The organism is Streptomyces hazeniae (genome assembly GCF_031845485.1).
Taxonomy (GTDB): Bacteria; Actinomycetota; Actinomycetes; order Streptomycetales; family Streptomycetaceae; genus Streptomyces; species Streptomyces hazeniae.
The window spans coordinates 1-56,085 of record NZ_JAVREQ010000020.1 but is presented as its reverse complement, the minus strand read 5'-3'; the positions used below and the strand labels follow the sequence as shown (position 1 = coordinate 56,085).

Genomic DNA, 56,085 nt, shown 5'->3' with positions numbered 1-56,085 from the left:
CCGCTCAGTCGAGGGCCTTGACCAGCAGCTCGAAGGCCAGGTCCTCCCGCTGCGGGAGGCCAAAGCGCTCGTCGCCGTAGGGGAAGGGACTGAGTTCGCCGGTCCGGGCGTATCCGCGGCGCTCGTACCAGGCGATCAGGTCCTCGCGCTGAACGATCACCGTCATGTGCATCTCCCGGGCTCCCCACTCCTCGCGGGCGGCGCGCTCGGCCTCCGCCAGCACCCGCCTGCCCAGGCCACCGCCCTGGAGACCGGGGCGCACGGCGAACATCCCGAAGTAGGCCAGGCCGGAGCGGTTCTCCAGCTGGCAGCAGGCCACCGTCTCCCCGTCCTCCTCGGCCAGGAGCATGCGGCTGTCCGGGGACGCGACGACGGCCCGGACGCCCTCGGGGTCGGTACGCTGCCCGCCCAGCAGGTCCGCCTCGGTGGTCCACCCCGCCCGGCTGCTCTCACCCCGGTAGGCGGACTCGATCAGGGCGACCAGCGCCGGCACGTCGGCCTCCTCGGCGGCACGGAAGGCGAGCGCGGTGCGGGTGTCGGCGTTGTCCATGCCCCGGAGCGTAACCGCAGCGCGTTATCGTCCGGCCCCATGGTCCATGTACTGAGCAGCCGCATCCTGCTCCGGCCCACCGACCCCCAACGCTCCCGCGCCTTCTACGGCGGGACGCTGGGCCTGGCGGTGGCCCGCGAGTTCGGCACCGGACCGGAGCGCGGCACCGTCTACTTCCTGGGCGGCGGATTCCTGGAGATCTCCGGCCGCGCCGAGGAACCGTCCTCTCCCGGCCTGCGACTGTGGCTCCAGGTCGACGACGTCGCCGCGGCCCACGCGGAGCTGAGCGCCGCGGGCGCCGAGGTGCTGCGTCCGCCCCTGCGGGAGCCGTGGGGGCTGGAGGAGATGTGGATCGCCGCCCCGGACGGCGTGCGGATCTGCGTGGTGGAGGTGCCCGCCGACCACCCGATGCGCTACCGCCCGGGCCTCTGAGGTCCGGGCGATCCGGGTGGTCCGGGTGGTCCGGGTGGTCCGGGTGGTCCGGGCCGGTCGCCGCGCCGGACTCCGGCGGGGGACGCCCCTGGGCGCACGCCGGGGTGCGCACGCCCCTCCGGATGCCTCCGTGCGCCGCCTTGCGGCCACCGGTGTGAGGGAAGCCTCCGTGCGACGGCGAGCGCGGAGGGGGCGTCATGCACGGGCCTGCCGTGGTGAGTTGGCTCCTGGTCGTGATGTGCGGGGCCACGGGGGTGTACTGCCTGCGCACAGCCGCACGTGCCGCCGGCCCGCCACCCGGCGGGGCGCGCGTCGAGGGGGTGATGGGCCTGGCCATGGCTGCCATGGCGCTGCCCGTCCGGCCCGCCGGAGCGGTCGCGGAGGCCGCCTTCGCGGTGTTCTTCGGCGCGCTGGCGGCCGCGGCGCTGTGGTCGGCCCGCCCGGTGCGGGCCGGTCGTACCGGCGGCCGGCACCGCGGGCACGGCCTGCACCACGCGCTGGAGGCGCTGGCGATGGCGTACATGGCGGTGGTGATGGCGGCCGCAGGCGGCGGACAGCACGCCGGGCACGGCGCGGGACCCGGCGGCGTACCCGTGCTGACCGGCGCCCTGCTCGCCTACTTCGCGGGCTTCGCGCTGTACACCGGCGCCCGGTCGGCCCCGGCTGCGGCGGTCCCGGCCACGGCGCCCGCAGGGAGCGGAGCGGGCGGCGCGGGCGCCGTCGGGCGCCTTCCTCCCGCCGCGGGGATGGCCCACGCGTGCCGGCTCACCCTGGCCCTGAGCTCCTTCACCATGCTGCTCACGGTGTGACCGCGCCGCCCGCCGCCGCGTGAGACGGTCCGCCGCCTCGTGACCGCGCCACTCGCGCCCGCGCGGCGTGAGGCATGCGTCACTCCTGCGGCGGGCGGCCGTACGGTGCGGGGCGAACGGTCATAGGCTGTGACCATGTTGGTGCCGCTCGCGCTGCTGGTCCTGGGGGCGCTGGCCGCTGCGGCGGCTCCCCGCGTCCTCACGCGTTCCTCCTGGCCGGACCGGGAACCGGTGCTGGCCCTGTGGGCCTGGCAGTGCGTGGTGGCGGGCGTTCTGCTCTCCTGCCTCCTCGCCATGGCGCTCTCCGCGGCCGCCGCCTGGCAGGCGGTGCGCGACCACGTGTTCGCGCCCGCGCCGCACGGCGTCCAGGAGGCGTACGGACTCGGCGCGTACGACGGGTGGGCGGGCGCCGTCGCCCTCCTGCTGGCCTGCGGCGGCGCGTGGACGGCGGCGATGCTGCTGCGGGAGATCCGCGACGCGCGGCTGCGGCTGAAGCGGCGCCGCGGCGAACTGCGGGTCCGCGCACCCCGGCTGCCCGGCGAGGAGACCCGCGCCGGCGGACCGCTGGTGGTGCTGGAGAGCGACCGCGCGGACGCCTGGTGGCTGCCCGGGGCCGTTCCGCAACTGGTCATCACGACCGCGGCGCTGCGCCGCCTGAAGGGGCGCCAGCTGGACGCCGTGCTGGAGCACGAACAGGGCCACGCGCGCGCCCGCCACGACTGGCTGCTGAACTGCTCCTCCGCCCTCGCCGTCGGCTTCCCCCGGGTGCCGGTCTTCGCCGCGTTCCGCGACCAGGTGCACCGCCTGGTCGAGCTGGCGGCCGACGACGTCGCCTCCCGCCGTCACGGCCGCCTCACCACGGCCCTCGCCCTGGTCGAACTCAACGAGGACCGCGGCGTGTTCGGCCCCTGCCCGGCCGAGGGCGCCCTGGTCCCCGCCCGGGTCCACCGGCTGCTCGCCCCGGCGCCGCGCCTGACGGTGAGCCGCAGGCTGCGGACCGTCGCGGTCGCCTCGCTGGTGCCGCTGATCCCGCTCGCGGTGGCCTTCGTCCCCGGACTCAGCGCCCTGGGCTGACCCCCGGCCGCTCACCGCGGGATCGTCCGGGCGCCGGCCCTTCGCCGGCTTCGCGGCCGGCCGACGGCCCGCGGCCCGTCGGGCGCGCCCTGTTGGCCGGGGCGGCCGACTGGGTGAGGATCGCCCCATGTCCGCTGCGTCACGTCTTCCGTCCTCCCCTCCCCCCGCCGGAGCGCCGTCGCCGCGGCGGGCGGCGCCGTGGGTGTGGGCCTCGGTGTGCGGCGGCCTGGGGATCGCCCTGATTCTGCTGGTCGTCGCCGGGTGGCCGCCGCTGATCGACCTGGACGACGGTGTCTCCCGCACGCTGCACGACGCCGCGCTCTCCCACCCCGGCTGGACCGGCACCGCGCGGGTGCTCACGGACTGGGTGTGGGACACGGTCACCATGCGGGTGCTGGTCGCGTTGGCGTTCGTGGTGCTCTGGTGGCGCGGAGCGCGTGCCCTGGCCTTCCTCCTCGCCGTCACCATGCTGCTCGGCGTCCTCGTCCAGCAGAGCCTCAAGGCCCTCGTCGGGCGCGAGCGCCCGCAGTGGGAGAACCCCGTGGACGCGGCCCACTTCGCCGCGATGCCCTCCGGACACGCCATGACGGCGGCCCTCGCCTGCGGCCTGCTCACCTGGGTGGCCTGGACCCGGCTGCACCGGCCCGCCCTGTGCTGGACCGTGACGGCGGTGGCGGCGGTCTCCGTGGCGGGCGTGTCCCTCACCCGCGTCTTCCTGGGGGTGCACTGGCTGACCGACGTCGTGTCCGGCGTCGCCCTGGGCCTGGCCATGGCGGCGTTGGCGGCCGGGAGTTGGCAGGCGCTGCGGACCGCGGGGAAGATCGCCGCATGACGGTTCGCGGTGTGCTGTTCGACTTCTCCGGAACCCTGCTGCGCGTCGAGCCCGCGGTCAGGTGGCTGGCCGCCGTACTGGCCGGGTCGGGCGTGGAGCTGCCCCGGGCGGAGGCCGCAGGGTACGCGGCGCGGCTCGAACGGGCGGGCGCTCTGCCGGGCGGTGCGCCGCCGCGGGCCGTACCGCCCCACCTGGACCGGCTGTGGTGGGAGCGCGACTGCAGCGCGGAGCAGCACCGGGCGGCGTACACCGGGCTGGCCCGGCAGGTGCCGCTGCCCAGGGAGGACCTGTACGACGCCCTGTACGACCGGCACATGACACCGGAGGCCTGGGAGCCCTACCCGGACGCCTTCGAGGTCCTGGGCGCGCTCCGCGACCGCGCAGTCCCGGTGGCGGTGGTGAGCAACATCGGCTGGGACCTGCGTCCGGTGTTCCGCGGCCACGCGCTGGACGGCTTCGTCCAGGAGTACGTGCTCTCGTTCGAGCACGGCGTGCAGAAGCCCGACCCTCGGCTCTTCCGTACCGCGTGCGCGGCGCTGAGACTGGAACCGGAGGAGGTGCTCATGGTGGGCGACGACCGGCGCGCCGACGGGGGCGCGACGGCCGTGGGATGCGCCTACCACCCCGTGGACCATCTGCCGGTCGAGCAGCGACCGCACGGTCTGCGGCCGCTGCTCGACCTGCTGGGGCCGGCCTGAGGGGGTCGGCGGCCCCGTCCCCCGCCAGGGGACGAGAGCCGATACCGGGACGATCCCCCGCGTCGCCCCGGTATCGGCGGTCGTACCGGGCCGTCGGCTGCCCCGCAGGGGGCCGGTCCCGGAGTACGGCTGAGTATATTGGCTCTGAGCCAGTCAACGCAGGAGTTACAGGATGTCCCCTCGGAGCGCATCGGTCAATGAAGAGTTGCGCCGACGCTCCCGGGAGCGGCTTTTGCAGGCGACCGTGGAGCTGGTGGGCGAGCGCGGATACGAGGCCACGACGCTCGGCGACATCGCCGACCGGGCCGGTTCCGCACGGGGGCTGATCTCCTACTACTTCCCCGGCAAGCGGCAGCTGTTCCAGTCGGCGGTGCACCGGCTGATGCACCTGACGCTCGCCGAGGCCCTGGACAGGCCGCCCGTGCCGCAGGGCCCGGACGCCGGCCGCGAGGTGCTGGCCCGCGCGATCGACGCGGTCCTCGGGCTCGCCCGCGACCGGCCGGTGCTGATGCGGGCGCACATGGCCGGGATCCTCCAGCAGGAGGGCTTCGTCAAGTGCGACGAGCAGCGCCGTCTCGCCGCGCTGCTCCGCACGGCGATGGTGCGCTACGGGTCCGAGGACCCGGACACCGACTACCCGATGCTGCGCGCCCTCCTGATGGGGGCGGTGGTGGCGGTCCTGCTGCCCGGCGCCCCGATGCCGCTGGCACGGCTGCGCGCCGAGCTCTTCGACCGGTACGGGCTGGACTGGGAGCTCGGCGTACCGCCCGCCGAGACCGCTCCCGCCACCGCCGCCGGGCCTCCCCCTCTGCCGCCGGCCACGCTGCCGGCGCAGGGCTGACCTGCGGGCAGCCGGGGACGGCGGCGTGTGCGAGCGGGCCGTTGTCAGTGCGCTGGGGCAGACTGCTTCCCGTACGCGCCCGGCGTGCCTTCGTCCGGGACGGGCACGGCGCGGCGCGGGCCCGACCGTCCCCGCGCACCGGGCGCGGGGCGACATCCCACGAGGCGGTGGCCAGGCATGACGGAAGTACTGCTCGCGGTAGGTACCCGCAAGGGCCTGTTCCTGGCCCGCCGGGACGCCGGACGACGCGCCCAGGACGGCTGGGAGTTCGACGGCCCGCACTTCAACGCGCAGGCGGTCTACTCGGTCGCGATCGACACCCGCCCCGGCGGCGCGCCCCGGCTGCTGGTGGGCGGCGACAGCGCGCACTGGGGCCCGTCCGTCTTCCGCTCCGACGACCTCGGGGCCTCCTGGCAGGAGCCTGAGCGGCCCGCCGTCCGCTTCCCGGAGGACACCGGCACGTCGCTGGAGCGGGTCTGGCAGCTCCAGCCCGGCGGTCTCGACGAGCCGGAGGTGGTCTACGCGGGCACCGAGCCGGGCGCGCTGTTCCGCTCCGAGGACGGCGGCCGCAGCTTCGCGCTGGTCCGCGCGCTGTGGGACCACCCCACCCGGAAGGACTGGGTGCCGGGCGGTGGCGGGCTCGGCCTGCACACCGTCCTCGTCGACCCGCGCGACTCCCGCCGCGTCACGGTCGCCGTCTCCACCGGAGGCGCCTACCGCACCGCGGACGGCGGGCAGAGCTGGGAGCCGTGCAACCGGGGCGTGCAGGCGACGTTCCTGCCCGAGTCGCAGCGCTTCCCGGAGTACGGCCAGTGCGTGCACAAGGTCGCCCGCGACGCCGAGCACCCGGACCGGCTCTACCTCCAGAACCACTGGGGCGTCTACCGCAGCGAGGACGGCGGCGGCACCTGGACGTCGATCGGCGACTCGCTGCCCTCCGACTTCGGCTTCCCCGTCGTGGCGCATCCGCGCCGCGGGGGCACGGCGTACGTCTTCCCGCTCAACGCCGACTCCGACCGGGTGCCCGCCGACCGGCTTTGCCGGGTGCACCGCACCCGGGACGCGGGGGCGACCTGGGAGGCGCCGGAGGCCGGTCTTCCGGAGCAGGCGCACTACGGGCCGGTGCTGCGCGACGCGATGTGCGCCGACGACGCCGACCCGGCGGGCGTCTACTTCGGCAACCGCAACGGCGAGGTGTACGGCAGCGCCGACGAGGGTGACAGCTGGCGCCGCCTCGCCCGCCATCTGCCGGACGTGCTCTGCGTCCGGGCCGCGGTGATCGGCTGAGGCACCTCAACCCCTGCCGGAGTCGAGGGAGTCGGGAGGTGGTGCGGCGAGTCGGTAGAGTGACCGCCCGTGGCTGCACGACCGTTGAACGAGATCGTCGAACAAGGCTGGGCCAAGGCGCTGGAGCCGGTGACCGAACGGGTCGCCGCCATGGGCGACTTCCTGCGGGCGGAGATCGCCGCGGGGAGAACCTACCTCCCGTCCGGGGCGAACGTGCTGCGCGCCTTCCAGCAGCCGTTCGACGAGGTGCGCGTGCTCGTCGTCGGCCAGGACCCTTACCCCACGCCGGGGCACGCGGTGGGCCTCAGCTTCTCCGTCGCGCCCGAGGTGCGCCCGCTGCCGGGCAGCCTGGAGAACATCTTCCGCGAGATGGGCGACGACCTCGGAGTGCCGCGCCCGTCGAACGGCGACCTGACTCCCTGGACCCGGCAGGGCGTGCTGCTCCTCAACAGGGCGCTCACCACGGCCCCGCGCCGGCCCGCCGCGCACCGCGGCAAGGGCTGGGAGGAAGTCACCGAGCAGGCCATCCGTGCCCTGGCGGAACGGGGCACTCCGCTGGTGGCGGTGCTCTGGGGGCGGGACGCGCGCAACCTGCGGCCGCTGCTGAAGGGCGTGCCCGCGGTGGAGTCCGCGCACCCCTCGCCCATGTCCGCCGATCGCGGCTTCTTCGGCTCCCGCCCGTTCAGCCGCGTCAACGACCTGCTGGCGCAGCAGGGCGCACAGCCGGTCGACTGGCGCCTGCCGTGACCGCGGGCGGCGCCGGCTGGGTGCTGGGCGTCGACTCCGGCGGCTCGGGGCTGCGCGTCGCCCTGGCGCCCGCCGCCGGGGTCACCTCTGTCGCCCGCGGGTTCGCGGACGCCGTGCGCGAGGAGTGCCGCGAGCCGGTGCGTACCGGTCCCGAGGGCATCGACGCGCGGCACCTCGCCGCGCAGGTGGTGCCGGTGGCCCGGGCCCTCCTCGCCCGCGTCGGCGGGCGGGACGGCAGCCTGACCGCGGTGTGCGTCGGCGCGGCCGGCATGGCCACCCTGGGTACGGAGCTGCGCGCTCTGCTGCCGGAGGAGTTCGCCCGCGCTCTCGGCGCGCGGAGCCTGCTCCTCGCCGCCGACGCCGTCACCGCGTACGCGGGGGCGCTGGGTGTCGCACCCGGCGCTGTCGTCGCGGCCGGCACCGGGATGATCGCCCTGGGCACCGACCTGCACACCTGGCGGCGGGCCGACGGCTGGGGGCATCTGCTGGGCGACTGCGGCGGCGGCGCCTGGATCGGCCGCGCGGGCCTGGACGCCGCGCTGCGCGCCCACGACGGCCGGGAAGGCGGCTCCCCGGCGCTGCTGCGGCGCGCGGAGGAGACGTTCGGCCCCGCCGCCGGACTGCCCGGCCTGCTCTACCCCCGCACCGACCGGCCCGCGCTGCTCGCCTCCTTCGCACCGCAGGTCGCGGCCGCCGCCGACCCGGCCGGCGGGAACGGGGACGCTACGGCCCGCGCCGTGCTGGCGGACGCGGCACGGGAGATCGCCCGGTCCGCGGCCGCGGTGTGCCCCGCGCCGGAAGGCCCGTCGCCCTCCGGCCCGGGCGTGGAGGCACCACGGGTGGCCCTGACCGGCGGGCTGTTCCGGATGGGCGAGGTGCTGCTGGAGCCGCTGCGCCGGGAGCTGGCCGTCCGGCTGCCGCACGCCCGCACGGTCCCGGCCGCCGGCGATCCGCTGGACGGAGCCCTGGTGCTCGCCGCGCGGCGCGCGGCGGGCGCCCCGGGCCTGCCGGTGGACGAGCGGCTGCTCACCGTGCACACGCCGCTCAGCGGGGCCTGACGGGATCGCACAGTCGTGCCCGCGCGACGCGCGGTGCGAATGGGACATTCGTCACCGTTCACCCCCGCTCGAACAGTAGGGTCCTTCAAGGCATTAACATGCGGGCGCATGAGCTCCCCCACAGGGCCGGACAACGGCCTGCCCGTACGAATGCCGCGTCCCCGCCAGTCCGGTCGGCACCGCCGGCCGGAGCCCGTGGTCGCCCCGGAGAACGCGCCGGCGCTGGTGCTGGCCGTGCCCGGGGAGCCGACCTCTGCGACGCGTGGCCTCGCCGAGGAGATCGTGAGCATCGCCCGCTCCGAGCTGCCCGGCCTGGACGCGCGGATCGGATACGTGGAGGGCAGCAGCGAGGAGTTCCCCGGCCTGGCCGAGGTGCTGGCCCGTGCCGCGGGCGACCGTGCGGCCGCACCGTCGCCCGCCCTGGCGCACGAGGGCGGCGCGGAGGGCCCAACAGGCACCGCACCCGGTGACGCGCAGGTCTCCGACGCGCTCCCGGCCGTCGTGGTGCCGCTGCTGGCGGGTCCGGACGCCGCCCACATGCGGCAGATACGGCAGGCGGTGCTGAACAGCGGTTCCGGCGCGGAGCTCACCGACGTGCTGGGCCCGCACCCGCTGCTGGCCGAGGCCGTGCACGTGAAGCTTTCCGAGGCGGGGCTCGCCCGCGCGGACCGTGCCCGGTTGTTCACGGTGGCCACGGCGGCGGACGGCATCATCATCGCCAGCCTCGGCGGCGAGGAGGCCGTCCAGGCCGCGGGCATCACCGGCATGCTGCTGGCCGCCCGCCTGGCGGTTCCGGTGCTGGCCGCCGGGCTGGACGAGGAGGGCGCGATCGCGCGTGCCGCGCAGCAGCTGCGCGACTCGGGCTCCCAGCACCTCGCCGTCGCGCCGTGCCTGATCGGCCCGGAGATCCCGGCCGGGCTGCTCCAGGCCGCCACGGACGAGGCCGGCTGCGCCGCCGCGGAGCCGCTGGGGCCGTACCCGGCGCTGGGCAAGCTGGTCGCCGCGACGTACGGCGCGAAGCTCGGGCTTCCGCAGCAGCCGGCACCGGGCATGCCCGTCCGCTGACCGGTCCTTGGCCGGCCCCCGCCGACGACCTCACCCGCGCCCCCGGGCGGGGCGGTGCCACCACCACCGCCGCCGCCGGGGGCGCGGCGCATCGCCCCGGGGTGCGCGGCGCCTGACAGCCCGCCACCCGCCCGGAAGAGACTCGGCGATGCGGCACCGCACGGCGGCGACGGGCTGTCCGGGGTCGTATCCGGCGACTCGCCGACGCAGGGAAGCTCCGTTCCGGGGCCGGACGGAGGCGGTGCGGGCCTCCCGGAGCCGTCCGGGGCCCGGGCTCTTCCCGGACTCTCCCAGCCGCCCGTTCCCCGAGACGGAACACCTCGGCGTGCTGCGTGCGCGGCCGGGACCGCGCGGACCGCACACTCGCAGCGGCGGGGCGCACGGACGGTAGCCGGCCTGAGGCGGGCGTCACCTTGTCACGGAACCCAACGGCGCCCTTCGGCGCGACCTCGCCGGGGTCTGCGGCGGGCAGGCCGTCGCGGTCAGGGCCCGAAGGCGATGCAGGAGGCCGCAGGGACGGCGAGGGAGCCGGCGGGGCGCGGCATGCCCGTCGGGGCGTCGATGTCGAACCAGGTGACGTCTCCGGAGCGTTCGTTGGCGGCGTAGAGCCACTGCCCGGAGGGGTGGAGAGCGAGGTCGCGGGGCCAGTGGCCGCCGCACGGCATCGTCGCGGCCAGCTCCGCCTCCTCGCCGTTCCCGTCCAGGGTGAGGACGGCGATGCTGTCGGCACCGCGCACCGCGACCCAGGCGAGGCGGCCGTCGCCGCGGAGGACGACCTCGGAGGGGTAGGTCTCTCCTCCGGTCTCGTCGGGCACCACCCGGGTCTCGCCGAGCGGCTCCAGGCGCCCCTTCTCCGCGTCCCAGGAGCACACCGTGAGCGTGGGCAGCAGTTCGCCGACGACGTACGCCCGGGTGCCGTCCGGGCCGAACGTCAGGTGCCGGGGGCCGGTGCCCGGCCGCAGGGCGACCTGGTGGAGGGGGCGCAGGTCGTCGTCCTCCAGCGCGGAGACCCAGACGGAGTCGGTGCCGAGGTCCACGGCGAGCAGGTAGCGGCCCGACGGGTCCACGACGACCTCGTGGGCGTGCGGGCCCTGCTGCCGGTCCGTGACCGGGCCGCTGCCCTCGTGGCGGTGGACCTTCGCCGGTCCGAGGGGCGTACCGTTTGCCGCCGTCCCGAGGACGCTGACGCTGCCGGAGCCGTAGTTGGCGGTGCACAGCAGTCGTCCGGCGCGGGTGAGGTGCGTGGGGCCGGCGCCGTCCACCGGCACGGGGGCTCCCAGCGGGGAGGGGCGGTCGGGGTCGGCCAGCGAGAGGGCGGTCACGGCGCCGTCCTCCTGCTCGCACACACTGTGCAGCACCCCGTCTCCGACCACCAGGTAGGAGGGGTCGGGGACCGCGTCGCCGGTGTGGTGCAGCGCCCGCAGGGAGCCGTCGTCGGGGTCGACGCGGGCGGTGGTGATGCCGCGTCCGCCCTCGGAGGTGAACGACCCCAGGTACGCCCGTCCTGCGGGGGCGTACCCGTCGCCGTGCCGCTGCGTGCCGCTGCTCTGGTCGGTGCTCACGGATCCGCCTTCCGCCCTGGGGCTGCCGGGTCTGCCGTCCGGGAGCGACCGTAGCAGCCGATCATGGCCCGGGATCGGGATCGGGGTCGCGGGACGCAGCGCGCCGTGTCGCCCGGGGAGCGTGTCAGGCGGCGGTGGTGAGCGGTGCGCGGGGCGGGGCGTGCACGGGGACGGCGAGCTCGACCAGCGCCGTCTCCAGGCCGTGCAGGTGGCCGAGCGCGCGGTCGGCTCCGGGGTGGCGGCACGGGGTGTCCTGCCCGGTGACCGTCCCGTCGGCGTCGGCGCACGCGTCCCGGGCGGGCCCGGTGAGCCGGTGCACGGCCTCCTCGACGCGGCGGCAGGCGTCGGCGAGGCGCGCGTCGTGCGAGGCGTCGGGGTCGGCGGCCACCCGGGCGAGCCCGTGGGCCTGCCGGGCGCAGTCGTCGAGGAGGGCGAGCACCTCCCGGGCGCGGGCGCGGCGAGCCCGCAGCGGGCTGAGCAGGTGCACCAGGGGCGCCAGCGAGGTGCGCACCCGGTCGAGGAGCATTTCGAGCTCCGCGATGCGCCGCGCCGGGTCCGCGCTCTCGTCACCGGCGAGCCGCAGCGCCGACTCGCGTGCGCAGGCGTGGACGCAGTGGACGGCGCGCCGGATCCAGCCGTGGGTGGCGGCGTGGGTGGTGACGGGCAGCACGAACGCGACCGCGAGGCCGGCGCCGAGCGCGCCGACGGCGGTCTCGATCAGGCGGAGCTGGAGCAGCCCGGGGTGGAGCGCGCCCAGCATGCCGTACAGCAGGCCGACCAGGACGGTCACGAAGAACATCATCCAGCTGTAGGACACCGCGGCGGTGTAGAAGATCCCGAAGACGCAGACCGACAGCAGCAGGCCGGTGGCCACCGGTCCGCCGTCGACGGGCACCGCGACCCAGAGGCCGGCCACGATACCGACGAGGGTGCCGAGCACCCGGCGGAAGCCGCGGACCAGGGTCTCTCCGCGGGACGCGGTGTTGACGAAGATCCACCACGCGGCGCCGACGGCCCAGTACCAGCGCTCCTGGGAGAGCAGTTGCCCGGCGGCGAGGGCGAACGCACAGGCGGCGGCGGTCTGCACGGCGAGGCGGGTGGCCGGGCGGGCCAGTCCGCGCCCGCCGGGCGGCGCGGGCACGGCGGGCGGCGGGTTGCGGCGCTCGTAGCACCAGAGGCCGAAGCGGACCGCGCAGACCACGAGCACCGCCAGCAGCAGGGCGGCGTGCAGCCCCGGTGCTCCGGACAGGCCGGTGGTGAGGAACTGGGCGGCGAAGAACATCATGAACCCGAAGACGCCCAGTGCGTGCCCGCGCGTGCCCCAGCGGCGGGCGTAGGCGCCGGCGAACGCGACGGCGAGGAAGGCGGCGTCGCGGAGGAGGGGTGCGTCCCGGAGGGCGAGTGCGAGGGTGAGGACGGGGACGCCGACGGCCGGCAGCAGCGCGACGGTGACGGCCTGACGGCGCACGGTCGGGTCGGTCACGGTGAAGAGCGCGAGGAGGGCGGCCAGGCCTGCGATGACGCAGGCCTCCAGGGAGAGACCGGCGGCCGCGGGGGCGGCGACGGCCGCGCCGATGCCGAGGACGGCGCGGGAGGCGGCACGGAGCCGCATGCGGCCGGGGTCGGGGGCCACGAGGTGGCGGTAGGGCCGGGCGGCACGTCGTCGGGCGCCCCGCGGGGAACGGTCGCCGGCCTGCTCCGCCACGGTCACGTCGTCCTTCGCCACGCCCGTCCGTGCCCTCCCTCCGGGTCCAGCTCTGACCCGCTTGTCTGCATATGGATACGACAAGAGGAAAGCATCCTCTGCCTCGGTCAACCAAATTGCGGACGGGGTCGGTGACGGACTTCACGCCGAGGCGCGCTCCGGGGCGCGGGGGACGCCTGTTCGCGGCGGCGGTGGCGCACCCGGGGGCGTGCCACGGCCGCCCCACGCGCTCAGGCGGTCAGTAGTAGGTGCCGTGGTCCAGCGGGCGGTAGACGGTGAGCGCCTCGTGCTGCTTGTCGATCAGCAGTTCGCGCGGCGCCCGGGCGACCTCGCCGTCGAAGGCGAGGTGCGTGCCGTCCGGTATGTCGCTGATCCGTAGCCGGCGGAGGCGGGCGGTGCTGTGCACCGGGGAACGGCCCACGACGCTGGTGAGCGCGGCGGCGAGCAGGCGGCTGCGGGACCAGCGCCCGCCGGGCACCACCCGCACGTCCAGCAGGCCGTCCGCGAGGTCGTGGCGCCGCACGGGGGCGACGCCCAGCCCGCGGTAGGTGCAGTTGCCGACGAACAGCTGCCACATGGGCCGCTGCCTTCCGCCGAGTCCCGCCTCGACGGGGCCGGCGGTGTGCAGCACCCGCATCGCGGCGAGGACGCCGGCGGGCCAGGCGCCGATGCGGGGCGCCCAGCGTTCCCGCATGCGGACCAGTTCCGGGTAGGAGCCGAGGCTGAAGGTGTTGAGGAAGTAGCCGGGGTGGCCGTCGGACCGCCCCGGGCCGGGCGTGAAGCGGGCGAGGTCGACCGCGACCGCGTCGCCCGCGACCACCGCGCGGCACGCGTCCTCCGCGGTCTCGATGCCGAGGTCGTAGGCGAAGTGGTTGCGCGTGCCACCGGGCAGGACGGCCAGCGGCAGACCGTGGCGCACCGCGGCTTGCGCGGCGCAGTTGATGGTGCCGTCGCCACCCAGGACGCCGAGTGCGCCGCCGGTCTCCGCCGCCCGTGCGGCCCCTTCGTCGAAGGCCGCGGCGACGTCGTCCGACCGCGGGTCGCAGAGCACGATCTCGGCGTCCGGCAGCAGGGCGCGGACGACGGCCAGCCCGGCGGGCTCCTCGGCGGGGGTGTCGTCCGCCCCGTCGGCGGGCTCGGCGGTGCGCTGCCCGGAGGAGGCGTTGGCGACCAGGACGAGGCCCTTGCCGCCGCGCAGGGCGGGCGCGTCGGACAACGGGCGTGCGGGGGTGGGCAGCTGGGAGCGGGTGGGCGCGAGTCCGCGGACCGCGAAGGCGGCTCCGACGCCGATCGCGGCACCGGCCAGGACGTCGCTGGGGTAGTGCACGCCGGTGTAGACGCGGGAGAACGCGACAGCGGCGGCGAGCGGCGCGACGGCTGCTCCCCACCGGGGGTTCTCCAGTGCCAGTCCGGTGGTGAACGCGGCCGCCGAGGCGGAGTGGCCGGAGGGGAAGGAGGTGGTGACGGGCTGGGTGTGCAGCTGCCGCACCACCGGCACGTTGTCGAGGATCGGCCGTGCCCGGCGTACCGCGCGCTTGCCCAGGGTGTTCACCGTGGCGGAGGCGACGGCGAGCGAGGCGATGCCGCGCAGGGCGGTCCGCCGGGCGGCGGGATGGCGGGTGGCGGCGATGCCGGCGGCGACGGCGAACCACAGGCCGCCGTGGTTGGCGGCCTTGCTCAGCCTGGGCAGCACCCGGTCGCCGCCGGGCCAGTGCCGGGCCGCGACCTTGTGGAACAGGCCGTGGTCCCAGGCGCTGACACGGTGCGCGTGCAGCACCCAGCGCGCGGCCTCGGCCGCGGCGCCGGCGTCACGGAAGCGGGCCGGGAAGGCCGCTCGAGTCATCTCGTCCCTCGCAGACCGTCGTCGGTGCGGCCGGGCCGGCCGCACCTGTGCGCGCCGAATCTACCGCCGCCGGCCTGCCGGGGAGCAGAGCACCCCGAAATGCGCGCTGCTCGCCCGCGTGTCGGTCCGTGGGGTGCCGCGGGCGGGGCCGCGGGCTCAGGCTCCGGTGGTGGAGCCCGGCCGGACGATCATGAGCACCACGACGACGGCCCACAGCAGGTTGAACACGCCGGTGAGCATGCCGAGTCGGGCCGCCTGCGACCGGGAGGCGCGGGCGCGGTCCTCGTGTTCCGAGGGTTCCTGTGCACCGTCCGGCAGCGGCTCCAGCATCTCCCGCTGGCCGGGCAGGATGGCGGCGATGAGCAGCGCCGCGGCCAGGGCGGTCAGGACGAGCGAGGCGACCAGCCACGGATCGCCGAGGACGCCGAGCTGGGCGCCGGTGGCGATGCCGAACACCGGGACGGCGACGCCGACCACGGTGTAGGCGCGGCAGATCCGGTGCAGCAGAGCGGCGGAGGCCGCTGCCGGGCCGCCGGACGCGGCCGCACGGGCGTGGCGCGGGAAGAGTGAGGCGGCCACGGCGATGGGCCCGAGCACCAGGATCGCCGCGAGCACGTGGACGGACAGCAGCAGTTTCGTCATCGCACGACTCTCCGAGGCGTTGACAGCAGACCAGAATGAGTAGACAGCCAATAGGTAGCACACCGACCTATGCAGTGTGTAGGCTGCCTACCCATGAAGACGGACGCGGTGCGCGGGCACCTGGACGGAATGCTGCTGGCCGTGCTCGAACCCGGGCCGCTGCACGGCTACGCGATCATCACCGCCGTGCAGCGCCGCAGCGGGGGCGCGCTCGACCTGCGGACGGGCACCGTCTATCCGGCGCTCAACCGGCTGGAGCGGCTCGGCCTGCTGACCAGCAACTGGGAGGCGACGGGCGAGCGCAGGCGGCGACGGTACGAGCTGACCGACGCCGGACGCGCCGGCCTGGCGGGCGAACGGCAGGCCTGGCGGGAGTTCACCGAGGTGATCGGCTCCGTCCTGGCCCCCGGCGGGTCGCCGCGGAGGGCGACATGACGACCCACGAGGCACCGCCGACCGACCACGTGGAAGCGTTCGTGACGGAGCTCGCGGACGGCCTGCACGGGCCGGTGCGCGCGAAAAGGCGCCTGCTCGCCGAGATCCGTGACGGCCTGGCGGAGACGGTCGACGCGCACACGGAAGCGGGCGACACGGACCGGACGGAGGGCTTCCGGCGGGCGGTGCGGGAGTTCGGCAGCCCGCGGGAGCTGCGGCCGGTCTGCCAGCGGGAACTGACGGTGGCCCAGGCGCGCCACACCGCACGCGCCCTGGCGTCGACCGCCCCGCTGCTGCCGGTCTGCTGGTACGCGGCGGGCGGAACACAGGCCGGAGCCGGGCAGGGTCTCAGCCTCTCCGACGGCTTCCGTCTCGCGGCGCTCCGGCTCGCCGAGGTCGCCGGCGTCGCGGCGCTGTGCGCGGTGGCCGTCCTCGCGCTCACCGGCTTCCTCGCGCGGCGGCTGCCCGTCCCCGAGCGACTGCCGCAGGCCGTGGGCTGGACGGGGACGGCGGCGAGCGGGGCCATGGCCGCAGCCGCGCTGCTGCTGACCGCCTCTCTCGTCCTCGCGGCGAGCTGGACGGCACCGGTCGCCGCCGCGCTCGCCGCCGTGACGCACGCCGTGGTGGCGCCCTCGGCCCGCGCCTGCCGCCGCTGCGCGCGGCTGACACCGGCCACCTGACCGGCCCCGCCAGGCGCAACGGCAGGACGGGTGGCGGGTTCACCCCAGGAAACTCAGCCTGACCTTCCGGTCCGGGTTGTCGCGGTTGGTGTCCACCAGGCAGACGGACTGCCAGGTGCCCAGGGCGAGTTGGCCGTCGATGACGGGCAGGGTGGCGTGCGGGGCCACCAGTGCGGGGAGGACGTGGTCACGGCCGTGGCCCAGGCTGCCGTGCCGGTGCCGCCACCGGTCGTCGGCGGGCAGCAGGTCGCGCAGCACGGCGAGGAGGTCCGTGTCGCTGCCGGCGCCGGTCTCCAGGACGGCAACGCCCGCCGTGGCGTGCGGGACGAAGACGTTGAGCAGGCCGTCCCGGCCGCTGGCCGCCCGCTCGAGAAACGCCTCGCATTCCAAGGTCAGGTCCGTGACGGACTCGCCCGAGCCGGTGGTGATCTCGAGGACGTGAGTACGGAAGGCGTCGTCGCTCATACCGCCATCCTCCCCCTCCGCCCGGACCCACGGGCAAGTCGAAATCCGTACAGATGCACGACGGCCCACACGTCCGCGTGAGGGTGGGGCGAACGGGGCGCGCGGGACGGGCGTGACGTCGGATGCTGACGATGCGCGAGCGACGGGCTGCAGACCGTGCGCGCGCCTCCCCCGAGGTTCCCGAGGGGAGTCGTCCCGGGGGAGCTGTCCCATCGACCGCAGTACCGAGGAGAACGCACCACCATGAACGTGATCACCAGCCTGCTCGCCGGCGTCGTCCACTTCCTGGGCCGGCTCGTCTGACGCGCGTCCCCGACCGGCGCCGTCCCTCCCCGTCCCGGGGAGGGGCGGTGCCGGTGGGGGGCCCGCCGCGTCGCACCGGCGCGCCACGGCGGCGTCAGAGTTGTAGACCACTGGCGTACTGCGTGGACCCTTGTCCCGGTTGACCGGCATGGATAGCTTCCGGCCATGCCTACCCGCCGTTCCCTCCTCGCCGGTGGCACAGCCGCCGCGCTCACCGCACCCCTGACCGCCTCCGCGGCGTCCCCTGCCGCCGCGGCAGGCCACCACCGGCACCGCCGGCTCACCACCGGCGCGGACCGTGCCGCCGCCCAGCGGTGGTCCATGCTCCGGGGCCGCAAGGTCGGCGTGATCAGCAACCCCACCGGGGTACTGAGCGACGCCGGCCACATCGTCGACTCCATGGCCGCCCGCGACGAGCTGAACATCGTCGGCGTCTTCGGCCCCGAGCACGGCTTCCGGGGCAGCGCGCAGGCCGGCGAGTCGGAGGACACCTTCATCGACCCGCGCACCGGCCTGACGGTGTACGACGCCTACGGCGCCGACACCGCCAAGATGCGCGAGCTGTTCACCACCTCCGGCGCCGACACGATCGTCTTCGACATCCAGGACGTCGGCGTCCGCTTCTACACCTACATCTGGACCATGTACAAGGCGATGGCGGCGGCCCGCGACATCGGCGCGCGCTTCGTCGTCCTGGACCGGCCCAACCCGATCGGACGCTGGGCCGACGGCCCGCTGATGACGGCGGACTACACCTCCGGCGTCGGCCTGAAGGAGATCATCCAGCAGCACGGCATGACCGTCGGCGAGCTGGCCCGCTACTTCAACGGCGAACTGCTGCCCCAGGAGGGCGACGGCGGCCGGGTCGAGCTGGAGGTCGTGGAGTGCCGCGGCTGGGACCCGTACTCCACGCAGTCGGACAGCCCCCTGCCGTTCGTGCCGCCGTCCCCCAACATGCCGACCGAGGACACCGCGGTCGTCTACGCGGGCACCGGCTACTTCGAGGGCACGAACATCTCCGAGGGCCGCGGCACCACACGGCCGTTCGAGCTGGTGGGCGCGCCGTACCTGGACTACCACTGGAGCGACCGCCTCAACGCCCTGGACCTCCCCGGCGTACGGTTCCGCGAGGCGTACTTCAAGCCCACCTTCAGCAAGCACACCGGGGAGAACTGCGCGGGCGTGCAGGTCTTCGTGACCGATCCGAAGCGGTTCCGGCCCGTCCCCACCGCGGTCGCCATGCTGATCGAGGCGCACCGCTACCCCGAGTTCGCCTGGCGCGAGGACTCCTGGGACCCGGAGCGTCCGTTCTGGATCGACAAGCTCTCCGGCTCGCCGCGGCTGCGCGAGATGATCGACGCGGGCGCGGACCTGGAGGAGTGCGTGGACGCCTGGCGCGGCGAGGTCCGGGACTTCGAACGCACCCGCCGCCGGTACCTGCTCTACCGCTGAGCCGCCCGGCGCGGCCGGTCCCGCCTCCCCGCGGGACCGACGCTGGTGACCGGGGCCGCCGCACGGCCGGGATGAGTAGCCGTACTCATGCGCCCGGCCGGGCGGCGGCGCACGATCGGAGCATGACGACACCCGTTCAGCGGCCCATGACCGCCGCGTTCTTCGTGCAGGCCGCGCTCTCCTTCGCCCTGGCGCTGGTCAGCGTCGCAGTCGGCATCGCCTGGCTGCCGGTGGACTCCTGGCAGCGCGGATTCCTGGCGCTCGGCCTGGTGTTCCTGGTGAGTTCGACCTTCACGCTCGCCAAGTGCGTGCGCGACAGACAGGAGTCGCAGGAGGTCACCCACCGGGTCGACCAGGCCCGCATCGACAAGATCCTCTCCGAGCACGACCCGTTCGACCTCAAGCAGCCCTGAGCGCCCCTCGGGCCCTGGTGGGCCCGCAGTCGTAGGACGGACGCCCGGAGGGGCGCGGGACGGACGTAGGACCGGCGGGCCGGAACGTTCCGTCCGGCGGCCGTGTCGCGGCGGGACGGCCCACCCCTAGCGTCGCCGTATGGGGAACGACAGCGGAGTACTGGACGAGGCGCTGGACCGGCTGCACGCCACGGGCCCGGAGTTCGAGGGCTGGCTGACCAACCACGCGCCGATGGCCGTGGAGGCCCTGGCCCGGCACGGCCGGGCGGACGCGGTGCACACCTGGCTGGACCGCTACCGCGGCCGGCTGGACGAGGCGCCGCGGCCGTACGAGCGGGTCAGCGCCGCGGGGTGGCGGGAGGCACTCGGCGACCACCGGCGGCTGGCGGACTGGACGGACTTCTTCCTGCGGGAGACCGCCGAGCAGCCGTGGCGCGAGGTCCTCGGCCTGTGGTGGCCGAGGCTGCTGCCCGGCATCAGCGGCGCCGCCACCCACCCGGTGATCCGGGTGGGCCACGCCGTGCGCACCCTCCTGCACGACGGGGAGACCGCGCCGCGCCGTGCCGAATTCGCCCATGCGCTGGGCTACTGGGCGGCGCGGCACGCCGTGCTGCCGGAGGATCTGCGTCCGGTGCGGGCTCCGGACGGCGCACCGGCCGCGCTGGACGCCGTACGGCCGGTGCGGCAGGAGGGGGGCATCCGGGACCGCCTGGCGCGGCTCGGCGAGCTGCCCGCCTGGCCCGGTGGGACGGGGCCCGGTGGGACGGGGCCCGGCGGGCCGGGGCCGGAGGCGGCACGGGAGCGGCTGGTCGAGCTGGTGCGCGCCGCCACCCACCGGTACGGCACCCACGCGCACGGGTCTCCGGTGATGCTGGTGCACGCGGCGACCGCGCCCAACGCCGTGCTGCGCACCCTCCCGGCGCTGGCTCCGCAGCTGTGGGAGCCGAGCCTGCGGGCGGCATGGGCGGCGGCCGCGGCCGTCACCGCGGCCTACACCCCGGAGGTACCGGCCCGAGCACGGGAGGTGGACGGCGTGGGCCCCGAGGAGGTGTTCGCCCGGGCCGCCGAGCACGGCGACGAGCATGCCGTGAAGTTCGCCGACACCGCGCTGGACGTGGGCGACGCACCGGCGCTGGGGGCGGCGCTGCGGGCCGTGGAGATGATCGACCCGCTCGGCTGACCGGGCGGGGTCCCGCATCCCGGTGCGGCCGGCGGAGTCAGAGCAGGCCGTGGAAGGCCTGTTCGGCGGGGGCGTCGAGGACGACGAAGCGGATCTCCGCGAACGCGTCCGGTGCGGCGGCGACGGTCTCCCGGACCGTGGCCACCGCGATGCGTGCGGCGTCGTCGGCCGGCCAGCGGTAGACGCCGGTCGACACGGCGGGGAAGGCGACCGTGCGGGCCCCGAGTTCGCGGGCGACGCGCAGCGACTCGCGGTAGCAGGACGCCAGCTGCGCGGAGCGGTCCTCGCTGCGGCTGTGCACCGGCCCGACGGTGTGGACGACCCAGCGGGCGGGGAGGCGGCCCGCGGTGGTGGCCACGGCCCGTCCGGTGGGCAGCCCGCCGCCGTAGCGAGAGGCACGGAGCTCGCGGCACTCGGCGAGGATGTCCGGCCCGCCCGCGCGGTGGATCGCGCCGTCCACTCCCCCGCCGCCCAGCAGGGAGGAGTTGGCGGCGTTGACCACCGCGTCCACATGCTGCTCGGTGAGGTCGCCCCGTACCAGCCTCAGTGCCGTCATGTGTTCATGGTGCCACCGCGGTGCGGCACTTGACCGCCTCGCGGCCCCGGGGGCCGTTGCGTGGACCGCGCCGCACGGGTGAACATCGGCTCATGGCGTCCTCCCACCTCGTCCGCATGATCGAGTTCCAGGCCGCGGCCTGCGGCGAACTCGGCTCGCCGCTCTACGCGGCGGTGCTGCGCCGGGTCGCCGGGGACGTGCGGGACGGCGGAGTGTGCGCCGAGGCACTGGCCGGGCACGAGGAGGCGCCGGGTCCGGACGCGGTCGCCCTGCGGCTGCTCGGGGGCGTGCACGCGCTGGTGCTCACCGGCCGCGCACCGGCGCTCGCGGCCCACTACCCGAGCGCGGGCGGCACGTTCGATCCGGCGCGGGAGGCGGAGCTGTGGGCGGCGTTCCGCGCCGCGGTGGCGGGGCGCCTGCCGCACGTGCGGGACTGGATGGGGCGGCCGCCGCAGACCAACGAGGTGGGCCGGTCCAACGTGCTGCTGGCCGGTGCGCTGCACGCCGCAGCCCGGCGGCCGATGCCGGTGCGCCTGTTCGAGGTCGGTTCGAGCGCCGGTCTCAACCTGCTCGCGGACGGTTTCCGGCTGACCGCGCCGGGCCTCGCGTGGGGCCCCGAGGGCTCGCCCGTCGAGCTTCGCGACGGCTGGGAGCCGCCGGTCCCGGAATGGCTGACGGACGCCGTCGCCCGGACGCCCGAGCTGCGCGTGGTCGAGCGGTACGGCTGCGACCGGGACCCGGTCGATCCGCTGTCCCCGGCCGGCGCGCTGGTGCTGCGCGCGTACCTGTGGCCGGACCAGACGGCGCGCAGGGCGCGGCTGGAGGGAGCGCTGCGGCGGGCGACCGAGGTGCCTGCCCCGGTGGCGCGGCAGAACGCGGACGCGTTCCTGGCCGGCGTACGGCTGCTGCCGGGCACCCTGACCGTCGTGTGGCATTCGGTGATGCGGCAGTACGTTCCCGGGGAGGCGTGGGAGCGGGTGGAACGGGAGCTGAACCGGCTGGCCGCGGCCAGCGGGCCGGACGCCGGCTTCGCGCACGTCGCCTTCGAGCCCCGCCGTGTGGGTGACGACCACCGCTTCCTGCTCTCGGTGCGGGTGGACGGCGGAGCGGAGGAGCTGCTGGCAGAGGCCCAGCCGCACGGGCTGCCCGCGCGGGCGTTCACCGGCTGAGTGGCGGAATGCGGGGGTTCCTGGTGATCGGTACCCTGCGTGCATGCCCGCTCGCTTCAAGGCCGTGACCCTGGACGCGCTGGATCACCAGGCGCTCGCCGACTGGTGGTGCCGCGCGCTGGGCTACCTGCGGCGGGAGTCCCCGGCGGGCCGGGAGAGCCGTCCGGACGAGTGGCCGGTGCCGTTGTACGACCCGACCGGCCACGGGCCGGTGCTGTGGATCAACCCGGTGCCCGAACCCAAGACGGTCAAGAACCGGTTGCACCTCGACGTCTACGGCAACACCGACGAGATGGTGGCCCTGGGAGCGAAGCTGCTGCGGCGGCGCGGCGGCGGCCGGGAGTGGGACGTGCTGACCGACCCCGAGGGCAACGAGTTCTGCGTGTTCCCGCCCAAGCGGCGGCCCACCGGCTGACGGCTCCCCCGAGGCGCGCCTCCGGACGGCACGTCACCCGCCCGCACGTCACGCGACCGGGCTGCCCGTCCGGGCTCCGGCGTCCTCCCCCGGCCCGTCCGCGGGCTGCTCCGCCGCTCCGACCTCCGGCGGGCCTTCCGGGTCTGCGGACTCCCGCCGGACCAGGGCGGCGTAACGGCCTCCCCGGGCCAGCAGTTCGGCGTGCGTACCGCGTTCGGCGATGCGGCCGCCGTCCAGGACGACGATCTGGTCGGCGCGGCGGACGGTGGACAGCCGGTGCGCGATGGTGACCGTGGTGCGGCCCGCGGAGAGCGCGTCGATCGCCGCCTGCACCGCGCGCTCGGTCCGGTTGTCCAGCGCGCTGGTGGCCTCGTCGAGAACCAGTACGGGCGGGTCGCGGAGGATCGTACGGGCCAGGGCGAGACGCTGCTTCTCACCGCCGGAGAAGCGGTGCCCGCGTTCGCCGACGACGGTGTCGTAGCCGTCCGGCAGGGCCGCGATGTGCTCGTGGATCTGCGCGGCCCGCGCCGCCGCGGCCAGTTCCTCGTCGGTCGCACCGGGGCGCGCGAAGCGCAGGTTCTCGGCGACGGAGGTGTGGAAGAGGTAGGTCTCCTGCGACACGACGCCGACCGCCCGGGCCAGGGTGTCGAAGTCCAGGTCGCGGACGTCGACGCCGTCGAGGGTGACGCGGCCCGCCGTGACGTCGTACAGGCGGGGCAGCAGGTATCCCAGCGTGGTCTTGCCGGAGCCGGTGGCGCCCACCAGCGCGAGACTGGATCCGGCGGGCACGGTGAGGTCGAGGGCGTGCAGGGTGGGCGGCCCGCCGGGGGTGTAGGCGAACGAGACGTCCTCCAGCCGGATCTCGCCGCGCGGCGCGGGCAGCCGTACCGGCCGCTCGGGCTCGGTGATGTCCACCGTCAGGTCGAGGTACTCGAAGATGCGGTGGAAGAGCGCCAGCGAGGTCTGCATGTCCACGCCGGTGGAGAGCAGCGAGACGGCGGGGCGCAGCAGGCCCTGCTGCAGGGTGACGAAGGCGACCAGGGTGCCGAGGGTGAGCGTGGGGCCGCCGAGGTGGAGGAGCAGGCCGGCGGTCCAGTAGAGCAGGGCGGGGAGAGCGGCCATGACGATGCCGATGGTGGCCATCCGCCAGCGCCCGGCCATGCTGGAGCGGATCTCCAGGCGGGCGAGGTGCTCGGACTCGCCGGCGAAGCCGTCGGTGAGGGAGTCGGCGCGGCCCATGGTGCGTCCCAGCAGGATGCCGCTGACCGACAGGGATTCGGTGACCAGGGCGGACATCGCCGCCATCTGCTTCTGCCGGCGCGCGGTGTGCTCCTTGCGCTCACGGCCCACCCGGCGGCTGATCCAGACGAAGAACGGCAGCAGGAGCAGCGAGACGGCGGTGAGCCGCCAGTCGAGGGCGAGCATGGCGCAGACGGTCGCCACCACGCTGGTGAGGTTGGAGACCAGCGAGGTGGCGGTGGAGGTCACCGTGGCCTGCATGCCGCCGATGTCGTTGGCGATGCGGGACTGCACCTCGCCGGTGCGGGTGCGGGTGAAGAACGCCAGCGGCATCCGCTGGAGCTTGGCGTAGACGCCGGTGCGCAGGTCGTGCATGACGCGCTGGCCGACGGTGGTGGACAGGAGCGTCTGCAGGACGCCGAAGACGCTGGTGGTGACGGCGATGAGGATCATGCCCAGCGCGAGCAGGGTGAGGAGGCCGGTGCGCCGCTCGGGAATCGCGGTGTCGAGGATCTCGCGGAGCAGGAAGGGCGAGGCGACCGAGACCAGCGAGGAGGCGCCGACGAGCAGGCCAACGACCGCGAGTCGCCCTCGGTAGGGGCGGAACAGGCGCAGGATGCGGCGGATCTGCGCGGGCTGCTCGCGCGCGGTCTTCAGGTCCTCGGGCGACGGGTTCCACAGCGGTGCTTCGCGGGGCAACGGGCTCCTCTCCTGGTCGGCTGCCGGTCCGGGGCGGTCACCGGGTCGGGTTCGCGGCGCCGGGGTCTCCCCGCGGCCGGCTCGCCGGTCCGGGGTGGTCACCGGCCGAGGATACGGCCGTCCCGCGCACGGCCGCCGGGAGCGGGTACGCCGGTCAGTCGCGGAGCGTCGCGCGGTCGCCCATCACGATGACCGGGCGGCGGTCCGGGTCGAGGGTGCGCAGCAGGTACTCCATCGCCCGCCGGGGCACGCTGACACAGCCGGAGGTGCCGCTGCCGTGGTCCAGGTGCAGCCAGATGAAGCCGCCCTTCTCCTGGCCTCGAGGACGGGTCGGGTCCAGCGGGCTGGTGCCCGGGACGCGGTTGTAGTCGATGGCGACGACGTGGTCGAAGTCGTGCTCGGTCCGGTCCGCCCAGTGGGCGGGCGGCGTGAACGCGGCGGAGTGCAGGTAGGGCAGTGCGGTGCCGGCCGGTGCGGCGTCGACGCCGCCCGCGTCGGTGAGGGTGAAGACGCCCACCGGGGTCCGCTTGTCGCCCTCGTGGTGGTCGGTGGTCCAGCCCCGTTTGCCGTTGTGGCCCTGCCAGCGCTTCTCCAGCGTCCAGGCGCCGGTGCCGCCGCGCCCGTCCCGCTCGTCCCCACCGTCCCGCTCGCCCCCTCGGGCCCACAGCTCCACCCGGGAGCGGGCCGAGTCGCGGCCCTCGCCGTGGACCACGACGGCCTGCCCGGCGGCTTCGGGTATCCGGGCCCGGTAGCGGGCGCCGACACCCGGCAGGTGCCGCGCACCGGAGGTCGCGGCCGCCTCGGGGGCGGCCTCCCCGCCCCCGTCCTGCGTGCGGGAGCCGCGGTCGCCGCCCGGGGTGTCCTGGCCTGTGCCGCAGCCCGCGAGCAACAGCGCCACGGCGGTCGTGCAGGCCGCGGCGGCCGTGCGCACGGTGCGGCCGTGGGAGGCCCGCACCGTGCTCCTGCTGCTTCCGGGACGTGTCCGCATGCGCCCCATCGTCGCATCACCGTGCGCCCGTCCGCGCGGGAAAACCCGTTGCGCGGACCCCCTCTCCTTGGCGAGCCTTGCATGTCTCCCTCTTCTTCCTCCCGCACCGCTTCCCTGTCCGTACGAGCGCCTTGGGGCGTCATGCAGATCCGCGACCTACCGTTCACCGATCCCGGCGTTCCCGACGTGCGGTCCGGGCTGCGGCTGCTGTTGTGGCTGGGCGGCCGGCAGCGCGCCGGGCAGGCGAAGTCGCTGGGATGGGGGCTCCTGCACCTGGTGTGCATCGCCCTGTTCCCGGTGGTGGTCGGGCTCGCCGTGCAGGCGGTCGTCGACGGCTCCGGAGCCGACCTGGCGAAGGCCGGCGGCCTGATGGCCGTACTGGGCACCGGGGTGACGGTGGGCGACACGATGCTGCACCGCACGGCCGTCACCAACTGGATCACGGCGGCGGCGCGCGTGCAGCAGCTGCTGGCCCGCCGCACGGCCGAGCTGGGCGCGGCCCTGACCCGCCGGGTGGCGGCGGGCGAGGTGGTCGCGGTGTCGACGGGCGACATCGAGAAGATCGGCTGGTGCGTGGAGTCCGCGTCCCGGTTCAGTGCGGCGCTCCTCACCGCGGTCGGCGTGTGCGTGGGCCTGGTGGTGTACGAGCCGCAGCTCGGCGTGCTGGTGGCCGGCGGGGTGTGCGCGCTGGCGGCGGCGGTGCTGCCGCTGCTGCCGCGGGCCACCCGGCGCGCGGACCTGCAGCGTGAGAAGGCGGGCCGCGCCACGGAGCTGGCCGCCGACACCGTCGCCGGGCTGCGGGTCCTGCGCGGCATCGGCGGCGAGGAGCTGTTCCTGAGCCGGTACCGGTCGGCCTCGCAGGAGGTGCGGCGGGCGGCGGTGCGCACGGCACGGATGTGGGCGGTGATCGAGGCGGTGCAGGTGGCGCTGCCGGGGCTGCTGCTCATCGCGGTGGTGTGGCACGGCGCCGGGATGGTCGCGGACGGCCGCCTCGCCGTGGGCGAACTGGTCGCGGTCTATGGCGCGGTGACGTTCCTGCTGTTCCCGCTGCGGCTGTTCCAGGAGTTCGCCATGGCCTACTCCTTCTCCCGCCCGTCGGCGCGCCGCGCCGCACGCGTGCTGGGACTGCGCCGCACGGCGGACGGGGGCCTCCGGGCTCCCGCGGACGGCGGGCGGGCCGGGGAACCGGCGGGCGACCTGTACGACCCGGCGAGCGGACTCGTCGCCGAGGAAGGGAAGTTCACCGCCGTGGTCTGCGGCGACCCGGACACCGCGGGCACGCTCGCCGAACGGCTCGGAGGCCACGCCCACGGTGAGGAGGCCGCGGGCGGCGCGGACGGGGCCGAGGAGCGGTCGGTGCTGCTGGGCGGCGTCCCGCTGGACGGGCTGCCGCTGGAGGCGGCCCGCCGCGTGGTGCTGGTGCAGGACAAGGACCCCGTGCTGCTCTCCGGGACGCTGGCGGAGCTGCTGGACGTGCCCGCCTCCGGTGCGGTGACCCCCGCCGAGGCCCTGGACGCGGCGCAGTGCGGGGACGTGCTGACCGCGCTGGCCCAGAGTTCCGCGGACGTGTCCGATCCGCTGGACGCGCGGATCACCGAACGTGGCCGCTCCCTGTCCGGCGGCCAGCGGCAGCGGCTGGCGCTGGCCCGCTCGCTGGTCACCGACCCGCAGGTACTGGTGCTGGACGAGCCGACCAGCGCCGTCGACTCGCACACCGAGGCGCGCGTCGCCGACGCCGTCCGCAGGTTGCGCCGCGGCCGCACCACGGTGGTGCTGGCCACCAGCCCCCTGCTGCTGGACCGCGCGGACCGTGTGCTGCTGGTGCAGGGCGACCGGGTCGCGGCCGACGGCACGCACCGGGACCTCCTGCGCACCGAACCGGCCTACCGGGCCGTCGTCACGCGCGAGACCGACGACGAGCGCGCCGCCGGCACCCGCCTCGCCCCGGACCACGGGACGGCGGAAGGGGCCGACGAGACCGCCGCGGACCTGACCGAAGAACTCGCTGAAGGGACCACCCGTTCATGATCGGCGTCGCTCCCCCCGCGTACGACCCGGCCGCGCCCGAGTCGGTCACCACGCTGCCCGTGGGCGCTCCGGCGACGGTGCGGGCGTACGTGCGCGAGCTGATGCGTCGGCACCGGCGCGCGTTCACCACGCTGGTCGTGGTCAACGCCGTCGCGGTCACGGCCTCGATGGTGGGCCCCTACCTGCTGGGCGGCGTGGTCGAGGACCTGTCGTCCGGCTCCGGGGACCTGCATCCGGGGCGCACGGTCGCGCTGTTCGCCGTCGCCCTCGTCGTGCAGGCGTTCTTCGTACGGCTGGTGCGGCTGCGCGGCGCGATGCTCGGCGAGACGATGCTGGCGGACCTGCGTGAGGACTTCCTGGTGCGGTCGGTGGCGCTGCCGCCGGGCGTATTGGAGCGCGCCGGGACGGGCGACCTGCTGTCCCGCATCACCACGGACATCGACCGGCTCTCCAACGCCATGCGGGAGGCCGTGCCGCAGCTCTCGGTGGGCGTGGTGTGGGCCGGGCTGCTGCTCGGCGCGCTGACTCTGACGGCGCCGCCGCTGGCGGTGGCGGTGCTGGTCGCCGCGCCGCTGCTGACGGTCGGGTGCCGCTGGTACTACCGGCGGGCCGGAGCGGCCTACCGCTCCGAGTCCGCCGGGTACGCGGCGGTCGCCGCCGCGCTGGCGGAGACCGTGGACGCGGGCCGGACCGTCGAGGCGCACCGGCTCGGCCGGCGCCGGGTCGCCCTCTCGGAGCGGCGCATCGCCGAGTGGACCGCCTGGGAGCGGTACACGCTGTGGCTGCGCACGGTGCTCTTCCCCGTGGTCAACGCCACGCACGTGGTGGTGCTCGGGGCGACGCTGATGTTCGGCGGATGGTTCGTCCTCCGGGGCTGGCTGACCGTCGGCCAGCTCACCACCGGTGCGCTCTTCGCCCAGATGCTGGTGGAGCCCGTCGGGCTGATCCTGCGCTGGTACGACGAGCTGCAGGTCGCGCAGGTGTCGCTGGCGCGCCTGGTGGGCGTGCGCGAGATCGAGACGGAGGCCGGCGAGGACCACGTGCGGCCGGAGGGACGGGACGTGACCGCTGACCGCGTCCGGTTCGGCTACCACGCGGGCGCCGACGTGCTGCACGGCGTGTCCCTCGACGTGCCGGCCGGCACGCGGATGGCGCTGGTCGGTCCGTCCGGGGCGGGCAAGTCGACGCTGGGCAGGCTGCTGGCCGGCATCTACGCGGCCCGTGCCGGAGAAGTGACGCTCGGCGGCGCGGAGTTGTCGCGCATGCCGGCCGAACGGGTGCGGGCGCACGTCGCGCTGGTCAACCAGGAGCACCACGTCTTCGTCGGCTCCCTGCGGGACAACCTGCTGCTGGCCCGCACCGGCGCGTCCGACGCCGAACTGTGGGCCGCCCTCGGCGCGGTGAGCGCGGACGGCTGGGCGCGCGCCATGCCGGACGGCCTGGACAGCGAGGTCGGCTCCGGCGGCCGCACGGTCACGCCCGCGCAGGCCCAGCAGATCGCGCTGGCCCGCCTGGTGCTGGCCGACCCGCACACGCTGGTCCTCGACGAGGCGACGTCGCTGCTCGATCCGCGCGCGGCACGACACCTGGAGCGTTCGCTGGCCCGGGTCCTGGACGGGCGGACGGTGGTCGCGATCGCGCACCGCCTGCACACGGCGCACGACGCGGACGTCATCGCCGTGGTGGAGGACGGGCGCATCAGCGAACTCGGCAGCCACGACGCGCTGGTCGCGGCCGACGGCCCCTACGCGGCGCTCTGGCGGAGCTGGCACGGCTGACGGGTCCCCCGGCGCCGGGCCCCGGGCCCGGTGCCGGAGTGCCGGAGTGCGGGAGCTAGAAGAGGTCGAGGGCGTAGACGCCGCCCGCACCGCCGGCGATCATGAACAGCGGCATCAGCACGCTGACCTCGACCCACGCCCCTGCGCGGAACCGCATGAACCGCGGCGTCCCCAGCGGATACCACCGCTTGCCCTTTATCGGTATGGGCCACAGGATCGGGCAGCCGGAGATCGTCAGCGCGTCCCCGATGCTGTGCACCAGTGCTCCCAGCACGATGGGCAGGCCGAGCCACACGTAGCGCAGCTCCGGGTCGCCGACGAGCCATTCCGCACCGTTGCCGGGCTTGATCAGGATGTTGGTGAGGATCCACGCCCCGGCGGCGCCCAGCAGCCACACCAGCACGTCGCTGGAGACGCGGGCCGCGCGCCACAGCAGGCCCTCGACGGCCAGCACGACGTGGACGAAGAGGATGGCCAGCACGGCCCACCGGCCGCCGTACACCGCCGCGGCGGAGAAGCCGGCGCCGATGAGCACCGCCCAGGGCCAGGTGTGCGTGAGGGTGCGGTGGCCGCCGGTGCGGGGGCGTTCCCCCTTGCCGCGGGTGGCGTTGTAGACCGCCTCCGACAGCTTGCCGATGACGGTGCACAGGCCGCGGCCCAGCGGGCCGAAGGCCCGCGAGATGGTCGCCGACGGCTGGTCCAGGTCGGGGGCGAGCGCCGCGCCGGCGCATATCAGGGCCCCCACCACCAGAACCGGCCAGGGCATGGGCCGGTCGAACCAGGCCGCCGCCGCCCCGGCTCCGAGCCATGCCGCCGCTCCGGAGAGCGAGTGCGCCGGTCCCATCATGCTGATCCCCACCCCGGGTTCGTGTCGCGTGTGTGATGCGTGCGCGCAGCAGTGACGACGGCCACAGGGCCGCCGTCAGGCGACACAGCGTAACGGTCGATGATCAAGCGCGCCGCACCGGTTCCCGTACCGGGTCCGGCGGCAGGCAAGATGGGGGGCGTGACAGCCACCCTTATCGATCAGTTGCCGACCGAAGCCGACCCCGACGCCCTGTTCGAGAACTTCTCGCAGTGGGCGGAGGAGCGCGGCATCAGCCTCTATCCCGCGCAGGAGGAGGCCCTGATCGAAGTGGTGTCCGGGTCCAACGTGATCCTCTCCACCCCCACCGGTTCGGGGAAGTCGCTGGTCGCGGCGGGGGCGCACTTCGCGGCGCTGGCCCGCAACGAGGTGACCTTCTACACCGCGCCGATCAAGGCGCTGGTGTCGGAGAAGTTCTTCGACCTGTGCAAGATCTTCGGCACCGAGAACGTCGGCATGCTGACCGGCGACGCGTCGGTCAACGCGGACGCCCCGGTGATCTGCTGCACCGCCGAGGTCCTGGCGTCGATCGCGCTGCGCGACGGACGGGACGCGGACATCGGCCAGGTCGTGATGGACGAGTTCCATTTCTACGCCGAGCCGGACCGCGGCTGGGCGTGGCAGATCCCCCTGCTGGAGCTGCCGCAGGCGCAGTTCGTGCTGATGTCGGCGACGCTGGGCGACGTCTCCCGCTTCGAGGAGGACCTGAACCGCCGCACCGGGCGGGACACGGCCGTGGTGCGGTCGGCGACGCGGCCGGTGCCGCTGAGCTACGAGTACCGCGTCACGGGCATGACGGAGACGCTGACGGAGCTGCTGGAGACCAAGCAGGCGCCGGTCTACATCGTGCACTTCACCCAGGCGCAGGCGGTGGAGCGGGCGCAGGCGCTGATGAGCATCAACATGTGCACCCGCGCGGAGAAGGACGAGATCGCCGCGCTGATCGGCAACTTCCGCTTCACCACCCGCTTCGGCCGGAACCTCTCCCGCTACGTCCGCCACGGGATCGGCGTCCACCACGCCGGGATGCTGCCCAAGTACCGGCGGCTGGTGGAACGGCTGGCCCAGGCGGGTCTGCTGAAAGTCATCTGCGGCACGGACACCCTGGGCGTCGGGGTCAACGTGCCGATCCGCACGGTGCTGTTCACGGCGCTGAGCAAGTACGACGGCACCCGGGTGCGCACGCTGCGGGCGCGGGAGTTCCACCAGATCGCCGGCCGCGCCGGCCGCGCCGGCTTCGACACCTCCGGGTTGGTGGTGGCGCAGGCCCCGGAGCACGTCATCGAGAACGAGAAGGCGCTCGCCAAGGCGGGCGACGACCCGAAGAAGCGCCGGAAGGTGGTCCGGAAGAAGGCCCCCGAGGGGTTCGTCAACTGGAGCGAGCAGACCTACGAGAAGCTGATCGCCTCCGACCCGGAGCCGCTGACCTCCCGGTTCCGCGTCACGCACGCCATGCTGCTGGCGGTGATCGCCCGGCCCGGCGACGCGTTCTCCGCGATGCGGGAGCTGCTGGAGGACAACCACGAGGACCGCCGCGCCCAGCTGCGGCACATCCGGCGGGCCATCGCGATCTACCGTTCGCTGCTGGACGGCGGCGTGGTGGAGCAGCTGGACGGGCCGGACGCGGAGGGCCGCCGCATCCGGCTGACCGTCGACCTCCAGCAGGACTTCGCGCTCAACCAGCCGCTGTCCACCTTCGCGCTGGCCGCCTTCGAGCTGCTGGACCCGGAGTCGCCGTCGTACGCGCTGGACATGGTGTCGGTGGTGGAGTCGACGCTGGACGACCCGCGGCAGATCCTCGCCGCCCAGACCAACAAGGCCAAGGGCGAGGCAGTCGCGCAGATGAAGGCGGACGGCGTCGAGTACGAGGACCGGATGGAGCGGCTGATGGACGTCACCCATCCGCAGCCGCTGGCCGAACTCCTCTTCCACGCCTACGGCCTGTACCGGCGCTCACACCCCTGGGTCGGCGACCACCCGCTGTCGCCGAAGTCGGTGATCCGCGACAGGTACGAGCGGGCGATGACCTTCAGCGAGTTCGTCTCGCACTACGAGCTGGCCCGCACCGAAGGCATCGTGCTGCGGTACCTGGCGAGCGCGTACAAGGCGCTGGAGCACACCGTGCCGGACGACCTGAAGTCCGAGGCCTTCGAGGACATCGTGGCCTGGCTGGGCGAGATGGTCCGGCAGGTCGACTCCAGCCTGCTGGACGAGTGGGAGGCGCTGGCCAATCCGGAGGTGGAGACCGCGGAGGACGCGCAGGACCGGGCAGACCAGGTCAGGCCGGTGACGGCGAACGCTCGCGCGTTCCGGGTGCTGGTGCGCAACGCGATGTTCCGGCGGGTGGAGCTGGCGGCGCTGGACAAGGTCGCCGAACTCGGCGAGCTGGACGCCGAATCGGGCTGGGACGCGGACGCCTGGGGCGCGGCACTGGACGCCTACTGGGACGAGTACGACGAACTGGGCACCGGTCCGGACGCGCGCGGCCCGAAACTCCTGCAGATCGAGGAGGTCCCCCAGGACGCGCTGTGGCGGGTGCGGCAGACGTTCGCCGACCCGTCGGGCGACCACGACTGGGGCGTCTCCGCCGAGATCGACCTGACCGCCTCCGACGCGGAGGGCCGCGCGGTCGTGAAGGTCACCTCCGTCGGGCAGCTGTGAAGGCCGGACGGGGGCGGCGGGTCGCCACGTGGGCGGCACGCCCGGGCGGCACGCGCGCCGGGCGGTGAGCGGCGCGGATCAGACGCTGTTGCGCGCGTCGACGCCCAGGTGCTCGCCGACCCGGTTGACCATGAGCGTCATCTCGTAGGCGATCTGTCCGATGTCGGCCTCGGCTCCCGCCAGCACGCACAGGCAGCTGCCGTCGCCGGCGGCGGTGACGAGCAGCATGCCCTCGTCGAACTCGATCATGGTCTGCCGGACCTGGCCCACGCCGAAGTGGACGCCCGAGCCCTTGGCCAGGCTGTGCAGACCGGAGGCGACGGCCGCCAGGTGCTCGGCGTCGGCGCGCTCCAGGTCCCTGCTGTTGGCCGTCACCAGCCCGTCGTTGGAGAGCACCAGGGCGTGCCGGACGAGCGATATCCGCTGACAGAGGTCGTCCAGCAACCAGTCGAGTCCGGTGTTCAGGGCCATCCCCGGGTCCCCCTTCGCAAGGTGTTCGCGTGCCACCCTTACCCACGACGCCACAGAGAGCAACCTCCGGGCCGGATGCGGACCGGGTCGGAACCGAACGGAGACCAGCCGATGACGGAGCACGGAGGCGGCGACTCCCACCCGGGCCGGAGGCGGGCAAGGAACGATCCGGCGTCCGTGCGGAAGTTCTTCGCGGCCCGCGCGGCCGGGTGGGACGCGAAGTTCCCCGACGACGGCCCGGCGTTCCGAGCCGCCGTCGCCGCGCTCCGGCTGCGTCCGGGCGAGGTGGCGCTGGACGTGGGCAGCGGGACGGGACGGGCGCTGGAGCCGCTGCGGGCGGCGGTGGACCCGTCCGGCGCCGTGCTCGGCTTCGACCTGACGCCCGAGATGGCGGTGCGGGCCCTGCGGGCAGGGCGCGGACGGGCGGGGCTGCCGGTGGTCGCCGACGCGGCGCGCCTGCCGGTGCGGGACGCCGCCGCGGACGCGGTGCTCGCGGCCGGGCTGCTCACCCACCTGCCGGACCCCGCGGCCGGGCTCCGCGAGTTCGCCCGCGTGGTGCGGCCCGGCGGGCGGCTGGCGGTCTTCCATCCGGTGGGGCGGGCGGTGCTGGCGGCCCGGAAGGGGCACGTGCTGCGTGTCGACGACCTGCGGGCCGAGGAGAACCTCCGCCCGCTGCTGGCGGCCTGCGGCTGGCGGCTGGAGTCGCTGGAGGACGGCGACGCCCGCTACCTGGCCGTGGCGTTGCGGGCCTGACCGGCGCGGCCGCAGCGGCACGCCCGGCGGAGGCGTCGCACGGCTGAGGGCGGAGGTGCCGCACGCCACCCGGCGGCTCTCTGTCCTGCCGGACCGCGGCGGGTTAGGGTGCCCGCACGATCGAGACCCGCACGATCGGGAGAGGGGTCGCATCGTGACCGCCGACGAGGACGACGCGCTCTACGTGCTGACCGCCGTGCTGCTCACGCCCGCGCAGTTCCCCAGCGTGCTCGGCGACGACTACCCGGAGGCGTGCTCCGTGCTCGGCCTGGAGCCCTTCGCCGAGGGCTACGGCCTGGTACTGGGCCAGGACGGCGCCGGCGCCCGGTGGACGGTGGCGACCGAGGACGTCACCCTGGTCGCCTGCGCGGTCGCCGCCTGGGACTGCGGTATGGAGTACGACCTCTCCCCCGACGAGCGCTCGGTGACCGCGGTGCTCCCCGGCTGGCCTCTCGCGGTGGCGGTCGCCGCGCCCGGCGTCCCGGCGCCGCACGACCCGCCGCCGGAGCCGGGCACCGAGGGCGAGTGGAAGGTCCTGGCTCCCCCGGACACCCGGGAGTGGGGGCCGGCGCAGCGGCGCATGGGGGCGGATGAGATCGCCCTGCAGTGGGCGGCGTGGCGCGAGCGGATCGACGACGCCGCGGTCTTCTCCGACGCGGACGCCGAAGCCGGTTCCGGTGCCGCTCGCCCGGCCGGGGAGGAGGCCGACGGGCCTCCCGGCCCGGCGGCGAGCCCGGTGCAGCGGGTGATGCGCGAGATGCGGGCCTATCTGGACGACCCGCCACCGCCCGGCCGCGTACGGTCGGCGTTCGCCTCCGGCGACGCCCGCACGCTGCGCTGCGACGGGCCGGGCTGGAGCATGGTCGCCCGCACCGACGACATCGCGTTCCTGCTGCTCGACGACGAGCCCGGCGAGGTGGTGCCGGTCGGCCGCGGGCCGGGGCTGCCCACGCTGCTCAGCGCCCTGGACGGCATCGCGGTACGTCCGGCCGCCTGACGCCTCCCGGGCGCGCACGGGAGCGCAGGGCGGCGGTCGGGCACCGGCCGCCACGCCCGCGCGGGGTGTCTACCTGCCGATCTCCTTGCGGCTGACGCGGCGCAGCCTGCGCCGCTGCGACGGGTCGAGCGCCAGGTAGGCGGCGACCGGGACGCCGACCATCACCAGCAGCGCGATCCAGAACGACGTCAGCCACCACAGGAGCAGGCCCACCGCCACGCCCCCGACGGCGATCTTGCCTCGGTTGGTCATCTGAAGTGCCTCCTCTGCGGGAGCGGCTGCCGCCGCTGTTCACACTGGAGAACGCACGCCCGGTCCCCCGGGTTCCGTGCGGCGGTGCCCCGCCGGATTCCAGGTTCTCACCTCGCCCGGGATGCCGTACCCGCGCGGGCCGCGGCACCGTCCGTTCCGGGCCCGGCCCGGCGGTCCGGCGCCGCGGCCCCGGCTCTCGCACGCGCTCGCCGGGCCACACATTCCGTCCCCGCGGACAGACGCCCGGGGCGCGCCCCCTCCGTGCTGGAGGGGGCGCGCCCCGGGAAGGGCGTCCATGCGGAGGACACCCGGTGATGCGGATCCGTCAGGCCAGGCTCTCCATGACGGGGTAGTAGGCGCCGGACTGGCCCTGGGCGGTCGGGTGGTAGGACTCCCACACCGGCCAGGTGGTGCTGTGCAGCCAGCGGTCGCCCGAGCAGATCTCGTGGCCCTCGAAGGCGGGCCGCATGTCGCCGTAGGCGAAGCCGTGGTCGGCGGCGCGCTTGGAGGTCACGGAGTGCAGGTCGTCCGCGGCGGAGTTGATGGCCGCGCGGGACGTCTCGCTGATGCCGAACGAGCAGGTGCCGTTGACCTTGTAGATGTGCGGGTAGCCGAGCACGACCACGCGGGCGTTCGGGGCGCGGTCGCTGATGGCGTTGTAGACCGAGTCCAGCCGACCGGGGAGCGTGCCCGCGATGTAGGCGCGGGCGTCGGCGATGGCGTCGAGGCAGGCGCCTTCGCCCAGGACGACACAGGTCGTCATGGCGTCGGCGAAGCCGGCGTCGTTGCCGCCGATGCTGATGCTCACCAGGTCGGTGCCGGAGTTGACGGGGCCGAGCTGGCCGGCCAGCACGTCCGACGTGGTCGCTCCGGAGCAGGCCGTGAAGGCGAACGACGCGGGCGCGTTGTTGGCCTTCCACAGCTCCGGGTAGGCGTTGGCGCTGCGCCGGCAGTCGCCGCCGCTGTACGCGCCGGCGCCGACGCCGGAGGAGTAGGAGTCGCCGAGCGCCACATAGTCGAGCGCCGCCGTGTCGGCGGCGTGGGCGCTGGTGGAGAGGGTGGTCAGTCCGAGGACGGCGACCGCGGTTGTGACCGCGGCCTTCCATCTGCGCAGCTTCATGGGGCCTCTCATGGTGGGGGTGGCATGGAGGGAGCTTCTGCCGTACTCAGTAGTAGCAGCGGGTCCCGGATTCGAGAAGTGTCCATGCCAAAAAAGCCGAACGGTGTCTCGGGGACAACGAACTGGGGAACCTCCCGGTGACGGCCGTTCAGAAGGAGGCGGATTGTCGGGCATTCCGTATTTCGAGGACGTGACCCCGGCGCACGGAACGCTGCCGCCGCGCGCCTGGTGGAGGACGTCCGACGCCGGGTCGCTCGACCTCGGCGGCACCTGGGCGTTCCGCCTGCACGACCGCGCGCCGCGGGACGCGCCGTTCAGGAGGGACGGCTTCGACCCCCGCGCGGCACCCGGATGGACGACGCTGCGGGTGCCCGGCCACTGGGTGCTGCAGGGCCACGGCGCACCCGCGTACACCAACACCCGTTACCCCGTTCCGGTGGACCCGCCGAGGGTGCCGGACGAGAACCCCACCGGCGACCACCGGCGGGAGTTCGACCTCCCCGCCACCTGGCCGGACCACGGGTCGGCCGTCCTGCGCTTCGACGGCGTCGAGTCCTGCGCCCGGGTCTGGCTCAACGGCACCGACCTGGGGTCCTTCCAGGGGAGCCGGCTGCCGCACGAGTTCGACGTCGGGAAGCTGCTGCGCCGCCGCGGGAACGTGCTCGCCGTGCGCGTGCACCAGTGGTCGGCGGGCACCTACCTGGAGGACCAGGACATGTGGTGGCTTCCGGGGATCTTCCGCGAGGTCACCCTGCTGCACCGCCCGCCCGCTGCGGTGTCCGACGTCTTCGTGCACGCCGGGTACGACCACCGCGACGGGACCGGCACGCTGCGGGTGGACGCAGCACCCGGGGGACGGGTGTCGGTGCCGGAACTGGGCGTCGAGACGGCCACCGGCGAGACCGTGCGGATGCCGGTGGAGCCGTGGACGGCCGAGACGCCGCGCCTCTACGACGCGACGCTGCGCACACCGGGCGAGACCGTCCCGCTGCGCCTCGGCTTCCGGACCGTCGTGGTGGAGGACGGGCTGCTGCGGGTGAACGGGCGGCGGGTGCTCTTCCGCGGCGTGAACCGGCACGAGTTCCACCCCGTCACCGGGCGGACGCTGGACGTCGCGACGATGCGACGCGACGTGGAGCTGATGAAACGACACCACGTCAACGCCGTCCGCACCAGCCACTACCCGCCGCACCCCGCCTTTCTCGACCTGTGCGACGAGCTGGGCCTGTGGGTGATCGACGAGTGCGACCTGGAGACGCACGGCTTCCGCCATGTCGGATGGCGGAACAACCCGGTGGACGACCCGCGGTGGACGCCCGCCCTGCTGGACCGGGCGCGGCGCATGGTGGAGCGGGACAAGAACCACCCGAGCGTGGTGATGTGGTCGCTGGGCAACGAGTGCGGCGGCGGCGCCGGACTGTCCGCGATGGCCCGCTGGATGCGCGAGCGCGACCCGGGCCGGCCACTGCACTACGAGGGCGACCCCGCCTACCCCGACTCCGACGTGCACAGCCGGATGTACGCGGCGCACGAGGAGGTCGACGAGATCGGCGGCGCGGAGGAACCCGGCGCGAAACCGTTCCTGCTCTGCGAGTACGCACACGCGATGGGCAACGGCCCCGGCGGCCTGACCGAGTACCAGCGCCTGTTCGAGGTCCACCCGCGCTGCCAGGGCGGCTTCGTCTGGGAGTGGATCGACCACGGGCTGCTGCGCCGCACCGCCGACGGGCGGGAGTACTTCGCGTACGGCGGGGACTTCGGGGAGGAGATGCACGACGGCAACTTCGTGTGCGACGGCCTGGTCTTCCCCGACCGCACCCCCTCACCGGGGCTCACCGAGTACGCGAAGGTCGTCGAGCCGGTGCGCGTGACCGGGCGCGGCGGAGAGGACCGTGAGCTGACCGTCGCCAACCTGTACGACTTCGCGGACCTCTCGCACCTGGCCTTCGACTGGACGTACGCCGTGGAGGGGGTCGAGGTCGCCGCCGGCCCGCTGGACGTGCCGCCCCTGCGGGCCGGCGCGTCGGGCCGCGTCCGGCTCCCCCCGCCGCCGGACCACGCGCTGGGCGGCGAGGCGTGGTGGACCGTCACCGCCCGCCTGGCGGCGGACACCGCATGGGCACCGCGCGGGCACCGGGTGGCCTGGGCCCAGGTGCCCGGCCCGCCCGCACCCGCGGCCACGGCCGCGGAACCCGCGCCCGTCCCGGCGGGGGCGCCCCGCCGGGACGGCACGTCCGTACGCCTGGGCCCGGCCGTCTTCGACGCCCGCACCGGCGCGCTGACCGCCCTGGGCGGACTGCCGTTCACCGACCCGCCCCGCCTGGACGTGTGGCGGGCCCCCACCGACAACGACGAGGGCGGGGCCCGGCAGCCCGGTGGCAGGACGGCGGCGCAGTGGCGGCAGCTCGGGCTGCATCGCGTGCACCACCGCACCGACGCCGTGCGCCTGGAGGACGGCGGCCTCACCGTCCGCACCCGCGTCGCCGCGGCGGGCACCGGCCTCGCCCTGCGCACGGCCTACCGCTGGGCCGCGGACGGCGCGGGCGTCCGCCTGACGGTGACGGTCGACCCGGAGGGCGACTGGCCGTGCCCGCTGCCGCGGCTGGGCGTACGGTTCGGGCTGCCCGCCCGCTTCGGGCACGCGGAGTGGTTCGGCGGCGGACCGGGCGAGGGCTACCCGGACGCGTGCGCCGCCGCCCTGCTGGGCCGCTGGCGGGCGCCGGTCGACGCCCTGCAGACCCCGTACGTGCGGCCGCAGGAGAACGGCGCGCGGCCCGGCGTGCGCTGGGCGGAGCTGCGGGAGCGCCCGGACGGCGGGACCGGGGTCCGGATCACCGGGGCGCCGGAGAGGTTCTGGTTCAGCGCCCGGCGGTGGACGAGCGAACAGCTGGACGCCGCGGCGCACACCACCGACCTGACGCCGGGCGACACCGTGTGGGTGCACCTGGACCACGCCCAGCACGGGCTCGGCTCCGCCTCCTGCGGGCCGGGCGTGCTGCCGGCCCACCGTCTCGATCCCGCGCCGGCCGTTTTCTCGCTGCGCTTCACCGCGCAATTCGTTGAATAAGAAAAGACCTGCACGTCTTCTTCACGCGGACTTCAGGCTTTCCCTCAGAGGAACTGTGGGATGCCTCACAACGCAGAACGCCTGGAACGCGGCGGAAGTACGCCCGAATTTCCCCACAATGGGGTTTTCCGGGAATCCGCGCACCCCACCCCGAAAAGCCGCTACGACCAGGCATTTTCACTGCCGGAGAAGGGAGCGTGACGGAACGCCCCGGACAGTTCTGCCATTTGCAGCCTGTTCCTTGCCATACGCCACTCGCGCCCCCATAGTGGACCGGTGGCTTCCCCCCATGAGGCACCTTCCCTAGCGCACCGCGGCGGCAATACCGTCACGCGGCCGCTGAGGGACGCCTTTCACCTTCCCGCCCGGGAGACCTCGGTTTCCGAGGCACGGCGGCTGGTGCAGCGGCGCCTGCGCGCCTGGGGCGTGGCGGAGGAGTCCTGCGACGACGCCGAGCTGCTCGTCTCCGAACTCTTCACCAACGCCGTACGGCACACCGACAGCGACAAGGTCGGCTGCGAGCTGTGGATGATCGGCGTACGGCTGCGCCTGGAGGTCACCGACGAGGGCGGCGCCCGCCGCCGGCTGCTCCCCACCCCCCGCACCCCGGACGCCGACGGCGAGGGCGGCCGGGGCCTGCTGCTGGTGAGCGTGCTCGCCGACGAGTGGGGCGTACGGCCCGACGAACGCGACCGGGGCAACTCCGTGTGGGCGGAACTCCCCTGCGTGCGCACCCCCGCCTGAACCTGCCCTCTCGCCGCGCCCCCGCGTAGCGACGGCATCACCACGGGGCGCCGAACTGCGGTGTTATCCGGTCGCAACCTCACGCGAGGGCTCCGAGGGGCCGCTGCGATGGCAGGATGCGCGGCAACCTTGCCGATCTTCCCGGGCCCGCGTCACCCACGACGCCGTCGAGGTCCCGGTACGGCAGGGTCGCCCAGGAACCCACCCTGACGGAGGCACCGTGTCCGCCCACCCGACGTCCCGCCGGTCGCTGTCCCTGCTGGCCGCAGCCGCGACCTTCGGTCTGCTCGCCGCCACCACGGCGTGCACCAGTACCAAGACCAGCGCCGGCGACGGGACCGAGATATCGCTCGTCAAGGCCGGCAAGCTCACCACCTGCACCCACCTGCCGTACTCGCCCTTCCAGTTCAAGAAGGGCAACCAGATCGTCGGCTTCGACGTCGACCTGGTCGACGCCGTCGCGAAGGAGCTGGACGTCGAGCAGGAGATCGTCGACACCCCCTTCGAGGGCATCCAGTCCGGTCAGGCACTCAACGCGAACAAGTGCGACGTCGCCGCCGCGGGCATGACCATCACCGACACCCGCGAGGAGAACCTGGACTTCTCCGACCCGTACTTCGAGGCCACCCAGGCGCTGCTGGTCAAGAAGGAGAACGACTACGCCTCGATGGCGGACCTCAAGGGCAAGAAGCTCGGGGTGCAGCAGGCGACCACCGGCGCCAAGTACGGCCAGGACAACGGCGACGGTGTCGAGATCGTCGAGTTCGAGGACATCGCCCTGCTGCTGACGGCGGTCAAGACCGGCCAGGTCGACGCGGCCATCCACGACAACGGGGCCCTCTTCGACTATGTGAAGAAGAACCCGAAGACCAAGGTCACCACGGAGTTCGACACCGGCGAGCAGTACGGGATCGGCGTGCAGACCGGCGACGACGCGCTGCGCAAGCAGGTCAACGACGTCATCGCGAAGATCAAGTCGGACGGGACCTACGACAAGATCTACAAGAAGTGGTTCGGCAAGGCTCCGGAGTCCGCCCAGTGACGGGACGGCTGACCCGCCGCCAGCGCACCACCGCCATCCGCACCACCCAGTACGCCGTGCTGGTGGTCGTGGTGATCGTGATCGCGCTGGTGGCGGACTGGAACGTGATCCACCAGGCCTTCTTCGATCTCGAAGTGGCCCGGGAGCAGTTCCCGGAGATCATCACCACCGCGCTGGTCAACACCCTTCTCTACACCGCGCTCGGCTTCGGGTTCGGTCTGGTGCTGGGTCTGGTGCTGGCGCTGATGCGGTTGTCACAGGTGCCGCCCTACCGGTGGCTGGCGATCGGGTACATCGAGTTCTTCCGCGGCGTGCCGGCCCTGCTGGTGTTCATCGCGCTCGGCTTCGGCGTCCCGCTCGCCTTCCAGGTGTCCATCAACCAGTACGTCACCGTGATGCTGGCGCTGGGCCTGGTCGGCGCCGCCTACATGGCGGAGACCATCCGCGCGGGTATCCAGGCGGTACCCAAGGGCCAGGCGGAGGCGGCACGTTCGCTGGGCATGTCGCAGGGCAGGGCGATGATCTCGATCATCATCCCGCAGGCCTTCCGCATCATCCTGCCGCCGCTGGCCAACGAGCTGATCCTGCTCACCAAGGACTCCTCCCTGGTGTACCTGCTGGGGCTCTCGCTGTCGGGCTACGAGCTGACGAAGTTCGGCCGGGACGCGCTCAATCAGAACCGCAGCATGACCCCGATCCTGCTGGCCGGCCTGCTGTACCTCGTCATCACCCTCCCGCTCGGCCACCTGGTGCGCCGGCTGGAGGCCCGTACCGCGAAGGCCAGGTGAGCGGCATGAAGGACGCCGTGACGAAGACGGAGCACGCCTCCCCCGCCGGCGGGGACACCGCCATCCACATCGCGGACCTGCACAAGTCGTTCGGCGACCTGGAGGTGCTGACCGGCATCGACCTGGACGTGCGCCGGGGCGAGGTGGTGTGCGTGATCGGGCCGTCGGGCTCGGGCAAGTCCACCCTGCTGCGGTGCGTGAACCTGCTGGAGGAGCCCACCTCCGGCACGATCACCGTGGCCGGCACCGAGGTGACCGACGAGAACGTGGACATCGACCGGGTCCGGCGCGGCATCGGCATGGTGTTCCAGTCCTTCAACCTCTTCCCGCACCTGACGGTGATCGAGAACCTCACCATCGCCCAGCGCCGGGTGCTGGGACGGGAGAAGGACGAGGCGCGGAAGGTCGCCCGCCGCAACCTGGAGCGCGTGGGCATGACCGAGAAGGAGTCCGCCTACCCGGCGAAGCTCTCCGGCGGTCAGCAGCAGCGGGTGGCCATCGCGCGGGCGCTGTCGATGGACCCGCAGCTGATGCTGTTCGACGAGCCGACGTCGGCGCTCGACCCGGAGCTCGTCGGCGACGTGCTCTCGGTGATGCGGCGCCTCGCCGCGGAGGGCATGACCATGCTGGTCGTCACGCACGAGATGAGTTTCGCCCGTGAGGTGGCCGACCGGGTCGTCTTCATGGACGGCGGGGTCATCGTCGAGGAGGGCCCGCCGGAGCAGGTCGTGGTCGATCCGCAGCACGCGCGGACCCGCGAGTTCCTCTCCCGGGTGCTCGACCCGGCGGCGGCCGACCTGCCGGACTAGCCTGCCGGACAGGTCAGCCTTCCGGGCCGGCCGTCCCCCGGACGACGAGACGCCGCACACCGGCGAGAACCGGTGTGCGGCGTCTCGCGTCGGCGTGGAAGGGACCGGTGGTCTCAGCCCCCGCGTACACCCAGCAGGTGGTCCATCGCCAGCTGGTCCAGGTGCTCGAAGGCCATGCCGCGCTCGGCGGCCGCGTCCGGGTCGAAGTCCTCGAACGCGGCGCGGTCGGCCAGCAGGCCGGCCGCCGTCTCGCCCGGTTCCAGGGTGGGGCGGGCCAGTTCGTCCAGCCGCGAGGCGCGCAGCGCCTCGGCGACCTCCCGGTCGGCGCGGAACGCGGCGGCCCGCTCGCGCAGCACCAGGTAGTTCCGCATGCAGCCGGCCGCCGACGCCCACACGCCCTGGAAGTCCTCGGTGCGCGGCGGCTTGAAGTCGAAGTGCCGCGGGCCGTCGTAGCCGGCGCTCTCCAGCAGGTCGACCAGCCAGAAGGCCGCGCGCAGGTCGCCGGCTCCGAAGCGCAGGTCCTGGTCGTACTTGATGCCGGACTGGCCGTTGAGGTCGATGTGGAACAGCTTGCCCGCCCACAGCGCCTGCGCGATGCCGTGCGGGAAGTTCAGCCCGGCCATCTGCTCGTGGCCGACCTCCGGGTTGACGCCGAACAGCTCGGGCCGCTCCAGCCGTTCGATGAACGCCAGCGCATGCCCGACGGTGGGCAGCAGGATGTCGCCGCGCGGCTCGTTGGGCTTGGGCTCGAGGGCGAACCGCAGGTCGTAGCCCTGACCGGTGACGTACTCGCCCAGCAGGTCGAAGGCCTCCTTCAGCCGGTCCAGGGCGCAGCGCACGTCCTTGGCGGCGCCGGATTCGGCGCCCTCCCGGCCGCCCCAGGCGACATAGGTGCGGGCGCCGAGTTCGGCGGCGAGGTCGATGTTGCGCATCACCTTGCGCAGGGCGTAGCGGCGTACGTCGCGGTCGTTGGCGGTGAAGGCGCCGTCCTTGAACACCGGGTGGGTGAAGAGGTTGGTGGTCGCCATCGGGACCGTCATGCCGGTCTCGTCCAGCGCGGCGCGGAAGCGCCGGACGTGCCGCTCGCGTTCGGTCCGCGGGGAGCCGAACGGGATGAGGTCGTCGTCGTGGAAGGTGACGCCCCAGGCGCCCAGCTCCGCGAGACGGCGTACGGACTCGGCCGGGTCGAGCGCGGGCCGGGTGGCGTCGCCGAACGGGTCGCGGCCCTGCCAGCCCACCGTCCACAGACCGAAGCTGAACCTGTCCTCAGGGGTCGGCCGGTAGCTCATCGTGCACCACTCTCCTGCTCGGGGTCCGCCGGTTCGGGGGGCTTCGGGACTCTATTCGTCATGCCCGTTGACAAACTAGTATGCGGGCAGGACCCCGCTGGAGGAAGAGGTGAGGGAGCAGTGGCCGCACCCGAAGGGCCGTTCGTCGTCGGCGTGGACAGCTCCACCCAGGCCACCAAGGCGCTCGTCGTCGACGTGGCGACCGGCCGGGTCGTCGCCCGGGGGCAGGCCCCGCACACCGTGGACGCGACGTCCGGCCGGGAGTCCGACCCGGAGCAGTGGTGGACGGCTCTCGCCTCCGCGCTGGAGCAGTGCGGCCCGGCCGTGCGGCGGGCCTCGGCGGTGTCCGTGGCCGGCCAGCAGCACGGCCTGGTGACGCTCGGCCGGGACGGCAGGCCCGTCCGTCCGGCGCTGCTGTGGAACGACGTGCGGTCCGCGCCCCAGCGGGACCGGCTGCTGGCGGAGCTGGGCGGTCCGGAGGGCTGGGCCCGCCGGACCGGGAGCGTGCCCGCGCCGTCCTTCACCGTCACCAAGTGGGCCTGGCTCGCCGAGCACGAGCCGGAGGCCGCGGCGGCCACCACGGCCGTACGGCTGCCGCACGACTACCTCACCGAGCGGCTGACCGGCACCGGCACCACCGACCGCGGCGACGCCTCCGGCACCGGCTGGTGGGCGTCCGACACCGGCACGTACCACGCGGAGACCCTCGACCACGTCGGCCTCTCCCCCGACGCGCTGCCCCGCGTGGTCGGCCACGGCGAGGTGGCCGGCACCGTCCGCGACGGGCTGCCGCTGCCCTCCGGCGCGCTGGTGGCGCCCGGCACCGGCGACAACATGGCGGCGGCGCTCGGGCTGGGTCTGCGTCCCGGGCAGCCGGTGCTCAGCCTGGGCACCTCCGGCACCGTCTACGCCGTCTCCGGGACGCGGCCGGCCGACCCCACGGGCACGGTCGCCGGGTTCGCCGACGCCGGCACCCGCTGGCTGCCGCTGGCCTGCACGCTGAACTGCACCCTCGCCGTGGACCGGGTCGCCGCCCTCCTGGGCCGCGAGCGCGAGGACGTCGAGGCGGGCGGCGGGGCGACGCTGCTGCCCTTCCTGGACGGCGAACGCACACCCGACCTGCCTTACGCGTCCGGCCTGCTGCACGGTCTGCGGCACGACACCACCGGCGGGCACATCCTCCAGGCCGCCTACGACGGCGCGGTCTTCACCCTGCTCGACGCGCTGGAGAAGGTGCTGGGCGGCGAAGCCGCGCCGGACGGCGGAGCCGACGCCCCGTTGCTGCTGATCGGCGGCGGCGCGAAGGGCACCGCCTGGCGGGAGACCGTGCGCCGCCTGTCCGGGCGGCCGGTCCAGGTGCCCCGGGCGCAGGAACTGGTGGCCCTCGGAGCGGCCGCGCAGGCCGCCGGGCTGCTGATGGGCGAGGACCCGGCCGCCGTCGCCCGCCGCTGGGCGACCGCCGACGGCCCGGCCTACCCCGCGGTGCAGCGCGACGAGGAGACCCTCGACCGGCTGACGGCCACGCTCGGGAGCGCGGGCGCGCTGCTGGGCCGATCCGGCTCCTGACCACCGGCCGGCCGCAGCGCGCAGGAGGACCAGATGCCCGCTTCCGCCCCCAACTCGCAACAGGAGATACGGCGCCGCAACCTCTCCCGGGTCCTGCACACCGTGGCCGAACGGGCCCCCGTGTCCCGGGCGGGCATCGCCGCCCGCGTCGGGCTCACCCGGGCCGCGGTCTCCACGCTGGTCGACGAACTGCTGCGCGGCGGGCTGCTGACGGAGCTGGGGCCGGGCCGCACCGGCGGGGTGGGGCGTCCGGGCCACGCGCTCGACGTCGGCGCCCGCGGACCGTGCGGGATCGGCGCGGACGTCGGCGTGGACCGGCTGGTGGTGGTCGCCCTCGACCTGCGCGGCCGGGTCCGCGCCCGCGCCGAGGCGGAGGGCGACCACCGCGACTCCGACCCCGACGAGGTGCTGGCGCGCTTGGCCGCGCTGGTCGAGGAGACGGCCGCCGGGGCGGCCGGGCACGGACTGGCGCCGGCGGGGCTCGCCGTGGCGGTGCCGGGACTGGTCGGCCGCGACTCCACCCGGGTGGTCCGCACGCCCAACCTGGGCTGGCCGGCCACCGACCTGCGCCCCCGGCTGCCCCGGTCCCTGCCGCTCACCGTGGACAACGAGGCCAACTTCGGCGCGCTCGCCGAGCTCTGGCACGGCGGCACGGAGGCCCCCGCCGACTTCGTGCACGTCTCCGCCCGCATCGGCATCGGCGGCGCGGTCGTGCTGGGCGGCGAACTGCTGCGCGGGGCCCGAGGGTTCGCGGGCGAGCTGGGCCACGTGCCGGTGGTACCGGAAGGCAGGCCGTGCGGCTGCGGGGGGCGTGGCTGCCTGGAGCAGTACGCCGGGGAGGAGGCCCTGCTGGGGGCGGCCGGACTGCCCGCCGGGCACGCCTCCCCGCGCAGCCGTACGGCCGTTCTCGCCGAACGGGCCGCGCAGGGCGACGCGGCCGCGCTGCGGGCGCTGCGGGACGCCGGGCGGGCGCTCGGTGTCGCCCTGGCGGGTACGGTCAACCTGCTGGACCCGGAGGCCGTGGTGCTCGGCGGGGAACTCGCCGGGCTCGGACGCTTCCTGCTCCCCGCGCTCACCGGAGAGCTCGCCTCCCGTCAGGCCGCGCCCGCCCCCGTGCCGCGGCTGCTCACCTCCGCCGTCGGCACCGACGGGCCGGTGCTCGGCGCGGCCCGCTCGGTGGTGCGCGCCGTGCTGGACGACCCGATGGCGCACGCCCCCGCGCGGGCGTGACCGGGAGCTTCCCTGCACTTGCGCACGGCGGGCGGCGTACCGGCCCCGGGCGTCGGCCGCCGTGCGATGCTGAGGCCGCAGACGTCCCTCACCTGCGAGACCGCGCCCTGCCGAAGCGCGGCATGCGCACCCGCGACCTGTGAAGGAGTACCGGTGTCGTCCCTCTTCCCAGCCCTGCGCGAGAGCCCGGACCGGACCGCCCTGCGGTTCGGCACGGACGTCCTGACGTACGGCGCACTGGACGCCGCGTCCGGGGCGCTGGCGGAGAAGATCGCCGGGGCCGGCCGGATCGCCGTCTGGGCGACACCCTCCCCGCACACGGCGGTCGCCGTGGTCGCCGCGCTGCGGGCCGGCGTGCCCGCGGTGCCGCTGAACCCGCGGACGGGCACCCGGGAACTGGCGCACATCCTCGGCGACAGCGCCCCGGCGCTGGTCCTCGCCGCGCCCGGCGAGGTGCTCCCCGAGGGCCCCGACACGCTGCCCCGCGTGGACGTGTCCCTGACGACCGGGGCGACGCCGGGGGCCGCGGCGCCCGCGCCCGAGGAGGAGCCGGGGCCGGAGACGGCCGCGCTGGTCGTCTACACCTCCGGCACCACCGGACCGCCGAAGGGCGCGGTGATCCCGCGCCGCGCCGTCGCGCACACCCTGGACGCGCTGGCCGGCGCGTGGGGGTGGACGGCGGACGACGTACTGGTGCACGCCCTGCCGCTGTTCCACGTGCACGGCCTGGTGCTGGGCGTCCTCGGCCCGCTGCGGCGCGGCGGTACCGTGCACCACCTGGGCCGCTTCGACGTGACGGCGGTGGCCCGCGAACTGGCCGGTCCCGGCACGATGCTGTTCGGCGTGCCCACCATGTACCACCGGCTCGCCGAGGCCGTGGCCGACGACCGGGAGCTGGCAGGCGCCCTGTCCGGGGCCCGGCTGCTGGTCTCCGGGTCCGCCCCCCTGCCGCTGCGCGACCACCAGCGGATCGCCGAGGCGACCGGCCGACACGTCGTCGAGCGCTACGGGATGACGGAGACGCTGATGAACACGAGCGTGCGCCTGGCGGACGACGGACGGTCCCTGAGCCCCGCCCGGCCGGGCACGGTCGGGCCGCCGCTCGACGGCGTGGAGCTGCGGCTGGTGGACGAGGCCGGTGCGCCGCTGGAGGCAGGGGACGGCGAGACCGTGGGCGAGGTGGAGGTACGGGGTCTCTCGCTGTTCACCGGGTATCTGGGCCGCCCGGAGGCCACCGCTGCGGCGTTCACCGCGGACGGCTGGTTCCGCACCGGGGACATGGCGACCACCGATGCGGCGGGCGCGGTGACCCTCGTCGGCCGCAAGTCGACCGATCTGGTGAAGAGCGGCGGTTACAAGATCGGTGCGGGCGAGATCGAGAACGCGCTGCTGGAGCACCCCGGCGTGGCGGAGGCCGCCGTGACCGGCGAACCCGATCCGGACCTGGGCGAGCGCGTCGTCGCGTGGGTCGTGCCCCGGGACGCCGCCTCGCCGCCCGGCGAACGCGAACTGGCCGAGCACGTCTCCGCGCTCCTCGCCCCGCACAAGCGGCCACGGCGCGTGCGCTACCTGGACGCCCTGCCCCGCAACGACATGGGCAAGATCCTCAAGCGCGCGCTCGATGCCTGACCGGCCGCAGGCCCCGGCGGGCGTCCCGGCCCGCGAGCTGCTGGCGGGCCTGACCGACGATTTCGCCGAGGCGCCGCCCGAGTCCTGGGCGGCACCCGGAACCGCGGACGACGACGGCCCGCTGGGCTGGCCCGGGTACGGCGCGGCCCGGGGGAAGGCGCGGGCACGCACCGGGGAGGCGGAGTCGGTGGTGCTCGGCACCGGACGGGTCGACGGCACCGAAGCGGTCCTGCTGGCCTTCGAGTTCGGCTTCCTCGGGGGTTCGCTCGGGGAGCGCACGGGTGCCCGCATCGAGGCGGCGCACGTCCTGGCCCGGGAGCGCCGGCTGCCGCTGGTGTCGCTGGTCGCCACCGGGGGCAGCCGTATGCAGGAAGGCATGCGGGCCCTGTCCCAGCTCCAGCGCGTGGCACGGCAGTGCGCGCTCACCCGTGCCGCGGGGGTGCCGCAGCTGGCGGTGGCCCGGCATCCGACGACCGGCGGCGGCTGGGCCGCCGTGGCATCCGGCGCCGATGTGGTGCTGGCCGTCGAGGGCGCGCAGGTGGCCTTCGCCGGCTCCCGCGTGCGGCCGGAAGGTGCGGACCCGGCGGCGTACACGGCCGAGGGGCAGTACGCGGCCGGGCACGTCGACCGGCTGGTGCCCGCCGGGGAACTGCGCAGCGCCCTCGGCCGCTGGCTGGCACTGCTCGCCGGGCCGCCCGGGGACCGGCTGGAGCCGCCCCCGGCGCTGCGGTCGGCCGCCCCGCCGGCGACCGGCTGGGAGGCGGTGGAACGCGCCCGCTCCGCCGGACGGCCACGCGCGGGCGCCTACCTGGACGCGTGCTTCACGCGGCGCGAGGAGATCGGCGGCGACCGCTGCGGCGGCCGGGACGACCAGGGCGTCGCCTGCGGCCTCGGCCGCCTGCCGGACGGCACCACGGCGGCGTACGCGGCGCAGCTGGGCACCGCGACCCGCCCTGCCGGATACCGCACGGCGGCGCGTCTGGTCCGGCTCGCGGACCGGCTGGGCCTGCCGGTCCTCACGCTGGTCGACACGCCCGGTGCGGCGGGCGACGGCGAGGCGGAACGGGCGGGGACCGGCCCGGCGGTGGCCGCGTGCTTCGCGGCCGTGGCCGAGGCCCGGGTGCCGGTGACCACCCTGGTTGTCGGCGAGGGCGGCTCGGGCGGTGCTCTCGCGCTGGCCGCGCCCGGCCACACGTGGCTGGTGCCGGAGGCGTACTTCTCCGTCATCGCGCCGGAGTCGGCCGCAGCCGTGCTCAAGCGGGACGGCGGGCGGGTGCGCGAGACCGCCGACCAGCTGCGCCTGCGCCCTCAGGACGTCGTCGGCCTCGGCGCCGCCCGCGGGATCGTCGACCCCGCCTGAGCCCGCACGACCCCCGCCTGGGCCCGCCCTCTTCCGCCGGGCGGGCCCAGGCCTCACCGGGAGGTCCGGCCCGGTGCGGCGCGGGTTGCGGGGGTTGCGCGGGGTTGCGCAGGGATGTCGTCCCGGCATCCCCCTTGACCCCGGCATTGGTCTATGCCAAAGCTGTGCGTCAACCCCCCACAGTCCGCGCCGCCACCCGCCGTCCGGCGGCACCCGTGCGACCTTCCCTGGGGGAGCCATGCCCTTTTCGTTCCGGAGGAGAGGCGCCGTCCGTGCCCTCGCGCTCGCCCTGAGCAGCGCCCTGCTCGCCGCGTGCGGCCTCATCGGCGAGAGCGACGACGGCCGGACGCTGACGGTGTGGCTGATGGAGGGCAGCCTCACCGACGGCCTCACCCGCGACCTGGTCCGCGACTACGAGGCGCAGCACCCGGGCGTCGAGGTGGAGGTGGTCGTGCAGCAGTGGCCCGGAATCGACCGGAAGGTGACCGCCGCGCTGCGGTCCGGCGACGGCCCCGACGTCATCGAGGTCGGGAACACGCAGGTCGCGCAGTACGTGCAGACGGGGAAGGTGCAGAACCTGACCGTCCGGATGATGGACCTGGGCAGCGACGAGTGGCTGCCCGCCCTCGGGGCGTCCGGCCAGGTGGACGGCTTCCAGTACGGCGTCCCGTTCTACGCCGCCAACCGGGTCGTGGTCTACCGCAAGGACCTGTTCGAGGCGGCCGGGATCGACTCCCCGCCGCGCACCCGGGACGCGTGGCTGACCGCGACGGCCGCGCTGGACTCCCCGCCCGGCCAGCAGGGCATCTACCTGCCGGGCCGGAACTGGTACGTGCTGGCCGGTTTCGTGTGGGACGAGGGCGGCCGGCTGGCCGACGAGCGCAGCGGCCGGTGGAGCGGCGCCCTGGACACCCCGCAGGCACTGCGGGCCATGGACTTCTACCGCGAACTCCAGTCCCACGGGGAGGCGCCGCCCGCTTCCGACGAGGCGAACCCGGACCAGGAGCAGGTGTTCGCGGAGGGCCGCGTGGCCCAGCTGATCACCGTGCCCGGCGGCGCGCGCCTGATCACCGACGCCAACCCGGACCTGAAGGGCAAGCTGGGCTTCTTCCCCGTCCCGGGCGAGAAGCCGGGCGAGCCGTGTGCGGTGTTCACCGGCGGCTCGGTGCTGATCATGCCGGACGGCGAGGGCCTCGACGAGGAGGCGTACGCCTTCGTCAAGCTGCTGTCCGGCGACCGGTGGCAGCGGCGCATCGCCGGGGAGATGAGCTACGTACCGAACAAGGCGAGGCTCGCCGGCGCACTGGACGGCGACCCGGGTGCGGAGGCCATGGCGCGCGCGGCCGAGCACGGTCACACCGTCCCCGCCTCCCCGTCCTGGGGCACGCTGGAGGCGGACAACCCGATCACGCGGTACATGACTGCCGTGCTGCGCGGCGAGGCGAAGCGGCCGGCGGCGCAGCGGGCGTCCGCGACCATCAGCCGGGTACTCAACGGCACCGGCTGAGACGCGGTGAGTCCTGCGCCTCCCGGTGGTACCCGTCGCCCATGGACTGGTTCACCGCACCGGAGCTCTGGCTCGCCCGGGAGATGGCGCAGCGCGGCCTGGCGCTGCTCTACGTCGTCGCCTTCCTCACCTCGGCGCTCCAGTTCCGTCCGCTGATCGGCGAGAAGGGCATGCTGCCCGCGGACCGCTTCGTGCGCGCGGTGCCGTTCCGCAGCGCGCCCGGACTGTTCCAGTGGCACTTCTCCGACCGCTTCTTCGCCGCCGTCGCCTGGTCGGGGGCGGCGCTGGCCGCCGCTCTGGCGGCGGGCGCCGGGGACGCCGTGCCGCTGGGTGCCGCGATGGCGGCGTGGGCGGTGCTGTGGGCGCTGTACCTGTCGATCGTGAACGTGGGGCAGACCTGGTACGGCTTCGGCTGGGAGTCGCTGCTGCTGGAGGCGGGATTCCTGGCCGTCTTCCTGGGCAACGACTCCGTCGGACCGCCCGTGCTGGTGCTGTGGCTGCTGCGCTGGCTGCTGTTCCGTGTGGAGTTCGGGGCGGGCCTGATCAAGTGGCGGGGCGACCGCTGCTGGCGTGAGCTGACCTGCCTGGACCACCACCACGAGACCCAGCCCATGCCCGGGCCGTTCAGCTGGCACTTCCACCGGCTGCCGCGCCGCATGCACCGGGCGGAGGTGGCCGCCAACCACGTCACGCAGCTGCTGGTGCCGTTCGCGCTGCTGCTCCCGCAGCCGGTCGCCGGGGCAGCCGCCGCGCTGATGATCGTCACCCAGCTGTGGCTGCTGCTGTCCGGGAACTTCGCCTGGCTGAACTGGCTGACCGTCGTTATCGCGTGCGCGGCGCTGGACACCTCGCTGGTCACCGGTCCCCGCACCTACGGCGCCACGCCGCTGTGGTTCGCCGCCCTGGTGTGCGCGCTGACCGTGCTGGTGGCCGTGCTCAGCTACCGCCCGGTCCGCAACCTGCTGTCCCCGCGGCAGCGGATGAACCGCTCGTTCGACCCCCTGCATCTGGTCAACACCTACGGGGCGTTCGGCAGCGTGACCCGGGTGCGCCACGAGATCGTGCTCGAGGGGACGGACGCCGAGCACCCGGACGAGGACACCGCATGGCGGGAGTACGACTTCCGCGGGAAGCCAGGCGACCCGAGCCGGCGGCCGCGGCAGTTCGCGCCGTACCACCTGCGGCTGGACTGGATGATGTGGTTCGCCGCGCTCTCCCCGGCGTACACCCGTGGCTGGTTCGACGCGTTCGTGCTGCGGCTGCTGCGGTCGGATCCGGACACCCTGCGGCTGCTCCGCCGCAACCCGTTCCCGGACGGCCCGCCGGCGCACGTACGGGCGCTGCTCTACCGCTACCGGTTCACCACCGGGTCCGAGCGCCGGGAGACCGGCATGTGGTGGCACCGCACCCTGGTCCGCGAGTACCTCTCGCCCGTACGGGCGCCCGCCACGACACCTCATCCGTTCCGGTGATTCGTGGCCGGATCCGTACGGTGCCGGACGGGCCTCCGCGACCCCTCGGCCAGCGGCGGGAGCACCCCCGCGGAGCCGGGCGTGAACGATCCGCACCGAATCCGGGGTTTAACCCGGAGGCCGCAGCTTGACCACGAATTTGCAACATGCCTAGCCTGCCGCAATGAGCCTTCGAAGGACACTGAACACATCCCTGCGCAAAGCCACCGGCTTCGAGATCCGGCGCGCGTCCATGCCGGAGACCGCCAAGCTGAAGCCGAAGGCAGCCGAGAAGGCTCCGCGGCCCAAGCCGATCGGGTTCCGCGAGACGAAGAACCCGGAGCTCGACCGCCTGCTCCGCAAGCCGGTCTTCATCATGTCGCCGGTGCGCTCCGGCTCCACCCTGCTGCGCGTGCTCGTCGGCGGCCACTCCAAGCTGCACGCCCCGCACGAGCTCCACATCCGCCGGCTGAGCGTCGGGTACGGCACGTCCATCTCCAAGAAGGCCATGGACGCGCTCGACCTGGACACCGCCGACCTGGAGCACCTGCTGTGGGACCGGGTCATGCACCGCGAACTGGTCAAGCACGGCGGCGAGTTCATCGTCGAGAAGACGCCGAGCAACGCCTTCGCCTGGAAGCGCATCGCCGCCTGCTGGCCGGACGCCCGCTACATCTTCCTGCTCCGCCACCCGGCCTCCATCGCCCGTTCCTGGCACGAGTCGGACCCGGAGAAGCGTTCGGAGGAGGAGGCCACCGCCGACGCCCTGCGCTACATGAAGGCCGTCGAGCGGGCCCGGGGCGGCCTCACCGGCCACCTCGTCCGCTACGAGGACCTCACCGCCGACCCCGAGCAGACCCTCAAGGGCATCTGCTCCTTCCTCGACCTGGAGTTCGAGCCGCAGATGCTCGAGTACGGCCAGCGCGAGAAGAGTGACATGAAGCGCGGTCTGGGCGACTGGCGGGAGAAGATCCTCAGCGGCAGCGTGCAGCCGGGCCGGGAACTGCCCTCCCTCGACGACGTCCCCGAGCTGCTCCGCCCGATGTGCGAGGCCTGGGGCTACACCAAGGATGCGGAGGGCGCGCACTCCGCATGAAACCCCACGCCGAAATCGACGAGGTGTGGCCGCGCGACGGCCGCATCAGACTGGTGGGATCGCTCCACGGACGCGAGCCTGGAGGCGACGGATGGCAGCTCGTACTGGCGCTGCGCGGGCATGAGAAGTACCGGCTGCGCTACGACGCGCGGCTGGACGGCACGGCGTTCGACGCCTCGGTGCCGGTCGACGACCTCGCGCTGGACGGACTGCACAAGGCGGTCTGGGACCTCCACCTCTCCCCCGCGGGCGACGACGAGGAGACGCTGACGGTCGGCAGGCATCTGGACGACATCGCGGGCAAGAGGAAGATCTTCGTCTTCCCCGGTCAGTCCGCCCACGACGAGGACGGGACGGTGGTCCGCCCCGTCTACAGCAACGCGGACGACCTGACCGTCGAGTGCGTCCCCGGCGACCTGCCGCTGAGCCCGGACGAGCTGCCCTTCGAGCGGACGGAGTGGATGGTCCGATGAAGATCCGCTACCTGCTGCTGCACGCCTATGGCACCGGCGGCACCATCCGTACCGTGATGAACCAGGCCAACACCCTGGTCGCCGCGGGTCACGACATCGAGATCGTCAGCGTCATAAGGCACCGCGACGAGATCCAGTTCCCGCTGGACGACCGGGTCGCCGTCACCTCCCTGATCGACGGTCGCGAGGCCAGGGCCGGCGCCCAGGGCTGGAAGGAGGGCCTCAAGAACCCGGAGGACGTCGCGCTCGCCCACACCGACCCGGAGCTCGTCCCGGCCGGCGAGTTCGGTGTGCGGTACTTCAACCGGTACGTCGAGGTCGTGGTCGGCGCCTACCTCGAAGGGCTCACCGACGGCATCCTGGTCACCACCCGGCCGGCGCTCAACATCCTCGCCGCGCACCACGCGCCCCGTCACCTGGTACGGGTCGCGCAGGAGCACATGAACCTGTCGGTGCACCGCAAGGACGTCGTCGCCGCGATCCAGGAGTACTACCCCCGCTTCGACGCCGTCGCCGTGCTGACCCACCGGGACCTGGAGGACTACGGGAAGATCCTTCCCGACACCCACCTGGTGCGGATCCCCAACGCCGTCCACTCGATGGACCAGCAGCCGTCCGACTGGTCCCGCAAGATCGCGGTCGCAGCGGGCCGGCTCGCCCCCCAGAAGGGCTTCGACATGCTGATCCCGGCATGGGCGAAGGTGGCCGAGCGGCACCCCGACTGGCAGCTGCGCATCTTCGGCCACGGCGAGAAGCGGGCCCAGCTGCGCGCGCTCATCGAGAAGCACCACCTGTACAACCAGGTGCTGCTCATGGGCCAGACCAAGGCGCTGGACGACGAGCTGACCAAGTCCTCGATGTACGTGCTGAGTTCGCGCTTCGAGGGGCTTCCGATGGTGATGATCGAGGCCATGACGCACGCCCTGCCGGTGGTGAGCTTCGACTGCCCGACGGGCCCGGCCGACGTGCTCACCGACGGCCAGGAGGGCATGCTCGTGCCGGCGGAGGACGTCGACGCCCTCGCCGAGGCACTGATCCGCCTGATGGACGACAAGGCGCTGCGCGAGAAGATGGGCACGGCAGCGCTGGAGACGGCGCAGAACTACGCCCCCTCCGCGGTGCACCCGCAGTGGGAGACGCTGTTCACCGAACTCCTCACCGCCTCCGGGCGGGACTGATCACCGCCTCCGGGCGGGACTGACCGAGAGCCAAGGACGGGTAACCGATGAACGCAGCCGGCGACGACCGGCGGGGGGCCACCGTGTGGCTCACCGGCCTGCCCAGTGCGGGGAAGACCACGATCGCCCGCGCGCTGGCGGACCGCCTGGCCCGCGACGGCCGCCGGGTGGAGGTGCTGGACGGGGACGAGATCCGCACCTTCCTCACCGCGGGGCTGGGCTTCTCCCGCGAGGACCGCGACACCAACGTGCAGCGGATCGGCTACGTGGCCGAGCTCCTCGCCTCCAACGGGGTGATCGCGGTCGTCCCGGTGATCGCCCCGTACGCGGACAGCCGGGAGTCCGTCCGCAAGCGTCACCAGGCGGCGGGCACCACCTACCTGGAGGTGCACGTCTCCACTCCGGTCGAGGAGTGCTCCGAGCGGGACGTGAAGGGTCTCTACGCACGTCAGGCCGCCGGTGAGATCTCCGGTCTCACCGGCGTCGACGACCCGTACGAGGCGCCGGAGGCGCCCGATCTGCGGTTGGACACCCGCGGCCGCGGCGTCGAGGAGTCGGCCGGCGCGGTGCACGCCCTGCTGACCGAGAGGGGTCTGGTATGAGCGCGGCCGGCCCGGGCCAGGAGGGCTCCTACGGCGAGGAACTGCCCGACGAGCCGTACGTGCTGTCGCATCTGGACGCGTTGGAGTCGGAGGCGGTGCACATCTTCCGGGAGGTGGCCGGGGAGTTCGAACGCCCCGTGATCCTCTTCTCCGGAGGCAAGGACTCCATCGTCATGCTGCACCTGGCGCT

General features: G+C 74.5%; 51 protein-coding genes and 1 pseudogene. 38 read left to right on the top strand and 14 right to left on the bottom strand.

From position 1 onward, the window contains the following. Positions 1-4: 4 nt before the first annotated feature. Positions 5-550: a GNAT family N-acetyltransferase gene (locus RM572_RS20740; RefSeq protein WP_311674873.1), complete on the bottom strand. Its 546-nt coding sequence runs from the start codon at positions 548-550 to the stop codon at positions 5-7. 39 nt (positions 551-589) lie between these two features. On the opposite strand from RM572_RS20740, the gene RM572_RS20735 reads away from it, so the two are divergent. The 10 genes from RM572_RS20735 to RM572_RS20690 all read left to right on the top strand — a co-directional run bounded on the left by RM572_RS20735 (position 590) and on the right by RM572_RS20690 (position 9,393). Beyond that, positions 590-982, top strand: coding sequence for a VOC family protein (locus tag RM572_RS20735; protein WP_311674872.1), 393 nt, complete (start codon positions 590-592; stop codon positions 980-982). Positions 983-1,179: 197 nt separating this feature from the next. Next, positions 1,180-1,791: a DUF5134 domain-containing protein gene (locus tag RM572_RS20730; protein WP_311674871.1), complete on the top strand. Its 612-nt coding sequence runs from the start codon at positions 1,180-1,182 to the stop codon at positions 1,789-1,791. 135 nt (positions 1,792-1,926) lie between these two features. Then, entirely contained in the window at positions 1,927-2,865 is a 939-nt protein-coding gene (locus RM572_RS20725) for a M56 family metallopeptidase (RefSeq protein ID WP_311674870.1), read from the top strand. A 127-nt stretch (positions 2,866-2,992) separates the two neighbouring features. Further along, the gene (locus tag RM572_RS20720; RefSeq protein WP_311674869.1) at positions 2,993-3,697 is read left to right on the top strand and encodes a phosphatase PAP2 family protein; all 705 of its coding nucleotides are present in this window, start codon (positions 2,993-2,995) and stop codon (positions 3,695-3,697) included. Then, complete coding sequence (locus tag RM572_RS20715) at positions 3,694-4,395, top strand: HAD family hydrolase (RefSeq protein ID WP_311674868.1); 702 nt, start codon at positions 3,694-3,696, stop codon at positions 4,393-4,395. The genes RM572_RS20720 and RM572_RS20715 overlap by 4 nt, the downstream gene beginning before the upstream one ends. Positions 4,396-4,567: 172 nt before the next feature. Next, positions 4,568-5,236, top strand: a complete 669-nt coding sequence (locus RM572_RS20710; protein ID WP_311674867.1) for a TetR/AcrR family transcriptional regulator — start codon at positions 4,568-4,570, stop codon at positions 5,234-5,236. 177 nt (positions 5,237-5,413) lie between these two features. Further along, positions 5,414-6,523: a WD40/YVTN/BNR-like repeat-containing protein gene (locus RM572_RS20705; RefSeq protein WP_311674866.1), complete on the top strand. Its 1,110-nt coding sequence runs from the start codon at positions 5,414-5,416 to the stop codon at positions 6,521-6,523. A 69-nt stretch (positions 6,524-6,592) separates the two neighbouring features. Continuing rightward, on the top strand, positions 6,593-7,270 hold the full coding sequence (locus RM572_RS20700) for a uracil-DNA glycosylase (RefSeq protein ID WP_311674865.1): 678 nt from the start codon (positions 6,593-6,595) through the stop codon (positions 7,268-7,270). Continuing rightward, positions 7,267-8,328, top strand: coding sequence for an N-acetylglucosamine kinase (locus tag RM572_RS20695; protein WP_311674864.1), 1,062 nt, complete (start codon positions 7,267-7,269; stop codon positions 8,326-8,328). Before RM572_RS20700 ends, RM572_RS20695 begins: the two co-directional genes overlap by 4 nt. 108 nt (positions 8,329-8,436) lie before the next feature. After that, positions 8,437-9,393, top strand: a complete 957-nt coding sequence (locus tag RM572_RS20690) for a sirohydrochlorin chelatase (protein ID WP_311674863.1) — start codon at positions 8,437-8,439, stop codon at positions 9,391-9,393. Between the two features lie 482 nt (positions 9,394-9,875). On the opposite strand, the gene RM572_RS20685 is transcribed toward RM572_RS20690, so the two are convergent. The 4 genes from RM572_RS20685 to RM572_RS20670 form a co-directional block, all read right to left on the bottom strand. Next, entirely contained in the window at positions 9,876-10,955 is a 1,080-nt protein-coding gene (locus RM572_RS20685) for a lactonase family protein (RefSeq protein ID WP_311674862.1), read from the bottom strand. Between the two features lie 124 nt (positions 10,956-11,079). Next, on the bottom strand, positions 11,080-12,567 hold the full coding sequence (locus tag RM572_RS20680) for an FUSC family protein (protein WP_311674936.1): 1,488 nt from the start codon (positions 12,565-12,567) through the stop codon (positions 11,080-11,082). A 331-nt stretch (positions 12,568-12,898) separates the two neighbouring features. After that, positions 12,899-14,503 carry a bifunctional phosphatase PAP2/diacylglycerol kinase family protein gene (locus tag RM572_RS20675; protein ID WP_311674861.1) on the bottom strand — a complete coding sequence of 535 codons (1,605 nt, stop codon included), beginning with the start codon at positions 14,501-14,503 and terminating at the stop codon, positions 12,899-12,901. Between the two features lie 156 nt (positions 14,504-14,659). Beyond that, entirely contained in the window at positions 14,660-15,145 is a 486-nt protein-coding gene (locus RM572_RS20670) for a DUF2269 family protein (protein ID WP_311674860.1), read from the bottom strand. A gap of 93 nt (positions 15,146-15,238) precedes the next feature. On the opposite strand from RM572_RS20670, the gene RM572_RS20665 reads away from it, so the two are divergent. Beyond that, entirely contained in the window at positions 15,239-15,580 is a 342-nt protein-coding gene (locus RM572_RS20665; RefSeq protein ID WP_311674859.1) for a PadR family transcriptional regulator, read from the top strand. After that, positions 15,577-16,260, top strand: a complete 684-nt coding sequence (locus tag RM572_RS20660; RefSeq protein ID WP_311674858.1) for a permease prefix domain 1-containing protein — start codon at positions 15,577-15,579, stop codon at positions 16,258-16,260. Before RM572_RS20665 ends, RM572_RS20660 begins: the two co-directional genes overlap by 4 nt. A 39-nt stretch (positions 16,261-16,299) precedes the next feature. Here RM572_RS20660 and RM572_RS20655 read toward each other — a convergent pair whose 3' ends face one another. Continuing rightward, positions 16,300-16,725: a secondary thiamine-phosphate synthase enzyme YjbQ gene (locus tag RM572_RS20655; RefSeq protein WP_311674857.1), complete on the bottom strand. Its 426-nt coding sequence runs from the start codon at positions 16,723-16,725 to the stop codon at positions 16,300-16,302. 468 nt (positions 16,726-17,193) lie between these two features. Between RM572_RS20655 and RM572_RS20650 the strand changes: the two genes are divergently transcribed. The 3 genes from RM572_RS20650 (at position 17,194) to RM572_RS20640 (ending at position 20,073) form a co-directional block, all read left to right on the top strand. After that, the gene (locus RM572_RS20650) at positions 17,194-18,480 is read left to right on the top strand and encodes an exo-beta-N-acetylmuramidase NamZ family protein (protein WP_311674856.1); all 1,287 of its coding nucleotides are present in this window, start codon (positions 17,194-17,196) and stop codon (positions 18,478-18,480) included. 122 nt (positions 18,481-18,602) lie between these two features. Then, positions 18,603-18,893, top strand: coding sequence for a YiaA/YiaB family inner membrane protein (locus RM572_RS20645; protein WP_027764647.1), 291 nt, complete (start codon positions 18,603-18,605; stop codon positions 18,891-18,893). 139 nt (positions 18,894-19,032) lie between these two features. Then, positions 19,033-20,073 carry a questin oxidase family protein gene (locus RM572_RS20640; protein ID WP_311674855.1) on the top strand — a complete coding sequence of 347 codons (1,041 nt, stop codon included), beginning with the start codon at positions 19,033-19,035 and terminating at the stop codon, positions 20,071-20,073. A 37-nt stretch (positions 20,074-20,110) separates the two neighbouring features. On the opposite strand, the gene RM572_RS20635 is transcribed toward RM572_RS20640, so the two are convergent. After that, complete coding sequence (locus RM572_RS20635) at positions 20,111-20,629, bottom strand: O-acetyl-ADP-ribose deacetylase (protein ID WP_311674854.1); 519 nt, start codon at positions 20,627-20,629, stop codon at positions 20,111-20,113. A 92-nt stretch (positions 20,630-20,721) separates the two neighbouring features. On the opposite strand from RM572_RS20635, the gene RM572_RS20630 reads away from it, so the two are divergent. Then, complete coding sequence (locus RM572_RS20630; protein ID WP_311674853.1) at positions 20,722-21,798, top strand: DUF2332 domain-containing protein; 1,077 nt, start codon at positions 20,722-20,724, stop codon at positions 21,796-21,798. A gap of 43 nt (positions 21,799-21,841) precedes the next feature. Further along, the gene (locus tag RM572_RS20625; protein WP_311674852.1) at positions 21,842-22,213 is read left to right on the top strand and encodes a VOC family protein; all 372 of its coding nucleotides are present in this window, start codon (positions 21,842-21,844) and stop codon (positions 22,211-22,213) included. Between the two features lie 48 nt (positions 22,214-22,261). On the opposite strand, the gene RM572_RS20620 is transcribed toward RM572_RS20625, so the two are convergent. Next, positions 22,262-24,151, bottom strand: coding sequence for an ABC transporter ATP-binding protein (locus RM572_RS20620; RefSeq protein WP_394813661.1), 1,890 nt, complete (start codon positions 24,149-24,151; stop codon positions 22,262-22,264). Positions 24,152-24,305: 154 nt separating this feature from the next. After that, complete coding sequence (locus RM572_RS20615) at positions 24,306-25,139, bottom strand: L,D-transpeptidase family protein (protein WP_311674851.1); 834 nt, start codon at positions 25,137-25,139, stop codon at positions 24,306-24,308. Between the two features lie 141 nt (positions 25,140-25,280). On the opposite strand from RM572_RS20615, the gene RM572_RS20610 reads away from it, so the two are divergent. Further along, positions 25,281-27,167, top strand: a complete 1,887-nt coding sequence (locus RM572_RS20610) for an ABC transporter ATP-binding protein (RefSeq protein WP_311674850.1) — start codon at positions 25,281-25,283, stop codon at positions 27,165-27,167. Then, complete coding sequence (locus tag RM572_RS20605) at positions 27,164-28,945, top strand: ABC transporter ATP-binding protein (protein WP_311674849.1); 1,782 nt, start codon at positions 27,164-27,166, stop codon at positions 28,943-28,945. The genes RM572_RS20610 and RM572_RS20605 overlap by 4 nt, the downstream gene beginning before the upstream one ends. 55 nt (positions 28,946-29,000) lie before the next feature. On the opposite strand, the gene RM572_RS20600 is transcribed toward RM572_RS20605, so the two are convergent. Then, positions 29,001-29,792 carry a metal-dependent hydrolase gene (locus RM572_RS20600; protein ID WP_311674934.1) on the bottom strand — a complete coding sequence of 264 codons (792 nt, stop codon included), beginning with the start codon at positions 29,790-29,792 and terminating at the stop codon, positions 29,001-29,003. 150 nt (positions 29,793-29,942) lie between these two features. Here RM572_RS20600 and RM572_RS20595 point away from each other — a divergent pair, with 150 nt between their 5' ends. After that, positions 29,943-32,471: a DEAD/DEAH box helicase gene (locus RM572_RS20595; RefSeq protein ID WP_311674933.1), complete on the top strand. Its 2,529-nt coding sequence runs from the start codon at positions 29,943-29,945 to the stop codon at positions 32,469-32,471. Positions 32,472-32,549: 78 nt separating this feature from the next. On the opposite strand, the gene RM572_RS20590 is transcribed toward RM572_RS20595, so the two are convergent. Continuing rightward, on the bottom strand, positions 32,550-32,942 hold the full coding sequence (locus tag RM572_RS20590) for a roadblock/LC7 domain-containing protein (protein WP_027764638.1): 393 nt from the start codon (positions 32,940-32,942) through the stop codon (positions 32,550-32,552). Positions 32,943-33,053: 111 nt separating this feature from the next. On the opposite strand from RM572_RS20590, the gene RM572_RS20585 reads away from it, so the two are divergent. Together RM572_RS20585 and RM572_RS20580 are read left to right on the top strand one after the other, a co-directional pair. After that, complete coding sequence (locus tag RM572_RS20585) at positions 33,054-33,695, top strand: class I SAM-dependent methyltransferase (RefSeq protein ID WP_311674848.1); 642 nt, start codon at positions 33,054-33,056, stop codon at positions 33,693-33,695. 154 nt (positions 33,696-33,849) lie between these two features. Beyond that, on the top strand, positions 33,850-34,692 hold the full coding sequence (locus RM572_RS20580) for a hypothetical protein (RefSeq protein ID WP_311674847.1): 843 nt from the start codon (positions 33,850-33,852) through the stop codon (positions 34,690-34,692). 69 nt (positions 34,693-34,761) lie between these two features. Here the strand turns inward: RM572_RS20580 and RM572_RS20575 are convergent, their stop codons facing one another. Both RM572_RS20575 and RM572_RS20570 read right to left on the bottom strand, forming a co-directional pair. Next, entirely contained in the window at positions 34,762-34,944 is a 183-nt protein-coding gene (locus RM572_RS20575; RefSeq protein WP_027764635.1) for a hypothetical protein, read from the bottom strand. Between the two features lie 325 nt (positions 34,945-35,269). After that, positions 35,270-36,064: an SGNH/GDSL hydrolase family protein gene (locus tag RM572_RS20570; protein ID WP_027764634.1), complete on the bottom strand. Its 795-nt coding sequence runs from the start codon at positions 36,062-36,064 to the stop codon at positions 35,270-35,272. A 163-nt stretch (positions 36,065-36,227) separates the two neighbouring features. On the opposite strand from RM572_RS20570, the gene RM572_RS20565 reads away from it, so the two are divergent. The 5 genes from RM572_RS20565 (at position 36,228) to RM572_RS20545 (ending at position 42,514) form a co-directional block, all read left to right on the top strand. Then, positions 36,228-39,131: a glycoside hydrolase family 2 TIM barrel-domain containing protein gene (locus tag RM572_RS20565; RefSeq protein ID WP_311674846.1), complete on the top strand. Its 2,904-nt coding sequence runs from the start codon at positions 36,228-36,230 to the stop codon at positions 39,129-39,131. A gap of 339 nt (positions 39,132-39,470) precedes the next feature. Beyond that, the gene (locus tag RM572_RS20560; protein ID WP_311674932.1) at positions 39,471-39,875 is read left to right on the top strand and encodes an ATP-binding protein; all 405 of its coding nucleotides are present in this window, start codon (positions 39,471-39,473) and stop codon (positions 39,873-39,875) included. A 220-nt stretch (positions 39,876-40,095) separates the two neighbouring features. Continuing rightward, positions 40,096-40,917 carry a basic amino acid ABC transporter substrate-binding protein gene (locus tag RM572_RS20555; protein WP_394813660.1) on the top strand — a complete coding sequence of 274 codons (822 nt, stop codon included), beginning with the start codon at positions 40,096-40,098 and terminating at the stop codon, positions 40,915-40,917. After that, complete coding sequence (locus RM572_RS20550) at positions 40,914-41,705, top strand: amino acid ABC transporter permease (protein WP_247597500.1); 792 nt, start codon at positions 40,914-40,916, stop codon at positions 41,703-41,705. Before RM572_RS20555 ends, RM572_RS20550 begins: the two co-directional genes overlap by 4 nt. A 5-nt stretch (positions 41,706-41,710) precedes the next feature. Then, positions 41,711-42,514: an amino acid ABC transporter ATP-binding protein gene (locus RM572_RS20545; protein WP_027764629.1), complete on the top strand. Its 804-nt coding sequence runs from the start codon at positions 41,711-41,713 to the stop codon at positions 42,512-42,514. 113 nt (positions 42,515-42,627) lie between these two features. On the opposite strand, the gene xylA is transcribed toward RM572_RS20545, so the two are convergent. After that, entirely contained in the window at positions 42,628-43,803 is a 1,176-nt protein-coding gene (xylA, locus tag RM572_RS20540; protein ID WP_311674845.1) for a xylose isomerase, read from the bottom strand. 120 nt (positions 43,804-43,923) lie between these two features. On the opposite strand from xylA, the gene xylB reads away from it, so the two are divergent. The 11 genes and pseudogenes from xylB to RM572_RS20485 all read left to right on the top strand — a co-directional run. Continuing rightward, a complete protein-coding gene (gene xylB / locus RM572_RS20535; RefSeq protein ID WP_311674844.1) occupies positions 43,924-45,369 on the top strand; it encodes a xylulokinase in 1,446 nt (481 codons plus the stop codon). A gap of 33 nt (positions 45,370-45,402) precedes the next feature. Then, entirely contained in the window at positions 45,403-46,599 is a 1,197-nt protein-coding gene (locus tag RM572_RS20530) for an ROK family transcriptional regulator (RefSeq protein ID WP_311674843.1), read from the top strand. A gap of 153 nt (positions 46,600-46,752) precedes the next feature. Beyond that, entirely contained in the window at positions 46,753-48,228 is a 1,476-nt protein-coding gene (locus RM572_RS20525; RefSeq protein ID WP_311674842.1) for an acyl-CoA synthetase, read from the top strand. After that, positions 48,221-49,588, top strand: a complete 1,368-nt coding sequence (locus tag RM572_RS20520) for a carboxyl transferase domain-containing protein (protein ID WP_311674841.1) — start codon at positions 48,221-48,223, stop codon at positions 49,586-49,588. The genes RM572_RS20525 and RM572_RS20520 overlap by 8 nt, the downstream gene beginning before the upstream one ends. Before the next feature lie 238 nt (positions 49,589-49,826). Then, positions 49,827-51,095, top strand: coding sequence for an extracellular solute-binding protein (locus RM572_RS20515; protein ID WP_311674840.1), 1,269 nt, complete (start codon positions 49,827-49,829; stop codon positions 51,093-51,095). A gap of 41 nt (positions 51,096-51,136) precedes the next feature. Continuing rightward, entirely contained in the window at positions 51,137-52,567 is a 1,431-nt protein-coding gene (locus RM572_RS20510; protein WP_311674839.1) for a lipase maturation factor family protein, read from the top strand. Between the two features lie 163 nt (positions 52,568-52,730). After that, the gene (locus RM572_RS20505) at positions 52,731-53,642 is read left to right on the top strand and encodes a sulfotransferase family protein (RefSeq protein WP_311674838.1); all 912 of its coding nucleotides are present in this window, start codon (positions 52,731-52,733) and stop codon (positions 53,640-53,642) included. Beyond that, entirely contained in the window at positions 53,639-54,115 is a 477-nt protein-coding gene (locus tag RM572_RS20500; RefSeq protein WP_311674836.1) for a hypothetical protein, read from the top strand. The genes RM572_RS20505 and RM572_RS20500 overlap by 4 nt, the downstream gene beginning before the upstream one ends. Further along, positions 54,112-55,293 carry a glycosyltransferase family 4 protein gene (locus RM572_RS20495; RefSeq protein WP_311674835.1) on the top strand — a complete coding sequence of 394 codons (1,182 nt, stop codon included), beginning with the start codon at positions 54,112-54,114 and terminating at the stop codon, positions 55,291-55,293. Before RM572_RS20500 ends, RM572_RS20495 begins: the two co-directional genes overlap by 4 nt. A gap of 47 nt (positions 55,294-55,340) precedes the next feature. Then, positions 55,341-55,895 carry an adenylyl-sulfate kinase gene (gene cysC / locus RM572_RS20490; protein ID WP_311674834.1) on the top strand — a complete coding sequence of 185 codons (555 nt, stop codon included), beginning with the start codon at positions 55,341-55,343 and terminating at the stop codon, positions 55,893-55,895. Then, positions 55,892-56,085, top strand: a pseudogene (locus RM572_RS20485) (sulfate adenylyltransferase subunit CysD); the annotation flags it as partial. The gene cysC and the pseudogene RM572_RS20485, both read left to right, overlap by 4 nt.

Excerpts from the sequence above, each read along its gene's own strand:
- RM572_RS20740 (WP_311674873.1), bottom strand. The coding sequence starts at position 550 with ATGGACAACGCCGACACCCGCACCGCGCTCGCCTTCCGTGCCGCCGAG.
- RM572_RS20725 (WP_311674870.1), top strand. The coding sequence starts at position 1,927 with ATGTTGGTGCCGCTCGCGCTGCTGGTCCTGGGGGCGCTGGCCGCTGCG.
- RM572_RS20630 (WP_311674853.1), top strand. The coding sequence starts at position 20,722 with ATGGCGTCCTCCCACCTCGTCCGCATGATCGAGTTCCAGGCCGCGGCC.
- RM572_RS20590 (WP_027764638.1), bottom strand. The coding sequence starts at position 32,942 with ATGGCCCTGAACACCGGACTCGACTGGTTGCTGGACGACCTCTGTCAG.
- RM572_RS20675 (WP_311674861.1), bottom strand. The coding sequence starts at position 14,503 with ATGACTCGAGCGGCCTTCCCGGCCCGCTTCCGTGACGCCGGCGCCGCG.
- RM572_RS20595 (WP_311674933.1), top strand. The coding sequence starts at position 29,943 with ATGGGGGGCGTGACAGCCACCCTTATCGATCAGTTGCCGACCGAAGCC.
- RM572_RS20730 (WP_311674871.1), top strand. The coding sequence starts at position 1,180 with ATGCACGGGCCTGCCGTGGTGAGTTGGCTCCTGGTCGTGATGTGCGGG.
- RM572_RS20655 (WP_311674857.1), bottom strand. The coding sequence starts at position 16,725 with ATGAGCGACGACGCCTTCCGTACTCACGTCCTCGAGATCACCACCGGC.
- RM572_RS20570 (WP_027764634.1), bottom strand. The coding sequence starts at position 36,064 with ATGAAGCTGCGCAGATGGAAGGCCGCGGTCACAACCGCGGTCGCCGTC.
- RM572_RS20510 (WP_311674839.1), top strand. The coding sequence starts at position 51,137 with ATGGACTGGTTCACCGCACCGGAGCTCTGGCTCGCCCGGGAGATGGCG.
- RM572_RS20625 (WP_311674852.1), top strand. The coding sequence starts at position 21,842 with ATGCCCGCTCGCTTCAAGGCCGTGACCCTGGACGCGCTGGATCACCAG.
- RM572_RS20495 (WP_311674835.1), top strand. The coding sequence starts at position 54,112 with ATGAAGATCCGCTACCTGCTGCTGCACGCCTATGGCACCGGCGGCACC.
- RM572_RS20645 (WP_027764647.1), top strand. The coding sequence starts at position 18,603 with ATGACGACACCCGTTCAGCGGCCCATGACCGCCGCGTTCTTCGTGCAG.
- RM572_RS20515 (WP_311674840.1), top strand. The coding sequence starts at position 49,827 with ATGCCCTTTTCGTTCCGGAGGAGAGGCGCCGTCCGTGCCCTCGCGCTC.
- RM572_RS20530 (WP_311674843.1), top strand. The coding sequence starts at position 45,403 with ATGCCCGCTTCCGCCCCCAACTCGCAACAGGAGATACGGCGCCGCAAC.
- RM572_RS20665 (WP_311674859.1), top strand. The coding sequence starts at position 15,239 with ATGAAGACGGACGCGGTGCGCGGGCACCTGGACGGAATGCTGCTGGCC.
- RM572_RS20735 (WP_311674872.1), top strand. The coding sequence starts at position 590 with ATGGTCCATGTACTGAGCAGCCGCATCCTGCTCCGGCCCACCGACCCC.
- RM572_RS20500 (WP_311674836.1), top strand. The coding sequence starts at position 53,639 with ATGAAACCCCACGCCGAAATCGACGAGGTGTGGCCGCGCGACGGCCGC.
- RM572_RS20690 (WP_311674863.1), top strand. The coding sequence starts at position 8,437 with ATGAGCTCCCCCACAGGGCCGGACAACGGCCTGCCCGTACGAATGCCG.
- RM572_RS20545 (WP_027764629.1), top strand. The coding sequence starts at position 41,711 with ATGAAGGACGCCGTGACGAAGACGGAGCACGCCTCCCCCGCCGGCGGG.
- cysC (WP_311674834.1), top strand. The coding sequence starts at position 55,341 with ATGAACGCAGCCGGCGACGACCGGCGGGGGGCCACCGTGTGGCTCACC.
- RM572_RS20715 (WP_311674868.1), top strand. The coding sequence starts at position 3,694 with ATGACGGTTCGCGGTGTGCTGTTCGACTTCTCCGGAACCCTGCTGCGC.
- RM572_RS20720 (WP_311674869.1), top strand. The coding sequence starts at position 2,993 with ATGTCCGCTGCGTCACGTCTTCCGTCCTCCCCTCCCCCCGCCGGAGCG.
- RM572_RS20505 (WP_311674838.1), top strand. The coding sequence starts at position 52,731 with ATGAGCCTTCGAAGGACACTGAACACATCCCTGCGCAAAGCCACCGGC.
- RM572_RS20710 (WP_311674867.1), top strand. The coding sequence starts at position 4,568 with ATGTCCCCTCGGAGCGCATCGGTCAATGAAGAGTTGCGCCGACGCTCC.
- RM572_RS20705 (WP_311674866.1), top strand. The coding sequence starts at position 5,414 with ATGACGGAAGTACTGCTCGCGGTAGGTACCCGCAAGGGCCTGTTCCTG.
- RM572_RS20670 (WP_311674860.1), bottom strand. The coding sequence starts at position 15,145 with ATGACGAAACTGCTGCTGTCCGTCCACGTGCTCGCGGCGATCCTGGTG.
- RM572_RS20615 (WP_311674851.1), bottom strand. The coding sequence starts at position 25,139 with ATGCGGACACGTCCCGGAAGCAGCAGGAGCACGGTGCGGGCCTCCCAC.
- RM572_RS20520 (WP_311674841.1), top strand. The coding sequence starts at position 48,221 with ATGCCTGACCGGCCGCAGGCCCCGGCGGGCGTCCCGGCCCGCGAGCTG.
- RM572_RS20640 (WP_311674855.1), top strand. The coding sequence starts at position 19,033 with ATGGGGAACGACAGCGGAGTACTGGACGAGGCGCTGGACCGGCTGCAC.
- RM572_RS20680 (WP_311674936.1), bottom strand. The coding sequence starts at position 12,567 with ATGCGGCTCCGTGCCGCCTCCCGCGCCGTCCTCGGCATCGGCGCGGCC.
- RM572_RS20660 (WP_311674858.1), top strand. The coding sequence starts at position 15,577 with ATGACGACCCACGAGGCACCGCCGACCGACCACGTGGAAGCGTTCGTG.
- xylA (WP_311674845.1), bottom strand. The coding sequence starts at position 43,803 with ATGAGCTACCGGCCGACCCCTGAGGACAGGTTCAGCTTCGGTCTGTGG.
- RM572_RS20575 (WP_027764635.1), bottom strand. The coding sequence starts at position 34,944 with ATGACCAACCGAGGCAAGATCGCCGTCGGGGGCGTGGCGGTGGGCCTG.
- RM572_RS20585 (WP_311674848.1), top strand. The coding sequence starts at position 33,054 with ATGACGGAGCACGGAGGCGGCGACTCCCACCCGGGCCGGAGGCGGGCA.
- RM572_RS20605 (WP_311674849.1), top strand. The coding sequence starts at position 27,164 with ATGATCGGCGTCGCTCCCCCCGCGTACGACCCGGCCGCGCCCGAGTCG.
- RM572_RS20650 (WP_311674856.1), top strand. The coding sequence starts at position 17,194 with ATGCCTACCCGCCGTTCCCTCCTCGCCGGTGGCACAGCCGCCGCGCTC.
- RM572_RS20600 (WP_311674934.1), bottom strand. The coding sequence starts at position 29,792 with ATGATGGGACCGGCGCACTCGCTCTCCGGAGCGGCGGCATGGCTCGGA.
- RM572_RS20610 (WP_311674850.1), top strand. The coding sequence starts at position 25,281 with ATGCAGATCCGCGACCTACCGTTCACCGATCCCGGCGTTCCCGACGTG.
- RM572_RS20635 (WP_311674854.1), bottom strand. The coding sequence starts at position 20,629 with ATGACGGCACTGAGGCTGGTACGGGGCGACCTCACCGAGCAGCATGTG.